Source organism: Streptomyces sp. RKAG290 (assembly GCF_023701695.1).
Taxonomy (GTDB): domain Bacteria; phylum Actinomycetota; class Actinomycetes; order Streptomycetales; family Streptomycetaceae; genus Streptomyces.
Window position 1 is genome coordinate 6,142,243 of record NZ_JAJOZC010000001.1, and the last position, 57,671, is coordinate 6,199,913.

General features: G+C 71.6%; 46 protein-coding genes, 1 tRNA gene and 5 pseudogenes (2 of these 52 only partly in view). 31 read left to right on the forward strand and 21 right to left on the reverse strand.

All coding sequences use genetic code 11. The features are described from left to right. A protein-coding gene (locus LNW71_RS27140; protein ID WP_250970608.1) for a hypothetical protein crosses the window boundary here: on the forward strand, positions 1–143 show its 3' portion. 22 nt of this gene lie to the left of the window's left edge; only the last 143 of its 165 coding nucleotides appear in the window; the start codon falls outside the window, past its left edge; its stop codon occupies positions 141–143. Between the two features lie 123 nt (positions 144–266). Here LNW71_RS27140 and LNW71_RS27145 read toward each other — a convergent pair. Next, positions 267–1,480, reverse strand: a pseudogene (locus LNW71_RS27145) (acyl-CoA dehydrogenase family protein). Positions 1,481–1,488: 8 nt separating this feature from the next. Then, positions 1,489–2,516: pseudogene (locus tag LNW71_RS27150) on the reverse strand (phosphotransferase family protein). Positions 2,517–2,670: 154 nt separating this feature from the next. Here LNW71_RS27150 and LNW71_RS27155 point away from each other — a divergent pair. The 3 genes from LNW71_RS27155 (at position 2,671) to LNW71_RS27165 (ending at position 5,144) form a co-directional block, all read left to right on the forward strand. Next, entirely contained in the window at positions 2,671–3,960 is a 1,290-nt protein-coding gene (locus LNW71_RS27155; protein ID WP_250970609.1) for a glucarate dehydratase family protein, read from the forward strand. 61 nt (positions 3,961–4,021) lie between these two features. After that, complete coding sequence (locus LNW71_RS27160; protein WP_308294523.1) at positions 4,022–4,171, forward strand: hypothetical protein; 150 nt, start codon at positions 4,022–4,024, stop codon at positions 4,169–4,171. Positions 4,172–4,208: 37 nt separating this feature from the next. Beyond that, positions 4,209–5,144: an NADP-dependent oxidoreductase gene (locus LNW71_RS27165; protein ID WP_250970610.1), complete on the forward strand. Its 936-nt coding sequence runs from the start codon at positions 4,209–4,211 to the stop codon at positions 5,142–5,144. Positions 5,145–5,221: 77 nt separating this feature from the next. On the opposite strand, the pseudogene LNW71_RS27170 reads toward LNW71_RS27165, so the two are convergent. The 4 genes and pseudogenes from LNW71_RS27170 to LNW71_RS27185 all read right to left on the reverse strand — a co-directional run bounded on the left by LNW71_RS27170 (position 5,222) and on the right by LNW71_RS27185 (position 7,440). After that, positions 5,222–5,532 (reverse strand): annotated as a pseudogene (locus LNW71_RS27170) (DUF202 domain-containing protein). Continuing rightward, positions 5,529–5,924 (reverse strand): DUF202 domain-containing protein, encoded by a 396-nt coding sequence (locus tag LNW71_RS27175; protein WP_250970611.1) that lies wholly within the window; start codon positions 5,922–5,924, stop codon positions 5,529–5,531. Before LNW71_RS27175 ends, LNW71_RS27170 begins: the two are co-directional and overlap by 4 nt. Positions 5,925–5,967: 43 nt before the next feature. Continuing rightward, positions 5,968–6,480, reverse strand: a complete 513-nt coding sequence (locus LNW71_RS27180) for an NUDIX domain-containing protein (RefSeq protein WP_250970612.1) — start codon at positions 6,478–6,480, stop codon at positions 5,968–5,970. A gap of 67 nt (positions 6,481–6,547) precedes the next feature. Further along, positions 6,548–7,440 (reverse strand): annotated as a pseudogene (locus tag LNW71_RS27185) (DMT family transporter). Positions 7,441–7,657: 217 nt separating this feature from the next. Here LNW71_RS27185 and LNW71_RS27190 point away from each other — a divergent pair. Then, positions 7,658–9,313, forward strand: coding sequence for an FAD-binding dehydrogenase (locus LNW71_RS27190; protein WP_250970613.1), 1,656 nt, complete (start codon positions 7,658–7,660; stop codon positions 9,311–9,313). 178 nt (positions 9,314–9,491) lie between these two features. Continuing rightward, positions 9,492–10,730, forward strand: coding sequence for an aromatic acid exporter family protein (locus LNW71_RS27195; RefSeq protein ID WP_250970614.1), 1,239 nt, complete (start codon positions 9,492–9,494; stop codon positions 10,728–10,730). A gap of 45 nt (positions 10,731–10,775) precedes the next feature. On the opposite strand, the gene LNW71_RS27200 is transcribed toward LNW71_RS27195, so the two are convergent. After that, positions 10,776–11,207, reverse strand: coding sequence for an ASCH domain-containing protein (locus tag LNW71_RS27200; RefSeq protein ID WP_250970615.1), 432 nt, complete (start codon positions 11,205–11,207; stop codon positions 10,776–10,778). A 192-nt stretch (positions 11,208–11,399) separates the two neighbouring features. On the opposite strand from LNW71_RS27200, the gene LNW71_RS27205 reads away from it, so the two are divergent. After that, positions 11,400–12,164, forward strand: coding sequence for a molybdopterin-dependent oxidoreductase (locus tag LNW71_RS27205; RefSeq protein WP_250970616.1), 765 nt, complete (start codon positions 11,400–11,402; stop codon positions 12,162–12,164). Beyond that, positions 12,148–12,795 (forward strand): cytochrome b/b6 domain-containing protein, encoded by a 648-nt coding sequence (locus LNW71_RS27210; protein WP_250970617.1) that lies wholly within the window; start codon positions 12,148–12,150, stop codon positions 12,793–12,795. The genes LNW71_RS27205 and LNW71_RS27210 overlap by 17 nt, the downstream gene beginning before the upstream one ends. Before the next feature lie 259 nt (positions 12,796–13,054). Here the strand turns inward: LNW71_RS27210 and LNW71_RS27215 are convergent, their stop codons facing one another. Together LNW71_RS27215 and LNW71_RS27220 are read right to left on the reverse strand one after the other, a co-directional pair. Next, positions 13,055–14,452: a gluconate:H+ symporter gene (locus LNW71_RS27215; RefSeq protein WP_250970618.1), complete on the reverse strand. Its 1,398-nt coding sequence runs from the start codon at positions 14,450–14,452 to the stop codon at positions 13,055–13,057. An 11-nt stretch (positions 14,453–14,463) separates the two neighbouring features. Then, positions 14,464–14,973: a gluconokinase gene (locus tag LNW71_RS27220; protein ID WP_250970619.1), complete on the reverse strand. Its 510-nt coding sequence runs from the start codon at positions 14,971–14,973 to the stop codon at positions 14,464–14,466. Between the two features lie 143 nt (positions 14,974–15,116). Between LNW71_RS27220 and LNW71_RS27225 the strand changes: the two genes are divergently transcribed. After that, entirely contained in the window at positions 15,117–15,818 is a 702-nt protein-coding gene (locus tag LNW71_RS27225) for a FadR/GntR family transcriptional regulator (protein WP_250970620.1), read from the forward strand. Positions 15,819–15,825: 7 nt separating this feature from the next. Here the strand turns inward: LNW71_RS27225 and LNW71_RS27230 are convergent, their stop codons facing one another. Next, complete coding sequence (locus LNW71_RS27230) at positions 15,826–16,554, reverse strand: TetR/AcrR family transcriptional regulator (RefSeq protein WP_250970621.1); 729 nt, start codon at positions 16,552–16,554, stop codon at positions 15,826–15,828. Positions 16,555–16,606: 52 nt separating this feature from the next. Here LNW71_RS27230 and LNW71_RS27235 point away from each other — a divergent pair, with 52 nt between their 5' ends. From LNW71_RS27235 to LNW71_RS27250, 4 genes are all read left to right on the forward strand, one after another. After that, positions 16,607–18,166 (forward strand): APC family permease, encoded by a 1,560-nt coding sequence (locus tag LNW71_RS27235; RefSeq protein ID WP_374119455.1) that lies wholly within the window; start codon positions 16,607–16,609, stop codon positions 18,164–18,166. A gap of 49 nt (positions 18,167–18,215) precedes the next feature. Beyond that, a complete protein-coding gene (locus tag LNW71_RS27240; RefSeq protein ID WP_250970623.1) occupies positions 18,216–19,853 on the forward strand; it encodes an amidohydrolase in 1,638 nt (545 codons plus the stop codon). A gap of 115 nt (positions 19,854–19,968) precedes the next feature. Beyond that, complete coding sequence (locus LNW71_RS27245; RefSeq protein ID WP_250970624.1) at positions 19,969–21,054, forward strand: S-(hydroxymethyl)mycothiol dehydrogenase; 1,086 nt, start codon at positions 19,969–19,971, stop codon at positions 21,052–21,054. Further along, positions 21,054–21,683: an MBL fold metallo-hydrolase gene (locus LNW71_RS27250; RefSeq protein ID WP_250970625.1), complete on the forward strand. Its 630-nt coding sequence runs from the start codon at positions 21,054–21,056 to the stop codon at positions 21,681–21,683. The genes LNW71_RS27245 and LNW71_RS27250 overlap by 1 nt, the downstream gene beginning before the upstream one ends. Before the next feature lie 84 nt (positions 21,684–21,767). Here the strand turns inward: LNW71_RS27250 and LNW71_RS27255 are convergent, their stop codons facing one another. After that, on the reverse strand, positions 21,768–22,703 hold the full coding sequence (locus LNW71_RS27255; RefSeq protein WP_250970626.1) for a pseudouridine synthase: 936 nt from the start codon (positions 22,701–22,703) through the stop codon (positions 21,768–21,770). A gap of 258 nt (positions 22,704–22,961) precedes the next feature. Between LNW71_RS27255 and LNW71_RS27260 the strand changes: the two genes are divergently transcribed. After that, entirely contained in the window at positions 22,962–24,026 is a 1,065-nt protein-coding gene (locus LNW71_RS27260; protein WP_250970627.1) for a rhamnogalacturonan acetylesterase, read from the forward strand. A gap of 88 nt (positions 24,027–24,114) precedes the next feature. On the opposite strand, the gene LNW71_RS27265 is transcribed toward LNW71_RS27260, so the two are convergent. Beyond that, positions 24,115–27,000, reverse strand: a complete 2,886-nt coding sequence (locus tag LNW71_RS27265; RefSeq protein WP_250970628.1) for a glycoside hydrolase family 2 TIM barrel-domain containing protein — start codon at positions 26,998–27,000, stop codon at positions 24,115–24,117. Between the two features lie 313 nt (positions 27,001–27,313). Between LNW71_RS27265 and LNW71_RS27270 the strand changes: the two genes are divergently transcribed. Continuing rightward, positions 27,314–28,879 carry an oleate hydratase gene (locus LNW71_RS27270; RefSeq protein ID WP_250970629.1) on the forward strand — a complete coding sequence of 522 codons (1,566 nt, stop codon included), beginning with the start codon at positions 27,314–27,316 and terminating at the stop codon, positions 28,877–28,879. Between the two features lie 113 nt (positions 28,880–28,992). Here the strand turns inward: LNW71_RS27270 and LNW71_RS27275 are convergent. Next, positions 28,993–29,077, reverse strand: a tRNA-Leu gene (locus tag LNW71_RS27275). Positions 29,078–29,260: 183 nt separating this feature from the next. On the opposite strand from LNW71_RS27275, the gene LNW71_RS27280 reads away from it, so the two are divergent. The 3 genes from LNW71_RS27280 (at position 29,261) to LNW71_RS27290 (ending at position 31,910) form a co-directional block, all read left to right on the forward strand. Beyond that, entirely contained in the window at positions 29,261–30,595 is a 1,335-nt protein-coding gene (locus LNW71_RS27280; protein WP_250970630.1) for a M20/M25/M40 family metallo-hydrolase, read from the forward strand. A gap of 161 nt (positions 30,596–30,756) precedes the next feature. After that, on the forward strand, positions 30,757–30,990 hold the full coding sequence (gene chpH, locus LNW71_RS27285; RefSeq protein ID WP_123528131.1) for a chaplin ChpH: 234 nt from the start codon (positions 30,757–30,759) through the stop codon (positions 30,988–30,990). Between the two features lie 137 nt (positions 30,991–31,127). Next, a complete protein-coding gene (locus LNW71_RS27290) occupies positions 31,128–31,910 on the forward strand; it encodes a chaplin (protein ID WP_250970631.1) in 783 nt (260 codons plus the stop codon). Positions 31,911–31,977: 67 nt separating this feature from the next. On the opposite strand, the gene LNW71_RS27295 is transcribed toward LNW71_RS27290, so the two are convergent. Beyond that, a complete protein-coding gene (locus LNW71_RS27295) occupies positions 31,978–32,166 on the reverse strand; it encodes a DUF5703 family protein (protein WP_250970632.1) in 189 nt (62 codons plus the stop codon). A gap of 47 nt (positions 32,167–32,213) precedes the next feature. On the opposite strand from LNW71_RS27295, the gene LNW71_RS27300 reads away from it, so the two are divergent. After that, entirely contained in the window at positions 32,214–32,873 is a 660-nt protein-coding gene (locus LNW71_RS27300) for a hypothetical protein (protein ID WP_250970633.1), read from the forward strand. A 65-nt stretch (positions 32,874–32,938) separates the two neighbouring features. Here LNW71_RS27300 and LNW71_RS27305 read toward each other — a convergent pair. Further along, positions 32,939–35,172 (reverse strand): annotated as a pseudogene (locus LNW71_RS27305) (helix-hairpin-helix domain-containing protein). Continuing rightward, positions 35,169–36,152: an aldo/keto reductase gene (locus LNW71_RS27310; RefSeq protein WP_250970634.1), complete on the reverse strand. Its 984-nt coding sequence runs from the start codon at positions 36,150–36,152 to the stop codon at positions 35,169–35,171. Before LNW71_RS27310 ends, LNW71_RS27305 begins: the two are co-directional and overlap by 4 nt. A gap of 140 nt (positions 36,153–36,292) precedes the next feature. Here LNW71_RS27310 and LNW71_RS27315 point away from each other — a divergent pair, with 140 nt between their 5' ends. Then, positions 36,293–37,342 carry an LLM class F420-dependent oxidoreductase gene (locus LNW71_RS27315; protein ID WP_250970635.1) on the forward strand — a complete coding sequence of 350 codons (1,050 nt, stop codon included), beginning with the start codon at positions 36,293–36,295 and terminating at the stop codon, positions 37,340–37,342. Between the two features lie 255 nt (positions 37,343–37,597). Next, complete coding sequence (locus LNW71_RS27320; protein WP_250970636.1) at positions 37,598–38,386, forward strand: ferritin-like domain-containing protein; 789 nt, start codon at positions 37,598–37,600, stop codon at positions 38,384–38,386. A gap of 27 nt (positions 38,387–38,413) precedes the next feature. Here the strand turns inward: LNW71_RS27320 and corA are convergent, their stop codons facing one another. Further along, positions 38,414–39,409, reverse strand: coding sequence for a magnesium/cobalt transporter CorA (corA, locus tag LNW71_RS27325; protein WP_250970637.1), 996 nt, complete (start codon positions 39,407–39,409; stop codon positions 38,414–38,416). A 59-nt stretch (positions 39,410–39,468) separates the two neighbouring features. On the opposite strand from corA, the gene LNW71_RS27330 reads away from it, so the two are divergent. The 5 genes from LNW71_RS27330 (at position 39,469) to LNW71_RS27350 (ending at position 46,265) form a co-directional block, all read left to right on the forward strand. After that, positions 39,469–40,191: a histidine phosphatase family protein gene (locus LNW71_RS27330; RefSeq protein ID WP_250970638.1), complete on the forward strand. Its 723-nt coding sequence runs from the start codon at positions 39,469–39,471 to the stop codon at positions 40,189–40,191. Positions 40,192–40,296: 105 nt separating this feature from the next. Next, positions 40,297–40,887 carry a DUF3090 domain-containing protein gene (locus tag LNW71_RS27335; RefSeq protein WP_250970639.1) on the forward strand — a complete coding sequence of 197 codons (591 nt, stop codon included), beginning with the start codon at positions 40,297–40,299 and terminating at the stop codon, positions 40,885–40,887. Beyond that, complete coding sequence (locus LNW71_RS27340; protein WP_250970640.1) at positions 40,851–41,690, forward strand: SCO1664 family protein; 840 nt, start codon at positions 40,851–40,853, stop codon at positions 41,688–41,690. Before LNW71_RS27335 ends, LNW71_RS27340 begins: the two co-directional genes overlap by 37 nt. Positions 41,691–41,878: 188 nt before the next feature. Then, positions 41,879–43,108, forward strand: a complete 1,230-nt coding sequence (gene mshC / locus LNW71_RS27345) for a cysteine--1-D-myo-inosityl 2-amino-2-deoxy-alpha-D-glucopyranoside ligase (RefSeq protein WP_250970641.1) — start codon at positions 41,879–41,881, stop codon at positions 43,106–43,108. A gap of 109 nt (positions 43,109–43,217) precedes the next feature. Then, positions 43,218–46,265: an NPCBM/NEW2 domain-containing protein gene (locus LNW71_RS27350; RefSeq protein ID WP_250970642.1), complete on the forward strand. Its 3,048-nt coding sequence runs from the start codon at positions 43,218–43,220 to the stop codon at positions 46,263–46,265. 71 nt (positions 46,266–46,336) lie between these two features. Here the strand turns inward: LNW71_RS27350 and LNW71_RS27355 are convergent, their stop codons facing one another. Then, positions 46,337–47,458 (reverse strand): PAC2 family protein, encoded by a 1,122-nt coding sequence (locus LNW71_RS27355; RefSeq protein ID WP_250970643.1) that lies wholly within the window; start codon positions 47,456–47,458, stop codon positions 46,337–46,339. A gap of 256 nt (positions 47,459–47,714) precedes the next feature. Between LNW71_RS27355 and LNW71_RS27360 the strand changes: the two genes are divergently transcribed. The 5 genes from LNW71_RS27360 to LNW71_RS27380 all read left to right on the forward strand — a co-directional run bounded on the left by LNW71_RS27360 (position 47,715) and on the right by LNW71_RS27380 (position 53,563). Beyond that, on the forward strand, positions 47,715–49,052 hold the full coding sequence (locus tag LNW71_RS27360; protein ID WP_250970644.1) for an enolase C-terminal domain-like protein: 1,338 nt from the start codon (positions 47,715–47,717) through the stop codon (positions 49,050–49,052). 22 nt (positions 49,053–49,074) lie between these two features. Continuing rightward, a complete protein-coding gene (locus LNW71_RS27365) occupies positions 49,075–49,827 on the forward strand; it encodes an SDR family oxidoreductase (protein ID WP_250970645.1) in 753 nt (250 codons plus the stop codon). 123 nt (positions 49,828–49,950) lie between these two features. Continuing rightward, the gene (locus LNW71_RS27370; RefSeq protein ID WP_250970646.1) at positions 49,951–50,991 is read left to right on the forward strand and encodes a sugar ABC transporter substrate-binding protein; all 1,041 of its coding nucleotides are present in this window, start codon (positions 49,951–49,953) and stop codon (positions 50,989–50,991) included. Positions 50,992–50,993: 2 nt separating this feature from the next. Next, positions 50,994–52,514, forward strand: coding sequence for a sugar ABC transporter ATP-binding protein (locus LNW71_RS27375; protein WP_250970647.1), 1,521 nt, complete (start codon positions 50,994–50,996; stop codon positions 52,512–52,514). Next, entirely contained in the window at positions 52,511–53,563 is a 1,053-nt protein-coding gene (locus LNW71_RS27380) for an ABC transporter permease (protein ID WP_250970648.1), read from the forward strand. The genes LNW71_RS27375 and LNW71_RS27380 overlap by 4 nt, the downstream gene beginning before the upstream one ends. Positions 53,564–53,664: 101 nt before the next feature. Here LNW71_RS27380 and LNW71_RS27385 read toward each other — a convergent pair whose 3' ends face one another. The 3 genes from LNW71_RS27385 to glpK all read right to left on the reverse strand — a co-directional run. Beyond that, complete coding sequence (locus LNW71_RS27385; protein ID WP_250970649.1) at positions 53,665–54,336, reverse strand: FadR/GntR family transcriptional regulator; 672 nt, start codon at positions 54,334–54,336, stop codon at positions 53,665–53,667. 207 nt (positions 54,337–54,543) lie between these two features. Further along, a complete protein-coding gene (locus LNW71_RS27390; protein WP_250970650.1) occupies positions 54,544–56,157 on the reverse strand; it encodes a glycerol-3-phosphate dehydrogenase/oxidase in 1,614 nt (537 codons plus the stop codon). 6 nt (positions 56,158–56,163) lie between these two features. Beyond that, positions 56,164–57,671 carry the 3' portion of a glycerol kinase GlpK gene (gene glpK / locus LNW71_RS27395; RefSeq protein WP_250970651.1) on the reverse strand. It continues 43 nt past the right edge of the window, so the window shows 1,508 of its 1,551 coding nt (coding positions 44–1,551); its start codon lies off the right edge, out of view — the gene reads right to left on this strand; the stop codon is at positions 56,164–56,166.

Sequence of the window (57,671 nt, forward strand, 5' to 3'; positions counted from 1 at the left end):
CCCGTGTCCCCGCCCTGTGGCCCGTGGCCTACGGCCCGCACCGGCCCCGGAGCCTCCGCCTCCTCGCGCGGTACCTGCTGCGGGCGAGGGCCTTCGTCCGTGAGCTGGCGCTCGCCGACCACGTGCCGTACGGCGGCTACTGACCACCTGGCGGGCCCGTCCGTCCCGGGAACGAGCCCGCCAGGGAGGCCCTGGGGTCTTTCGTCCGGGTCAGGCCGGATCAGGCACCGGGGCACGCGAGCCCGGCATGATCCAAACGAGAGGCCCTAGAGGTACTTCTTGATCTCGCGACGTGCCAGGGACCGCTGGTGCACCTCGTCGGGGCCGTCCGCCAGCCGCAGCGTCCGGGCCGCGGCCCACAGTTCGGCCAGCGGGAAGTCCTGGCTGACCCCGCCCGCCCCGTGCAGCTGTACGGCCTGGTCCAGGATGCCGACCACCGCGCGGGGGTGGCGATCTTGATGGACTGGATCTCGGTGTGCGCACCGCGGTTGCCCACCGTGTCCATCAGCCAGGCGGTCTTCAGGACCAGCAGCCGGAGCTGCTCCACCGTGACCCGGGCGTCCGCGATCCAGTTCTGCACCACGCCCTGCTGGGCGAGCGGCTTGCCGAAGGCGTTCCGGGCCACCGCCCGGCGGCACATCAGCTCGATGGCGCGCTCGGCCATGCCGATCAGCCGCATGCAGTGGTGGATGCGGCCCGGCCCCAGGCGCGCCTGCGCGATGGCGAAGCCGCCGCCCTCCTCGCCGACCAGGTTCGTCGCGGGCACCCGGACGTTGTCGAAGACGACCTCGGCGTGGCCGCCGTGGGAGTGGTCCTCGTAGCCGTACACCTGCATGGCGCGCTTCACCACGAGACCCGGGGTGTCGCGCGGCACGAGGATCTGCGACTGCTGGCGGCGGATGTCGTCGCCCTCGGGGTCCGTCTTGCCCATCACGATGAAGATCGCGCAGTCCGGGTTCATCGCCCCGGAGATGTACCACTTGCGGCCGTTGATGACGTAGTCATCGCCCTCGCGGGTGATCCGGGTCTCGATGTTGGTCGCGTCCGACGAGGCGACCTCCGGCTCCGTCATCGCGAACGCGGACCGGATCTCACCGGCGAGCAGCGGCTCCAGCCACTGCTTCTTCTGCTCGTCGGTGCCGAACTGTGCGAGCACCTCCATGTTCCCGGTGTCCGGAGCCGCGCAGTTCAGGGCCGTCGGAGCCAGGTGCGGGGAGCGGCCGAGGATCTCCGCCAGCGGGGCGTACTGGAGATTGGTCAGCCCGGCCCCGTACTCGGCGTCCGGCAGGAAGAGGTTCCACAACCCCTGCTTGCGGGCCTCGGCCTTCAGGTCCGCCACGATCTGCGGGGTGTCCCACGGCGACGCGAGGTGCTCGCGCTGCTCGTCCGCGGTCTGCTCGGCCGGGTAGACGTGCTCGTCCATGAAAGCGAGCAGCTTGGCGCGCAGCTCTTCGGTACGGGCGTCGAATGCGAAGTCCATGGGGTTGATCAGCCTTCCTGGAGGGTGTTGAGCCCGTGCTGGATGAAGACGGGGACGAGGTCGCCGATGCGGTCGAAGCCGCCGCCGACGGTCTGGCCCAGCGTGTACCGGTAGTGGATGCCCTCCAGGATCACGGCGAGCTTGAACCAGGCGAACGCCGTGTACCAGGAGATGGCGGAGGTGTCCCGGCCGGAGCGGGTGGCGTAGCGCTCGATCAGCTCGGCGGGGAGGGGTGGCCGGCCGCGCCGCTGGTGGTGGAGACCGGCGACTTGGGCAGACCCAGGTCCGAGCTGTACATCACCAGCAGGCCGAGGTCGGTCAGCGGGTCGCCCAGCGTCGACATCTCCCAGTCGAGTACGGCGTTGATCCGGTCGTCGGGGCCGATCAGGACGTTGTCCAGGCGGTAGTCGCCGTGCACGACCGTGGGGGCGGGGGAGACCGGAAGCGCGCGGCCGAGCGCCGCGTGCAGCTCGTCGATGCCCGGCAGTTCGCGGTTGCGGGATGCGTCCAGCTGCTTGCCCCAGCGGCGCAGCTGCCGGTCGAGGAAGCCCTCCGGGCGCCCGAAGTCGCCCAGCCCGACGGCCTCCGGATCCACGGCGTGCAGCTCGACGAGGGTGTCCACCAGGGCGAGTACGGCCTCGCGGGTGCGCTCGGCGCCGAGCGGGGCGAGCTGCTCGGCCGTGCGGAACGGGGTGCCCTCGACGTACTCCATGACGTAGAACGGCGAGCCGATGACCGAGTCGTCCTCGCAGAGCAGCAACGGCTCGGGGACGGGGACGGCCGTCGGGTGCAGCGCGCTGATCACCCGGTGCTCGCGCTTCATGTCGTGCGCGGTGGCCAGCACATGGCCCAGCGGCGGCCGGCGGACGACCCAGCGGCCCGTGCCGTCCGTGTCCGTGACGACGTAGGTCAGGTTCGAACGGCCGCCCTCGATGAGCCGGGCCTCGAGCGGTCCGTTCACCAGACCTGGCCGTTCGCGGTCGAGATGTGCGCGCAACCGGTCGAGGTCGAGACCTGGCGGATGGACTGGGCTCATCGTGCGCACCTCCGGGGTGAATGAACGGTCGGTGTTCATGATGCCGACCAGTCGGTATGTCGTCCAGTGAACTTCCGGAACCGGATGCGTGGAGTCCGGTCCGAATGGTGGCCGGATACTGGCGTTCAGTCGTATCTCTGAATACAGTTCACGTATGGATACAGCCTTGTTGGTCGACGAAGTCCGGCTCACCCCGATCCTCATTGCCGACCCGCCACTCCTCAACACCCAGGGCGTCCACCAGCCGTACACGCCGCGGCTCATCGTGGAGGTCGTCACCCGTGGCGGGGAGACGGGTGTCGGGGAGACCTACGGCGACGGCAAGTACCTCGAGCTGGCCGAGCCGCTCGCCGCCGCTCTGGTCGGACGCCCGGTCAGCGATCTGAACGGACTCTTCGCCCTCGCCGACGAGGTGTGCGGAGATTCACGCGCGGCCGACGCGCGGGTCGACGCCGGCGGGCTGCGTGGCGTCCAGACCGCGGACAAGCTGCGGCTCTCGGTGGTCTCCGGCTTCGAGGTGGCCTGCCTGGACGCGCTCGGCAAGTCCCTGGGCCTGCCCGTGCACGCGCTGCTCGGCGGCAAGGTCCGCGACACCGTCGAGTACAGCGCGTACCTCTTCTACCGCTGGGCCGAGCACCCGGAGGGCGGCGAGCGGGACGACTGGGGAGCGGCCGTCGACCCGGCCGGTGTCGTCGCCCAGGCGCGGCGCTTCGCCCGTGAGTACGGCTTCTCCGCCTTCAAGCTGAAGGGCGGGGTCTTCCCGCCCGACCAGGAGATAGCGGCGGTCCGCGCCCTGGCCGAGGCGTTCCCGGACCAGCCGCTGCGGCTCGACCCCAACGGCGCCTGGTCCGTCGAGACCTCGCTGTACGTCGCCGAGCAGCTGAAGGACGTACTCGAATACCTGGAGGACCCGGCGAGCGGCACGGAACTGATGGCCGCGGTCGCCGCGGGCACCGACGTCCCGCTCGCCACGAACATGTGCGTCACCACGCTCGCCGAGGTCCCTGAGGCCTTCGCCCGGGACGCCGTCCAGGTCATCCTCTCCGACCACCACTACTGGGGCGGACTGCACCGCACCCGCGAACTGGCGGGCATCTGCCGCACCTTCGGCGTCGGACTGTCCATGCACTCCAACACCCACCTCGGGATCAGCCTCGCCGCCATGACGCACGTCGCGGCCACCGTCCCCAACCTCGACTACGCCTGCGACAGCCACTACCCCTGGCAGACCGAGGACGTCATCACGGTCCGCCATGTGTTCGAGGACGGCCGGCTCACCGTCTCCGACGCCCCGGGCCTCGGTGTCGAACTCGACCGGGAACGCCTGGCCGTCCTGCACCGCCGCTGGCTCGAGGACGACGGCACGATGCGCGAGCGCGACGACGCCGCCGCGATGCGCAAGGCCGAGCCGGAGTGGCGCACGCCGTCGATCCCGCGCTGGTGAATCCGGCGCCGCGTGCGCGGGCCCGCGACGGCAGACGGCCGGGTGCACCGGCCTGCCCCTGGTGCGTGATCTGGGGTGCGTCCCCATGGTCGTCGGCGGGCTCGACCGGGCCGCGTACCTGGAGGCCACGACGGCCTTCCTGATCGGGCTCTGGCACTGCGGCCACGACCCGCGCACGCTGCTGCCGCCCTTCGAGGCCGCCACGGCATGAACTTGCGCCACTCCTGACCTGCCCCGATGGTCGAAGGATGAAGGCGATCAGCTACAGCAGGTACGGCGGGGCCGAGGTCATGGAGTACGGCGAGCGGCCCGATCCCAAGGTCGGCCCCGACACCGTCCTGGTGAAGGTGCGGGCCGCTGCGGTCAACCCGGTCGACTGGAAGGCCCGCGAGGGCCATCTCGATGCCGGGCTCGAAGCGGTCTTCCCGGTGATTCCGGGCTGGGACGTGTCCGGTGTCGTGGTGCAGCCGGGTGTCGCCGTCGACGAGTTCGCGGTCGGCGACGAGGTCATCGGCTACGTGCGGGAGGACTTCCTGTCCCGCGGCACGTTCGCCGAGTACGTCGCCGCCCCGGTGCGGACCCTCGCCCGCAAACCGCTGAGCCTGAGCTTCGAGGAGGCCGCGGGGCTGCCGCTGGCCGGGCTCACCGCGTACCAGGTGCTCCACCGGTCGCTGCGGATCGGCGAGGGCGACACCGTCCTCGTCCACGCCGCGGCGGGCGGCGTCGGCTCGATCGCCGTCCAGCTCGCCCGCCACGCCGGCTGCCGGGTCATCGGGACCGCGAGCGAGCACAACCACGAACACCTGCGGCAGCTCGGCGCGGAGCCGGTGGAGTACGGGGACGGGCTCGCCGACCGGCTGCGGGCCCTGGCCCCGGACGGGATCGACGCGGCCTTCGACACGGTGGGCGGCGAGGCCCTGCGGGTGTCCGCGGAGACCCTCGCGCCGGACGGACGGCTGGCCTCCATCGCGGACGGCGAGGTCTTCTCGTACGGCGGCAGGTACGCCTTCGTGCGGCCCGACGCCAAGGACCTGGCCCACCTGGCCGAACTGGCCGAGCAGGGCATCGTCTCCGTCCACGTCGACCGGGTCTTCCCGCTGGCGGAGGCCGCGGAGGCCTACCGGCTCAACGAGCAGGGGCGCACCCGCGGCAAGATCGTCGTCACGGTGGACTGGGAGGGCTGACGCGCCGGGTGCCGGGCCGCGGAGAAGGGCCGCAGCAGGGCGCCCGCAGCGGAGTGCCCGCAGAAGAAGGGCCGCCCTCAGAAGAGCATGGCCGCCGCGAACACGGCCAGGGCGACCGTGCACGCCGCGGCCGCCGCGGCCTCCCGGCCCCGAGCGTCCGCGGGCGGGCGGTGCCCATGCCCTGCACCCGCCGGTTCGCCACCCGCAGGAAACCCAGCCAGGCGAGCACGCTCAACGACAGGGCGACGACCCCTGTCGGGCCTGCCCCGCCGTGCAGCGCCTGCCTGCCCGCCAGCAGGGCCACCACCGTGCAGGAGAGCGTGGTGCGCCGCCAGGCCAGCCTGGTCCGCTCCGGCTGCAGGCCGGGGTCCCGCTCTTCGGCACTCACCGGCCCTCCCAGCCGAAGAGGACCACCACCACCATCGCCACGGCGACGACGGCGACCGCAAGACCCAGCAGCGTCGGGAACCGGGACACCGGCAGGTCCTCGCCCCGCCGCATGGCCCGCTCGCAGCGCACCCAGTGGTTGACCGCCCGCAGCGCGCACAGCACACCGGCCGCGAGCAGGGCCAGCGCGAGCCCGGCCCGCACCCCCCAGGCGAGCTCCGGCAGGAACTGGTCGACCGCGAAACCGCCGCCGATCAGCGCGAGAGCCGTCCGGATCCAGGCCAGGAAGGTCCGCTCGTTGGCGAGCGAGAAGCGGTAGTCGGGTGTGTCGCCCTCTTCGCGGATCCGCTGCGGCGCGAACCACAGCCGCAGGCTCTGTACGAATTCGTTCACGTTCGGACCTTATCTGCCGCTCCGGAGCGCCCCGCGGGCCGGTTCAGGACGCTTCCCGGAACGCCCGGAGCCGGTGGTGGCCCTCCAGCCCGTCGGGCACCCACGGCCAGTCGCCGAGCCGCTCGGCAAGCTCCGCGTCGTCGAGGAAGGTGTGCCAGGCGACCTCCTCCACCTGCGGTCGCACCGGCAGCTCGCACCGTACCTGGTAGACGTAGGACCACCAGCTGTGCCCGTCGCTGTCGTAGAGGAACTTGAAGAGGGGCTCGGGCCGGGGGAGCCCGGACACCCCCAGCTCCTCCTCCGCCTCCCGCAGCGCCGCCTCGTCGTACGTCTCGCCGGCGCCGACGACCCCGCCGACGAACATGTCGTAGTGCGACGGGAAGACCAGCTTGGTGGCGGTCCTGCGGTGCACGAAGATCCGGCCCTCGGCGTCCCGGGCCTCGATGAAGACGCAGCGGTGGCGCAGGCCGCGCGCGGTGGCCTCGCCGCGCGTGGCCTGCCCGACGACCTCGTCGTTCTCGTCGACGATGTCCAGGATCTCGTCAGAAGGTGTCATGCACCTCATCCAACAGCAGAGCGCGGGCAGTGATCACTGCCCGCCGGACCGGGTGTGGCCGGATGGCTCAGTTCGGCTGGAGGCTCTGCGTACGGCGTCCGCCGACCGGCCCCTCCGGCATCGCCGGATGCAGCCCCAGCAGCACGATCCCGACCACGATCGCCGCGAGCCCGGCCGCCTGCCACGCCAGGGCGCCCGTGTCGGTCCGCACCTGGTCGCCGAGGAACCCGATCCCGCAGGCGATCCCGGCCAGCGGCTGGGCCGCGGTCAGGGCCGGCAGCGACATCCGCAGCGGGCCCGTCTCGAAGGCGCTCTGCACCAGGATCAGCCCCGTCACCCCCAGCACCAGCACCGCGTACGGCTGCCAGCTCGTCACCAGCCCGGCCCAGCCCCTTCCGAGAGCCGCTCACCGGTGACCCGGGTGAGGGCGTCCTGGAGGCCGTACAGCAGCCCGGCCGCCACCGCGAGCAGCGCCGGGGCCGCCGCCGACCGGGAGCGGGCGGCGAACATGGTGAGCGCCAGGGCCAGGCCCGCCACCACGCCGATCACCAGCCAGTGCCGCAGCGGGCTCGACACCGCCTCGCCGCCCTTGGGCTCGCCCGCCAGCAGGAACGCCGCGACGCCGCCCGCCAGCAGCCAGAGCCCGGCCCAGCCCTGCCGGCCCAGCCGCTGGCCGGTGCGGTGACGGGACAGCGCCATCGCGAAGAGGAGATTGGTCGCGAGGAGCGGCTCGACGACGGAGACCTCGCCCTTGCCCAGGGCCAGCGCCCCCAGCACCATGCCGCAGACCATCAGCCCGATGCCGGCCAGCCAGCTCGGCACCCGCATCAGATCCAGCAGCAGCCGGGGCGACAGATAGTCGCTCCTCGGGGCGTGGCTGGCCGCGGCCTGCTGCAGCACGAAGCCGAACCCCAGACAGCAGGCGGCGCTCACGGCGAGTACGAGAACCAGCACCGACACGCTTCTCTACCCCAAGTCAGGCCGGAAGAGGGTGATTTGTTTCGACGATAGCGCGTGGGCGCCGCGGGTGCGGCCGGAGCGCCGCCGACCGGGCGGTTGACGCCGGGGCAGCCGGTGCCGAAGATCTGACGCACCAGTAACTTCGCGAGCAACCTCACGGGTGAGGTGCGGTCCTTCCGCCGACCGTGGCCGGTTCGCCCCGACAAGGATGGAACCCATGGCGTACGACGCTGATGTGATCGTGATCGGGGCAGGACTCGCCGGGCTGGTCGCCACCGCCGAGCTCGTCGACGCGGGCCGCTCGGTGATCCTGCTCGACCAGGAACCCGAACAGTCGCTCGGCGGCCAGGCGCACTGGTCCTTCGGCGGTCTCTTCCTGGTCGACTCGCCCGAACAGCGCCGGATGCGGATCAAGGACAACCACGACCTCGCCCTCCAGGACTGGCTCGGAACAGCGGGCTTCGACCGCAAGGAGGACCACTGGCCACGGCAGTGGGCCGAGGCGTACGTCGACTTCGCCGCCGGCGAGAAGCGCTCCTGGCTGCACGCGCAGGGCATGCGGTTCTTCCCCGTCGTCGGCTGGGCCGAGCGCGGCGGGTACGACGCGAACGGCCACGGCAACTCCGTGCCCCGCTTCCACATCACCTGGGGCACCGGCCCCGGCGTCGTCGCCCCCTTCGAGCGCCGGGTGCGCGCGGGCGTCGCCAAGGGGCTCGTCAGCTTCCGCTTCCGGCACCGGGTCACCGGTCTCGGCCGCACCGGGGGCACGCTCGACACGGTGAGCGGCGAGATCCTGGAGCCGAGCGGCGCGGCACGCGGGACCGCGAGCAGCCGGGAGACCGCAGGCAGCTTCGAGCTCAGGGCCCAGGCGGTGATCGTCACCTCCGGCGGTATCGGCGGCAACCACGACCTCGTGCGCAAGCAGTGGCCGGAGCGGCTCGGCACCCCGCCCGCCAAGATGCTGTCCGGTGTCCCCGCCCACGTGGACGGGCTGATGCTCGGCATCACCGAGGACGCGGGCGCCCACCACATCAACCGCGACCGGATGTGGCACTACACCGAGGGCATCGAGAACTGGAACCCGATCTGGGCCAAGCACGGCATACGCATCCTGCCCGGCCCGTCCTCGCTCTGGCTGGACGCCCGCGGCAAGCGGCTGCCCGTCCCGCTCTTCCCGGGCTTCGACACGCTCGGCACCCTCGAACACATCATGCGGACCGGCCACGACTACACCTGGTTCGTGCTGGACCAGAAGATCATCGGCAAGGAGTTCGCGCTCTCCGGCTCCGAGCAGAACCCCGACCTGACCGGTAAGTCCGTGCGCGGTGTGTTCGGCCGGGCGCGGGCGGACGTGCCGGCTCCGGTGAAGGCGTTCATGGACAACGGGGCGGACTTCGTCGTCGAGAACGACCTGAGCGCCCTGGTCCGCGGAATGAACGCGGTGACCGGCGACTCGCTCATCGACGAGGACGAACTGCGCCGCGAGATCACCGCCCGCGACCGGGAGGTGGCCAACCCCTTCACCAAGGACCTCCAGATCACGGCGATCCGGGGCGCCCGTGCCTACCTCGGCGACAAGCTGATCCGTACGGCCGCGCCGCACCGCATCCTGGACCCGAAGGCCGGGCCGCTGATCGCCGTGCGGCTGAACATCCTGACCCGTAAGTCGCTCGGCGGCCTGGAGACGGACCTGTCCTCCCGGGTGCTCACCGCCGACGGCTCCCCGCTGGCCGGGGTGTACGCGGCAGGCGAGGCGGCGGGGTTCGGCGGCGGCGGCGTGCACGGCTACCGCTCGCTGGAGGGCACCTTCCTCGGCGGCTGCATCTTCTCCGGGCGGGCCGCCGGCCGGGCCGCGGCCGAGGCGGTCGGGTGAGGCCCGTTCCGCAGGCGGCCGGCCGGGACGTGCTCAGGTAACGGCAGGCCCTGAGCACGTCCCGGCCGGCCTGCCGGGCCCCCCGGCCCGTCGGCGTGGCGGGGCATCCGCGCGTCCGTCCGGTGGGGTTCGGCGCGCGGAACCGTGCCGAGGCGCCGGATGCGGGCATGGGAAGGAGATGCCAGGAGTAGCCGAGCCCGTGATCAACCTCGTCCGGCGCACCACCGAATCCGTCCGGGTCCAGACCCTGCGTTCCACGGGCGCCGCGGTGATCGCCTATGTCGTGGCGACCTCCACACTGTCCCAGCCCGCACCACTGACCGCTCCGCTCACCGCGCTTCTCGTCGTCCAGGTCACGCTGTACGCCACCCTCACCACGGGGATCCGGCGAGTGAACGCCGTGGTCGTCGGGGTGCTCATCGCGAGCGGGTTCAGTTCCCTGGTCGGGCTGTCGTGGTGGAGCCTCGGGCTGACGATCTTCACCTCGCTGATCATCGGCCGGCTGGTCCGGGTCAACGAGTTCGTCCCGGAGGTGGCGATCAGCGCCATGCTGGTGCTCGGCGTCGCCCAGGTCGCCGACACCGCGTGGGAGCGCGTGTTCGAAACGCTGATCGGCGCGGGTGTGGGGCTCCTGTTCAACCTGCTGTTCGCCCCGCCCGTGTGGGTGGAGACCGCGGGGGCGTCGATCGACGGACTGGCCCGTGAGATGGGGCAGATGTTCCGCGACCTGGGCGGCGACCTGGGCGGCCGGGTCACCGTGGAGCAGGCGGCCGAGCGGCTGCACCGGGCCCGCCGCATCGACCACGACATCGTGGCCGTGGACGCCTCGCTGCGACAGGCCGAGGAGAGCATCAGGCTCAACCCGCGGGTCCGGCAGGGGCTGCTCTACCGCGTCGTGCTGCGCACCGGTCTGGACACCCTGGAGATCTGCGCCGTGGTGCTGAGGGTGTTGGCCAGGACGCTGACCGACCTGGCGAAGGACCGGGTCGACGAACCCCTCTTCCCCGCAGAGGTGGCCGCCGGGCTCACGGAGCTCTTCGGGCAGATGGCGGAGGCCGTCGAGAGCTTCTCGACGCTGATCACCACCCCGGTCGCCGCCGGCGCGGAGGATGCCGAGTCGAGGCTGGCCGATGCCCTGACGGTCAGCCGCACGACCCGCGACCGGGTGGCGGACATGCTGCTGGCGGCGGTCCAGCAGCATCCCAGGAAGTGGCAGCTGCACGGAGCCCTGCTCGCCGAGGTCGACCGCATTCTCGACGAGCTCGACATCGAGAAGCGCACCGAGCGCCTCGGCAAGGAGCTCGACCGGCACTCGGGGGAACTGCACGCGCGCCATCCCCGCCTGCTCGCTCTCAGACGCCGGCTGGACCTCACGAAGGGCGTGAACCGGGCCAAGGCCGAGACGGGCGGGAGGTGAGGCGGGAGGCGGGCACCCCCCTCGCCCCGTCCGCTCCCTGTCCGGTCAGGCGGGATCGAGCAGCTCGACGACCCGGAACCGTTCGGCGACGACCAGCGTGTCGTCGTCGACCGTGAACTCCGGGTCGCCGAGCGCCTCCCGCATCTCGTCGCTGTGCCAGAAACGCTCGTGACCCGCCCGCCACTGCGCGACCGAGGTGTCGCCCTCGCCCTCGTCGAGCACATGCGGGAGATCGACGTCCCCGAGCCGCAGAATCCGTACCTCCGTCACCTCCAGCACCGCGATCTCCCGGCCGTCGGAGTCGATCAGGGCGGAGCGCTCACCCACCGGGGGCGGCTCCTCCTTCTCCGCCTCGTACTCCACGAGCAGTCCGGTCGTGGACACCTTGCGCCCGTCGAGCACCGCGGCGACCAGCTGATCGCGCAGGGGTCCCGGGAAGACGAGAAGGAAGGGCTTGAGCGCTTCACGGTTCGGCATGGCGCAAGTCTGGCATGTGCCGGCCGGCCACGGCCGGGAGCGGGCGGACCGCCCGGTCCGGGCAACCGGACGTGGTGGCAGGGCTTTTGGCGGCGCCGGGACGGTCGCGGCGGCGCGGCCGAATCTGACCGATCGGTGACGGACCGCCGTCGCCCCTGGCGTCCGGCGGCCCGGAGTGCTCGAATCGGAGGTGTGAACAGTCCATCTCCCGACTCAGGCCCGGACAGGGCAGGGCCAGGACCCGACCCGGACGCCACGGGCACGCCCGTCGGCCGCCGCCTGGTCCTGACGATGCTCGGCCTGGGCGCCGCCGGGCTCGTCGCCGCCCCCGTTCTGCAGCGGACCCTGGAATCGGGCCTGGGCGCGATCGCCGACAAGGACCCCACCGGGCTGACCGGGCTGCTGCCCAACGGCGGCGGTTTCCGGTACTACTCCGTGGCCTCGTCCGTACCGACGAAGAGCGCGGCCGACTACCGGCTGACCGTCGACGGGCTGGTCGACCGCCCGGCCACGTACACCCTGGACGCCCTGAAGGCGCTGCCGCAGACCCGGATGGTCCGTGACGTGCAGTGCGTGACGGGGTGGCGGGTGCCCGAGACCCCGTTCGAGGGCGTACGGCTCTCGGCGCTGCTGGACGCGGCGGGTGTCCGGCCGGGGGCGAAGGCGATCCGCTTCACCTGCTTCGACGGCACCTACAGCGAGAGCCTGACCCTCGCCCAGGCCCGCCGCGCCGACGTGCTGGTCGCCCTGCGCATGCAGGACCGGCCGGTGTCCCACTCCCACGGCGGCCCGGTCCGGCTCTATGTGGCCCCGATGTACTTCTACAAGTCGGCGAAATGGCTCTCCGGGATCACCGTCACGGACTCCGTACGCCCCGGTTACTGGGAAGAGCTCGGATATGACGTCGACGCCTGGGTCGGCCGGTCCAACGGCCGTGACGATGCCCCCACGACCTGAGGCGCCGGGCCGGGTGCACCGGTTCGGCCGGGCGGTGCGGTGGGTGCACCGCAGCACGGCGGCGCTGATGCTGCTCTGTGTGGCGACGGCCGCCTGCCTGTACGTGCCGCAGCTCGCCGAGCTCGTGGGCCGCCGTCACCTCGTGGTCACCGTGCACGAATGGTCCGGGCTGCTGATCCCCGTGCCCCTGCTGGCAGGTCTGTGCGGGCGGGCCGTGCGCGCCGATGTGTCCCGGCTGAACCGCTTCGGGCCGCACGACCGGACGTGGCTGCGGGCGGTGCGCCGCCGGGACCACCGGCCCGCTTCCCGGCCGGCCGGGAAGTTCAACGCGGGTCAGAAGCTGTACGCGGCGTGGATCGCGGGCGCGGTGCTGGTGATGGCCGGCACCGGGCTGCTGATGTGGTTCACCGGGCTGGCCCCGCTGATGTGGCGGACCGGCGCGACGTTCGTCCACGACTGGCTGGCACTGGCGATCGGCATCGTGCTGGGCGGCCACATCGCGATGGCGTACGCCGACCCGGAGGCACGCCGTGGCATGCGCACCGGATCGGTCGAGCGCCGGTGGGCCCGCCGCGAGCACCCGCTGTGGCGGATTCCCGAGGACCCGGCCGAACTGCCGGAGGACCGGTGAGGACGGCAGTCCGCCGACCGGCCCGAGGGCCTGCGGTCCGGATCGCGCCGGGCCTGCGGGACACGGTCCCCGAGCCGGCCTGATCCAAACGAAAGACCTAGGGCCTCTCGTTTGGATCATGCCGGGCTCGCGTGCCCCGGCACCGCACCTCGCGGCGTTGTCGTCGGTCGCCGACGCTCCGCGTCAGCTCCCTCCTCCGCCTTGCGAGGCACAGCACCGGACCCCGCTCCCTTATCCGGCCTGATCCGAACGAAAGACCCTAGAGGACCAGCGACAGCAGCAGGATGAAGATCAGCGAGACCACGGAGATGATGGTCTCCATCACCGACCAGGTCTTCACCGTCTGGCCGACGTCCATCCCGAAGTACTCCTTCACCAGCCAGAACCCCGCGTCGTTGACATGGCTGAAGAAGAGCGAGCCCGCGCCGACGGCGAGGACCAGCAGTGCGACGTGCGAGGTCGACATGTCGGCCGCCAGCGGGGCGACCAGACCGGCCGCCGAGATGGTGGCCACGGTCGCCGAGCCGGTCGCGAGCCGGATCGCCACGGCGATCAGCCAGCCGAGCAGCAGGGCGGGAATCGACCAGCTCTCGGAGAGGTCCAGGATCATCTGGCCCACACCGGCATCGATGAGGGTCTGCTTGAAGCCGCCGCCCGCGCCCACGATCAGCAGCACACCCGCGATCGGGACAAGGGACTTCTCCACGGTGGTGGACAGCCGGCCCTTGGTGAACCCGGCCGCCCGGCCCAGCGTGAACATGGCGACGACGACGGCGGTGAGCAGCGCGATCAGGGGGGAGCCGATCACATCGGTGACCTGCTGGACGCCCTGCTCGGGGTCGTCCACCACGATCTCCACGAGCGCCTTGACCAGCATCAGGACGACTGGCAGCAGGATCGTCGCCAGGGTGGCGCCGAAGCTCGGCCGACGGTCCAGGTCCTCGGCGGGGCGCTGCGGGACCATGTTCTCCGGCGCCTTGATGTCCACCCAGCGGGCGGCGAAGCGGGAGAAGACCGGTCCGGCGAGGATCACCGTCGGGATGGCGACCACGACGCCGAGGGCCAGCGTGACACCCAGGTTGGCGTCGAGGGCGTCGATCGCCACGAGCGGGCCGGGGTGCGGGGGGATGAGCCCGTGCATCACGGAGAGGCCGGCCAGCGCCGGAATGCCGATCCGCATCAGGGAGTAGTTGCCGCGCTTGGCGACCAGCAGCACCACCGGGATCATCAGCACGATCCCGACCTCGAAGAACAGCGGCAGGCCGATGATCGAGGCGATCAGGACCATCGCCCACGGCATGGCCCGGCGGCTCGCCTTGGCGAGGATGGTGTCGACGATCTGGTCCGCGCCGCCGGAGTCGGCGAGCAGCTTGCCCAGGATCGCGCCGAGTGCGATGAGGACACCCACACCCGCGACTGTCGAGCCGAGGCCCGCGGTGAAGCTCGCTATCGTCTTGGCCGGCGCGGCGCCGGCGAACGAACCGAGCGCCAGCGAGCCGATGGTGAGCGCAAGGAACGCGTGCATCTTGAACTTGGTGATGAGCAGAACGATGACGGCGATGCCCGCCAGAACTGCGATGCCCAACTGAGCGTTGCCGGCCGAAGTGATGGGTTCGACGGCGTCCGCTGCCAGCATCTCGACGCTGAGACCGGTCACGGTGATGATCCTTAGTCGTCGAGCCGGCGCAGCGCGGCGACGGCTCGCTCGGTGATTTCTTCGGGGCTGCCCGACACGTCCACGGCGACGCCGGCCTCGTCGGCCTCCAGCGGCTGCAGGGTGGCGAACTGCGAGTCGAGGAGTGCGGTCGGCATGAAGTGGCCCTTGCGGTCCGCCATCCGCTCCTCGATCAGGGACCGGTCGCCGGTCAGGTGGAGGAACACGGCTCCGGGGGCCTCGCTGCGCAGCCGGTCGCGGTAGGCCCGCTTCAGCGCCGAGCTGCTGACCACGCCGCCGAGCCCTGCCCGGCCGTGCGCCCACTGCCCGATCGCGTCCAGCCAGGGCCACCGGTCGGCGTCCTCCAGCGGGGTTCCGGCCGACATCTTGGCGATGTTCGCCGGGGGATGGAAATCGTCGCCCTCGGCGTACGGGACGCCCAGTGCGGCGGCGAGCAGGGGACCGATCGTGGTCTTGCCGGTCCCTGCGACGCCCATCACCACGACGACGTGGGGGGTGCTCATGAGAGGTGCCTCGCTGTCTCTTCGATGTCTTCCTCGACATCGGTCCGTCGCGCTACTGAAACCTATACGTACGACTTATTCAAGATGCTGTGACATAAACGTCGTACTTTATGGTCCCGGGAGGGCCCCCGTAGTCTTGGGCCATGACCACACCTGCCCAGGGGCTGCATACGCATGTGCTGGACACCCTGGGCCTGGAGATCGCCGCGGGTGAGCATCCGCCCGGTCAGGTGCTGCGCACCGACGAGCTGGCCCAGCGCTTCGAGGTCTCGCGCACGGTCGTCCGGGAAGTGATCCGGGTGCTGGAGTCCATGCACCTGGTCGAGTCCCGGCGCCGGGTCGGCGTCACCGTACGGCCGACCGAGGCCTGGAACGTCTACGACCCCCAGGTCATCCGCTGGCGGCTGGCCGGCGCCGACCGCCCGCGCCAGCTGCGCTCACTGACCGTCCTGCGGTCGGCGATCGAGCCCGTCGCCGCCTCGCTCGCCGCCCGCCACGCCACCCCGGCCCAGTGCGCCGAGCTCACCGAACGGGCCCTCGGCATGGTCGCCACCTCGCGCGGCCAGCAGCTGGAGGGCTATCTGGAACACGACATCGCGTTCCACCGGATCGTCCTCAACGCCTCCGGCAACGAGATGTTCGCGCGGCTCGGCGACGTGGTCGCCGAGGTCCTGGCGGGGCGCACGCACCACCAGGTGATGTTCGAGGACCCCGACCCGGCGGCCGTCACCCTCCATGTCCGGCTCGCCGAAGCGGTGCGCGAGGGCGACGCGGCGGCGGCGGAGCGGCTGACCAAGGAGATCGCGGTGGGCGCCCTGCATGAACTCGACGTGCTCGCCCCCTGAACCTCCGTCACGCGCCCGGCTGGGTCTCCCGCACGTGCTGCAGCCGCGCGGCGGCCGCGGCGAGCACCATCTCCAGCGCCGCCGGATAGCCGCTGCGGCCCATCTCCGCGACCAGCAGTGACGCGGTCGCCGCGATGTGCGGGTGGGTCGCCGCCGGCTGCCGGGCGTAGACCTCCGGCCAGGCCTGGACCTCCTGCGCCCTGGCCTGCTCCGAGAGCACCAGCGTCGACGCGTCCAGCGCCGCGAACGACAGCGTCTGGTCGACGAAGACGTGGTAGATCCGTACCGCCTCGCCGTCCGGGAAGCCCGCGCTCCGCAACACCCCGAGGATCGCCTCCACCGACCGCACCTCGTGCGTCCGGCCGGTCACCCGGGAGCACGTCAGCATCGCCGCCTGCGGATGGGCCAGGTAGTCCGCGTGCATCCGCAGCCCCAGTGCCCGCAGGTCCGCCCGCCAGTCGCCGGTCGGCCGCCAGGTGCGCAGGGTCCGGCCGATCAGCTCGTCGGCCACCGCGAGCAGCAGCTCGTCCGTGTCCCGGAAGTACCGGTAGAGGGCGCTCGGGTCGCACCCCAGCGCCGCGCCCAGCCGGCGCACGGTGAGCGCCGCCGCCCCGTGCTCGCCGATCAGCCGCAGCGCCGTCTCCACGATCAGTTGCTCCGACAGCACCGTGCCCTGCTTGGTGGGACGCCTGCGGCGCCGCGCACCCTCCGCCACGACCCGCTCGCTCGCCTTCATGCGGGGCACCTTATGACAACAGCGTTGACCTGAGGAACCCCCGCAGAGTTCGATGTGCCGCCATCGGGGCCGAAAAGCGCCCCTCGGCGAAGGAGCGACCGTGACGTCCCCTCGTACTCCCCGCAGCGACGAACCACCCGCGCCCGCCGCCCTGCGCAAGAGCCTCGGTCTGGTCGACGGATTCGTCATCGCGGCCTCGTCGACCGCGGCCACCACCAGCATCGGCATCGGGCTCGGTGTCACCGCGGGCGCCGTCGGACTGCATCTGCCGATCATCATGCTGCTCGCCTTCCTGCCGATCCTGGGCATCGCGAGCGCGTACTCCCGGCTCAACCGGGTCGAGCCGAACATGGGCAGCGGCTACGTCTGGGTCGGCCGCTCCCTCAGCCCCTGGCTCGGCTTCCTCGTCGGCTGGATCGGCATCGTCTCCACGATCGTCTTCCTCGCCTACACCACCACCGTCACCGGCTCCGCCCTGCTCCAGCTCGCGGGCGAGGGCGGACTGCACGACGTGGCCGGGCTCCACCTCGACCCGGACTCCACCGCCCAGTCGACCGCGCTCGGCATCGTCGTCCTGGTCGCCGTCACCTTCACCGCGATCACCGGCATCCGCTCGGCCGCCAACCTCCAGAAGTACCTCCTGGTGTTCGAGTACGTCGTCCTGCTCGGCTTCTGCGGATACGGACTGTTCGCCGGCCCGCACCCGTTCAGCCTCGACTGGATCAACCCGTTCACCATCCCCTCCGGGCAACAGCTGGCCCAGGGGCTGCTGCTCTCCGTCTTCTGCTTCTGGGGCTTCGAGTCCTCCTTCAGCGTCACCGAGGAGATCCGCGACCCGCAGGACGCCTCCCGGGCCGGAACCATCACGCTCTTCACCATGCTGGGCCTGTTCCTGCTCGGCTCCTTCGCCTTCCAGCGCGTCCTGTCGCTCGACGAGCTGACCGGTCACGGCGCCCAGGGGCTCACCTACTTCGGTGACCGGCTGGCCGGCCAGCCGCTTGCCGCGCTGCCGTTGATCGCCCTCACCTTCTCCGCGGTCGCCTCGCTGCAGTCCGGGGTGATACCGACGGTGCGCGGCATGTTCGCGATGGGCCGCGACCGGACGCTCGGACCGCTCTGGACCAGGATCAGCCCCAGGTACGGGACGCCCGCAGCCGGAACCGTCGTGGTGGGCTGCGTCGCCGCCGCCATCGCGGTGCTCTCGCTGGTCATCCCGCGGGTCGGTGACCTGATCCTGGCGTCCGTGAACGCCATCGGGGTGGTCGTCGCGATCTACTACGCCCTCACCGCGCTGGCCGCGGCGGCGCGCTTCCGCGGCGCCCTGCGGGAGAGCTGGTCACTGGCCCTGCGGGCGGTACTGCTCCCCGTGGCCAGCGCCGCCGTGCTGCTCGGCCTCGGCGGCTACCTCTGCTGGACGTTCTACACCTCGGCCGACCACTTCGAAATCAGCCCGGACAACGGGTGGTTCATGCTCTTCTGCCCGGCCGTCATGCTGCTCAGCGGTGTCGGCGCGGCCGCCTGGGCCAAGTGGGCAAGGAAATCCCCCTACTTCGTCACCGGCCGGTCCGTACCGCCGGACCCGCTCGCGGAACCCGCCCCCGGCCCGGCCTGACCCACCCCGCACACAGACCGCCCCCACCACCCGACCGAACGGAACCACCATGCCCCGCACCCCCGCCGACCTCGTGTTCACCGGCGGCCCCGTCCACACGACGGACGCCGCCCGCACCCGCGCCACCACCGTCGCCGTCACCGCCGACCGGATCACCGCGGTCGGCCACGACGAGGTACGCGCACTCATCGGCCCACGCACCGAGGTGGTGGACCTCGCCGGCCGCCTGCTGCTCCCCGGCTTCCAGGACGCCCACATCCATCCGGTCACCGCCGGCCTCGAACTCGCGCAGTGCAACCTCACGGAGGCCGGGGACGCCACCGAGACCGTCGCCGCGGTACGGGCCTACGCCGACGCGCACCCGGCAGCTGACTGGATCACCGGCGGCGGCTGGTCGATGGACGCGTTCGACGGCGGCGCCCCCACCAGGGAGCAGCTCGACACCGCCGTGCCTGACCGCCCCGCCTACCTGGTCAACCGCGACCATCACGGCGCCTGGGTCAACAGCAGGGCCCTCGCCCTCGCCGGGATCGACCGGCACACCCCCGACCCGGCCGACGGCCGCATCGAACGCGACGCGAGCGGCGAACCCACCGGCCTCCTCCAGGAGGGCGCCATGGACCTGGTCGCCCGCCACACCCCCCGCTCCACCGCCGCCGACCGGCTCGCCGCCCTGCTGCGTGCCCAGCGACTGCTCCACGCGTACGGAATCACCGCCTGGCAGGACGCCATCATCGGCGGCTACGGCTCGATGGACGACGCGTCCGACGCCTATCTGACGGCGGACCGCGACGGCTCGCTCACCGCGCGCGTCAACGGCGCCCTGTGGTGGGACCGCGAGCGCGGCACCGAGCAGATACCCGGACTCGTCGCCCGGCGCGAGGAACTGAGCGGCCGGAACTTCCGCGCCGGATCCGTGAAGATCATGCAGGACGGCGTCGCCGAGACCGGCACCGCCGCCCTGCTCGCCCCCTACCTCGACGCCTGCGGCTGCGCCACCGCCAACAGCGGCACCAGCTTCGTGGACCCCGTCGAACTGCGCCGCTACGTCACCGAGCTGGACGCCCTCGGCTTCCAGACCCACTTCCACGCGCTGGGCGACCGCGCGGTGCGCGAGGCGCTGGACGCCGTCGAGGCCGCCCGTGCCGCCAACGGGCGCACCGACACCCGCCCTCACCTCGCCCACCTCCAGATCGTCCACCCCGACGACATCCCCCGCTTCCGCGCACTCGGTGCCACGGCGAACATCCAGCCGCTCTGGGCCGCCCACGAACCCCAGATGGACGAGCTGACGATCCCCTTCCTCGGCGACGAACGCGCCGCGCTCCAGTACCCGTTCGGCGCGCTGCTGCGCTCCGGGGCCACCGTGGCCGCCGGTTCCGACTGGCCGGTCAGCAGCGCCGACCCGCTGCACGGCATCCACACCGCGGTCAACCGCGTCGCGCCCCGGGCGGACGGACCCGCCTTCCTCCCCGGGCAGCGCCTCTCACTGACCGACGCCCTCGCCGCGTACACGGCGGGCTCGGCGTACGTGAACCACCTGGACGACACCGGCAGCATCCGCGCCGGCGCGCTGGCCGACCTGGTGGTCCTGGACCGCGACCCGTACGCCGCACCCGTCGAGGAGATCGCCGAGACCCGGGTCCTTCGGACGTACGTGGGCGGCCGGCGGGTGTACGGGGACTGACGGGAGCGGCGTGCCGGTTCGCTCCGACGCGGCGCGGCCGCCGTGACACCCTCGTACCGCGTACGGTTGTTCGCGATCGATCCGAAGGCAAAGTCGGGCAAGGGAGACCACGGGAATGGCGCAGCAGGTACAAGGGGTCATCGCACCGGGAAAGAACGAGCCGGTACGGGTCGAGACGATCGTGATTCCGGACCCCGGCCCCGGTGAGGCCGTGGTGAAGATCCAGGCGTGCGGGGTGTGCCACACGGATCTGCACTACAAGCAGGGCGGCATCAACGACGAGTTCCCCTTCCTCCTCGGCCACGAGGCCGCGGGCGTGGTGGAGTCCGTCGGCGAGGGCGTCACGGACGTCGAACCGGGCGACTTCGTCGTCCTCAACTGGCGCGCGGTGTGCGGACAGTGCCGCGCCTGTCTGCGCGGCCGGCCCTGGTACTGCTTCGACACCCACAACGCCCGGCGGAAGATGACCCTGCTGGACGGCACGGAGCTGTCGGCCGCCCTCGGCATCGGGGCCTTCGCGGAGAAGACCCTGGTCGCCTCCGGCCAGTGCACCAAGGTCGACCCGGAGGTCGCCCCGGCCGTCGCCGGCCTCCTCGGCTGCGGCGTGATGGCGGGCATCGGCGCCGCCATCAACACCGGCCAGGTCGGCCGCGGCGACTCGGTCGCGGTCATCGGCTGCGGCGGGGTGGGCGACGCCGCGATCGCGGGTGCCCGGCTGGCCGGAGCGGCGAAGATCATCGCTGTGGACATCGACGACCGCAAGCTGGAGACGGCGAAGAAGATGGGTGCCACGCACACCGTCAACTCCCGCAGCAGCGACCCGGTCGAGGCCATCCGCGCACTCACCGGCGGCAACGGCGCCGACGTCGTCATCGAGGCCGTCGGCCACCCGGAGACGTACAAGCAGGCGTTCTACGCCCGGGACCTGGCCGGCACCGTCGTCCTGGTCGGCGTCCCCACCCCGGAGATGAAGCTCGAACTCCCCCTCCTGGACGTCTTCGGCCGCGGCGGCTCGCTCAAGTCCTCCTGGTACGGCGACTGCCTGCCCTCCCGCGACTTCCCGATGCTCATCGACCTGCACCAGCAGGGCCGGATCGATCTCGGCGCGTTCGTCACCGAGACCATCGGACTCGGGGACGTCGAGCAGGCCTTCGCCCGGATGCACGACGGCGACGTGCTGCGCTCGGTGGTGGTCTTCTGATGGCCGTCCGCATCGATCACCTCGTCACCTCCGGCACCTTCGCCCTCGACGGCGGCGAATGGGACGTCGACAACAACGTCTGGATCGTCGGCGACGACACGGAGGCGGTCGTCATCGACGCCGCCCACGACGCCGCCGCCATCGAGGCCGCGCTGAACGGCCGTACGCTGCGCGCCATCATCTGCACGCACGCGCACAACGACCACATCGACGCGGCGCCCGCGCTCGCCGACGCCACCGGCGCGCCGGTCCTGCTCCACGCCGACGACCTGCCGCTGTGGAAGCAGACCCACCCGGACCGGTCCCCGGACGGCGAACTGACCGACGGCCAGGAGCTGCGGATCGCCGGCACGACGCTCAAGGTCCTGCACACCCCCGGTCATGCCCCGGGCGCCGTCTGCCTGTACGCCCCCGAGCTGTCCACCGTCTTCACCGGTGACACGCTCTTCCAGGGCGGCCCCGGAGCCACCGGGCGGTCGTTCTCGCACTTCCCGACGATCGTCGCTTCGATCAGGGACCGGCTGCTCGCCCTGGCCCCGGAGACCGCCGTCCGCACCGGGCACGGCGACTCCACGACCATCGGTGCCGAGGCCCCGCACCTGGACGAGTGGATCGCCCGCGGTCACTGAGGCGCCGAGGGCCTCGTTTGGATCATGCCGGGCTCGCGTGCCCCGGCGCCGCATCCTGATCCGGCCTGATCCGAACGAGAGGCTCTAGTCAGGCGGCCACGCGGAGAGCCGCAGCCCGCTCTCGAAGCGGCGCGGCTCTCCCGTGACCGGATCGGTGAACTCAAGCACCCGTGCCAGCAGTTGGAGCGGGCGCGACCAGTCGTCCGGTGCGCCGTCCGCCTCGACCACGGGGTAGACCGGATCATGGACGAGCGGCAGTCCCAGGCTGTTCATGTGGACCCGCAGCTGGTGCGTGCGCCCGGTGGCGGGCAGCAGCCGGTAGCGGCCCAGTCCCTCCCGCCGCTCCACCAGCTCGATCCGGCTCTCGCTGTTCGGCTCGCCCGGCTCCTCACGGGCGGCGATCACCCCGCGCTCCTTCACGATGCGGCTGCGCACGGTCACCGGGAGGACCAGCCGGGGGTCGTACGGCGCCACCGCCTCGTACTCCTTGCTGACGAGGCGGTCCCGGAACAGCGTCTGGTACGCGCCCCGTTCCCCGGGCCGGACGACGAACAGGACGAGTCCCGCGGTCAGCCGGTCGAGCCGGTGCGCGGGCTGCAGCAGGGGGAGCCCCAGCTCTCGGCGGAGCCGGGCCACGGCCGTCTCGGTGATGTGCCGGCCGCGCGGCGTCGTCGCCAGGAAGTGCGGCTTGTCCGCGATGACCAGGTGCTCGTCGCGGTGGACGACACCGACCGGGAAGGGCACCGGCTCCTCCGGCGCGAAGTCCCGGTGGAACCAGAGGTACTGCCCCGCCTCGTAGGGCTCGTGACCCGTCACCGCTGACCGCGCCGAAACGAACCGGCCCCCGGCGAGCATGGCGTCGACCCGCTCCGCGCCGATCGCGCCGGCGAACCGCGTCAGCAGGTGGTCGCGGACCGTCGGCCACCGCCCGTCCGGATCCTCCGGCAGCCGCAACCGGACCGGATCGACTCCGTCGCGCTGCGGCAGCGGCGACGGCGGAGGCTTCGCGCGGCCCCTCACCGGGGCCCGCCGTCCGGTCCGGCCGGCCCCGGGATGCTGGTTCTCATGGTGCCGGGAATCCTTCCACAGGAACGGAGCCCCACGGGCCGCTCACGCCGCACCCCGGAGGGGGCTCGCGGCAGGTGGGGCCTGAAAGGATTCAACACCGGGGATCCGGGGGTAGAAAGCGCTTGCGGTACGAGCGTCGCGCGGCTCGCCGGCCGCACGACGCCCCCACACCGCAGTGCGCCGCACCCGCATCCACCAAGGAGTCCAGCAATGCCTGCTGTACGCAGAACCGGCCCCGCCCTGCTGGCCGCACTGGCGGCCGTAACCGCCCTTGCCGCGCCCGCCGTCGCGGCCCCGCAGCCCTCCCCGGTGGCACATGACGAGGCTGCCGCCGCCTGTACGGGCACCGCACCCGTAGTCTGCCACTTCGACGTGGCTCCGGGCACCTACCGGGTCACCGCCCTCATCGGCGGGGCCACACAGGGCCGCACGACGGTCACCGCCGAGACCCGGCGCACCGTGCTCGGCGAGACACCGACCGCCGCCCGCCGCCCGGTGGTCCGCACCTTCACGGTCAACGTGCGCGAGCCCGAGGGTGAGCCCACCGGGGCGACGGGTTCGTCCGGTCTCGACCTCACCTTCGGCGGCCCGGCGCCCCTTCTCGCGGGCCTCCAACTCGCCCCGGCCGCCCGCACCCCGCAGCTGTTCCTGATCGGTGACTCCACCGTCTGCGATCAGCTCGGGGCCCCTTACACGGGCTGGGGCCAGGAGCTCCCGCAGTATCTCCGGGCCGGCGTATCGGTCGCCAACTACGCAGACTCGGGCGAGAGTTCACAGACCTACCTCGACCAGCCCCAGCTGTTCCCAACGGTCCGCCCGCTGATCCGCCGGGGCGACACCGTGCTCATCCAGCTGGCCCACAACGACAAGGAGACGACCGAGGCCGCCTACCGCGCCAACCTCACCACCATGATCGAAGCGATCCGCGCCGAGGGCGGCCGGCCCGTCCTGGTCACTCCGGTCGTCCGCCGCTGGTTCAACGCCGACGGCACACTGGACAACGGCACCGCCCTGCTGGTCAACGGACTCGGAGTCGACCTGCCTGCGCAGATCCGCTCACTGGCCACGGAGCACGACGTCCCGCTCATCGACCTCACGGCGCTCACCCGCCGGCGGGTCGAGGAACTCGGCCCCGACGGCTCCAAGGCGCTCTACCTCACCGACGAGAAGCGCGACAACACGCACACCTCCGAGCGGGGAGCCACGGAGTACGCGGCCATGGTGCGCGACGCCTTGCGCGGCGGGCACCTGCTGCCGGGGCGCCTGTTCCGTTGATCCCCGCGCCCTGGTCCCTGACCGCTACCGCTGACCGCTACCGCTGACCGCGCCCCCGCCCCGGCACCACCGGGGCGGGGGCGGGGCGTCAGCCCACCGCTGAGAAGACGAACGAGAACTCCGCCGGGGCCGCGTCGAGCCGGTGTTCCGGCAGTACGCCCGGCCCGCACGACTGCGATCCGATGCCCTGCACCGCATGGTCCAGGTTGACCCAGACGCGCTCCCCGGCCGCCAGGTCCGGCAGGTGCTCCGCCGCGTCCAGTTGCTCGCTCGTCCAGCGCCGCGCGGTGAACCAGAACGGCGTGCCGCCCTCGGCCCGCAGCCCCGCACCGCTGCCGTCCGTCAGTTCGGCCCACCGGACGTCGGCCCGCGCGCCGTTCTCCTGCGGCCTGACGTACGGGGTCTGCAGCGCGTCCACGTCCAGCTGCCAGAGCCCGAGCATCGCGGCGGCCCTGGTGTCCGGGTACGCCTCACCGGGGCCGCCGCCGAACCACCTCGCCCCGCCGTACGCGGCGGGCAGCCCGAGCCGGATGCCGAGCCGGGGCAGCGGCACCTGCCAGTCGCCCTCCGGCACCACGGACACCGTGAGCCCGAGCCGGTCCCCGGCCGCGGTCCACCGGTATGTGGTCCGAAGCCCCAGATCCCACCCGGCCGGCGCCACCCAGGTCCGTACGGTCAGGGCGTCATGCCCGGCCTCGACCGCGTCGACGCGGTGCTGCATCCGGTGCAGCCCCAGTTCCCGCCACCGCAGCCCGTACCGCTCGTCCGGCTGCCACGGCGCACCGTTGTCGTTGTCGGTGGGTGCCCGCCACACATCCAGCCGCAGCGCCTCCACCGCGACGTCCCCCACGCGCACCGGCGCCCCGGTCGCGGCATCGAAGACGCCGGGCCCGAGTGTGATCACGCCCTCGCTCCGCACCGGACTCGCGCCGGACGCCGCAGTGGGCGCGGCCGGTGCGCCGGTCTCCACCTGGCCCCAGGCCACCACGTGGCCGCGGTCGGCCCAGGCGGTGTCCTCGGTGAGCACCGCCCGCACGGTCCAGAGGCCGTCCCCGGGCGCGTGCGCCACCACCTCGGCCGACGCGCCGGGCGCCAGGTCCGGCACCGCGAGGGTGCCCGAGGCGACGGTTGCGCCCGCGACCTCGTGCGACCACACGAAGTCCAGGTGCGCCAGTCCCGCGAAGTCGTACCCGTTGGTGACCGTGAAGGCGCCCGCCGAGGAACCCGGAGCGATCCGCACCGGCTCGATGACCTTCTTGTACTCGACGAGTCCGGGGGAGGGGGTGCGGTCCGGGAAGAGCAGGCCGTCACAGACGAAGTTGCCGTCGTGCAGCTCCTCGCCGAAGTCCCCGCCGTAGGCGAAGCCATGCTCGGGATGGGCCAGACCGTGGTCGATCCACTCCCAGACGAAGCCGCCCTGGCAGCGTTCGTACCGCTCGAAGAGCCGCTGGTACTCGCTGAGTCCGCCCGGCCCGTTCCCCATGGCGTGCCCGTACTCGCACATGAGGAACGGCATGGCGCGCCGCCCGGCGTCGAGCTCCGCATCGGCCCACGGCTCCTCGGCCCGCTTGCCGATGAGCTCGACCTCGGCGTGCGTGGGATACATCCGTGAGTACAGGTCGACGTCCTTGCAGGACAGATCGCCCTCGTAGTGCAGCAGCCGCTCCGGGTCCCGCCCCCGGATCCACTCGGCCATCGCGGTCAGGCCGCGGCCCGAACCGCACTCGTTGCCCAGCGACCAGATGATCACCGAGGCGTGGTTCTTGTCCCGCTCGACCATCCGGGCCGCCCGGTCGAGCAGCGCGGGGGTCCACCGCTCGTCGTCGACCGGGTTGTTGCGCCACTCCAGGTCGACAAAGCCATGTGTCTCCAGATCGCATTCGTCGATCACCCAGAGCCCGAGCTCGTCGCACAGGTCCAGGAAGGCGGGGTGCGGCGGATAGTGGCTGGTCCGAACGGCGTTGATGTTGTGCTGCTTCATCAGCACCAGGTCGCGCCGCATGGTCGGCGCGTCGACGGTGCGGCCGGTCTCCGGGTGGAACTCGTGCCGGTTCACCCCGCGGAAGAGCAGCCGCCGCCCGTTGACCTTGATGACGCCGTCCTCGACCGCGACGGTACGGAAGCCGATCCGCAGCGCGATGCGTTCGCCGGGTGTCACCAGTTCGGCGTCGTACAGCCGGGGGCTCTCGGCGCTCCAGGGCTCGACAGGCAGGGTCACCGGCTCGCCCGCCGGGGCGTCGACGCCCAGTTCGGGCACGAGGATCCGCCCCGGCGCGCCGTCGCACTCCACGCGCAGCGTCCCGGAGCCGTCCCGGTGGTCGTATCCGGCGTGCACGAAGAAGTCGCGTGGCGAGCCCTGCGGCCGGTGCAGCAGCGTCACCTCGCGGAAGATTCCCGGCAGCCACCACTGGTCCTGGTCCTCGAGGTAGCTCCCCGACGACCACGCGTGCACCCGCACGGCCAGCACGTTCTCGCCGGCGCGCAGCAACTGGCCCACGGCGAACTCGTGCGGCAGGCGCGATCCCTTGAAGTCACCCAGTTCCTGGCCGTTGAGCCAGACCCGCGCGCACGACTCCACCCCGTCGAACCGGAGCACCGTCCCGCCGTCCTCCGGCCAGCCCGCGGGCAGCGTGAACGTCCGCAGATGGTCGCCGGTCGGATTCGCGCTCGGCACCCGCGGCGGATCGACGGGGAAGGGATAGACGACATTCGTGTACGCGGGGGCGCCACCGGCTCCCTGGAGCACCCAGTGGCCCGGTACCGCGACCGTTCCCCATGCCGAGGCGTCGAAGCCGGCGCGCGCGAAGGACTCGTCCTCACTGCCGGCGCCGGGCGACAGCCGGAAGGCCCACTCGCCGTCCAGGGACGCGCGCCTCGCGTCGGACGCGGCGTACCAGGACCGCGGCGCGAGCCCGCCCGATCCCGGACTCCTGTCCTCGTACCAGGGCAGCGGGTCTGTGTCGGTGCGGCTCATGGGTCTCCTCGGTCGGTGGCGCCCGTCTCACGAGTGGACGTTAGTCAGGGCTGAACCGTTTCAACAAGGGGTGGTGGCGGCACGGACGGTGACGAGGTGCGCCCGGGGCCGGCGATCCGGTCCATGGGTGCCGAGCCGGCCCGCCTCAGCCGCCTCGCCCTCGCCGGGCCCTCGGTCCCGCAGGCGGATTGCACCCGCTGTACCTAATGTCGGATCCGGCGGCGACCGATGGCCGCGACGACCCGACGGACAGCGACAGCCGCAGGTCCCGGGCGGTGGACAGCAGGAAACCCGTTCGAAAGGAAGGCCTCTCGTGGCGAAGGCGTACTTGGTGGGCAGTGGGATCGCGTCCCTGGCGGCGGCGGCATTCCTCATCCGTGAAGGCGGGTTCGAGGGCCAGGACATCGTGATCCTGGAGGAGCAGGACCGGGAGGGCGGCAGCCTGGACGCGGCCGGCACACCCGGGACCGGCTACACGATGCGCGGCGGCCGCATGTTCGAGATCCACTTCGACTGCACCTACGACCTGCTCTCCTCGGTCCCGTCGCTGGACGACCCGTCGAAGTCGGTGACCGAGGACACCTTCGCCTTCCACGAGGACTTCGCCTGGGACGACCATGCCCGGCTGGTCGACGCCGAGGGCCGGATCATCGACGCGCACGCCATGACGTTCTCGGAGCGGGACCGCCTCGAACTGATCAGATGCGTGGCCACGCCGGAGAGCCACCTCGACGGCAAGCGCATCGCCGATCTCTTCCACCCGGAGTTCTTCGCCACCAACTTCTGGGCGATGTGGTGCACCACCTTCGCGTTCGAGCCCTGGCACAGTGCCATCGAGTTCCGCCGCTACCTCAACCGGTTCGTGCACCTGTTCAAGACCTTCGACAGCATGTCGGGGATCTACCGCACCCGGTTCAACCAGTTCGACTCGATCGTCCGGCCGCTGCTGAAGTGGCTGACCGGCCGCGGCGTGCACATCCAGCTCGGGACCCGGGTGAGCGACCTGCGGCTGGCCGCGGGCGAGGCCCTCACCGTCGAGGCGATCACCTGCGAGCGCGGCGGGCGGTCCGAGGAGACCGCTCTCGAAGCCGGTGACCTCGTCATGGTGACGAACGGATCGATGACGGCCGACTCCACCCTGGGGTCCACCACCGCCGCCCCCGTCCTGGACACCACCTCGGCCACCGGCGCGTGGCAGCTGTGGGAGACCCTCGCCGCCAGGCGGCCCGGCCTGGGCAACCCCGCCGCCTTCCACTCCACCCCCGGTGACTCCACCTGGGAGTCGTTCACCGTCACCACCCGCAACCCCCGCTTCTTCGAGCAGATGGAGAAGTTCAGCGGCAGCGAGGCGGGCAAGGGCGGGCTGATCACCTTCAAGGACTCGAACTGGCTGCTGACCATCGTCCTCAACCACCAGCCGCACTTCCGCGACCAGCCCGAGGACACGTTCGTGTGGTGGGGCTACGCCCTGTTCCCCGACAAGGACGGCGACTTCGTCAAGAAGCCGATGTCGCGGTGCACCGGCCGCGAGATCCTGGACGAGGTGCTCCAGCACCTGCGGCTGGAGGAGCGTGCGGAGCTGCTGGACGACGCGCTCGTGATCCCCGCGCTCATGCCCTACATCACCAGCCAGTTCCTGGTCCGCAAGGCCGGGGACCGCCCGCAGGTCGTCCCCGCGGGATCCACCAACCTCGCCTTCATCGGCCAGTACGCCGAGGTGCCCGACGACGTCGTCTTCACCGTCGAGTACTCCGTCCGCACCGCCTGGACCGCGGTGGCCCGGCTCCTGGGGCTCGACAGGCAGCCGCCGCCGGTCTTCAAGGGCGGACACGACCCCAAGATCCTCATCGAGGCCCTTGAGACCCTCCACCGGCAGTAACGCCTCCCGCCCGGCGGCTGATGACCTACGGGGAGCTCGGGGAGCTCGGGGAGCTCGGGGGCCGCGCAACGCGAAGTGCCGACCAGGATCTCTCCTGATCGGCACTTTCTCTGTGTCCGAGGGGGGACTTGAACCCCCACGCCCGATAAAGGGCACTAGCACCTCAAGCTAGCGCGTCTGCCATTCCGCCACCCGGACAAGGTGTCTGTCTCGCGGGCCCGGCCCGTTCCGACGTGGAAAACCATAGCAAACATTGGGAGGTGCTCGATCACGCCCCGGTCTGTGTGAAGGCCGCATGACGACAGGTGGGTGGCCTTGGGTGTGCGGGCCCGGCGCGGGAGGATGAGGGGGAGCACCACAGCGACAGTGGAAGGAACCAGCGTGAGCGAGACCAGAGCGGCCCGGACCGGCTCGGGCGAGAGTGCCGAGAACGAGGTCGTGGACCTCTGTCGTGATCTCATCCGGATCGACACCAGCAACTACGGGGACCACTCGGGGCCGGGTGAGCGGCTGGCAGCCGAGTACGTGGCGGAGAAGCTCTCGGAGGTCGGGCTCGAGCCGCAGATCTTCGAGTCCCACAAGGGCCGCGCCTCCACGGTGGCGCGGATCGAGGGTGAGGACTCCTCCAAGCCGGCCCTGCTGATCCACGGCCACACCGATGTCGTCCCGGCGAACGCCCACGACTGGACGCATCACCCCTTCTCGGGAGAGATCGCGGACGGCTGTGTGTGGGGCCGGGGCGCGGTCGACATGAAGGACATGGACGCGATGACCCTCGCGGTCGTGCGCGAGCGGATGCGCAGCGGCCGCAAGCCCCCGCGGGACATCGTGCTCGCCTTCCTCGCGGACGAGGAGGCGGGCGGTACGTACGGGGCGCGGTACCTCGTCGACAAGCACCCCGGCCTCTTCGAGGGCGTCACCGAGGCGATCGGCGAGGTCGGCGGCTTCTCCTTCACGGTCAACGAGAACCTGCGGCTCTATCTCGTCGAGACCGCCCAGAAGGGCATGCACTGGATGCGGCTGACCGTGGACGGCACGGCCGGGCACGGCTCCATGACCAACGACGACAACGCGATCACCGAGCTGTGCGAGGCGGTCGGCCGGCTCGGTCGGCACACCTGGCCGGTGCGGGTCACCAAGACCGTGCGGTCCTTCCTGGACGAGCTGTCCGACGCGCTCGGCACCCCGCTGGACCCGGAGGACATGGACGCGACGCTGGCCAAGCTGGGCGGCATCGCCAAGATGGTCGGCGCCACCCTGCGCAACTCCGCGGCCCCCACCATGCTGGGCGCCGGATACAAGGTGAACGTGATCCCGGGCCAGGCCACCGCCCATGTCGACGGCCGGTTCCTGCCGGGGTACGAGCAGGAGTTCCTGACCGACCTCGACCGGATCCTCGGCCCGCGCGTCAAGCGCGAGGACGTGCACGGCGACAAGGCGCTGGAGACCGATTTCGACGGCTCCCTCGTCGACGCGATGCAGATCGCGCTCAAGGCGGAGGACCCGATCGCCCGCGCGGTGCCGTACATGCTCTCCGGTGGCACGGACGCCAAGTCCTTCGACGACCTGGGTATCCGCTGCTTCGGATTCGCCCCGCTGAAGCTCCCGCCGGAGCTCGACTTCGCGGGCATGTTCCACGGCGTGGACGAGCGGGTGCCGGTCGACGGCCTGAAATTCGGCGTCCGGGTACTCGACCGCTTCATCGACCACAGCTGACACCGCCGATACCGCCGACACACCGCCGAGATATTCGACTGTGTGTACGTACATGACCGGAACGAGTGAAAGGGGTGTCCTGCTCGTAGCCCGGTTACTTCTTCCTCGTTACAGGTGATGCGGTCCGCGGCTGGGACCGCATTTGCCAACTAGGAGGAATAATGATCAAGAAGATCGTCGCCGCTGCGGCTGTCACCGGTGGTCTGGTGCTCGCGGGTGCCGGCATGGCCGTCGCCGACTCGGGCGCCCAGGGTGCCGCCATCGGCAGCCCCGGCGTGCTCTCGGGCAACGTCGTTCAGGTTCCCGTCCACGTTCCCGTGAACGTGTGCGGCAACACGATCTCCGTGATCGGGCTGCTGAACCCCGCCTTCGGCAACACCTGCGTCAACGCCTGACGTATGCGTCAACCCGCAAGGGTTTGAGCCCGGTCGGCCCCGGAGCACCTGCCATGTGCTCTGGGGCCGTCGGGTCCTTTGCCTCCGTACGGTCAAGTCCGGAGGTATTCCGGAAGGTAGAAGGCAGGAAACAACCTATGCGACAGGTCACGCGTAAAGGCCTGATCACCATGGCGGCAGCGGGCGGCGTGCTCGCGCTCAGTGGCGGTTACGCGCACGCCGACGCGGGAGCGTCCGGCGGCGCATCGAATTCCCCGGGGGTGCTTTCTGGGAATTCGGTACAGATTCCGGTCGAGGTACCGGTCAACGTATGCGGCAACTCCGTGAGCGTCGTCGGACTGCTCAACCCGACCGCGGGAAATGCCTGCGGAAACGGTTCGGAAGGTGCCGTGGCCGGCCGTTCCGGATCGACTGCCGGCAAGTCCGGCAGCCACGCCGCGCCCGGCCGGACCTCCGGCAGCCGCGCCACGCACGACCGCGGCCAGGGGGCGCAGGCAGGCACCGGGAAGCACCGGGCAGTCGGCAGCGACAACGGCGGCGGGGCAACGGCGCAGGGGTACGCGCAGGGCTCGCCCGGTCTGCTCTCGGGCAACCAGCTCCAGGTGCCCATCGACATCCCCGTGAATGCCTGCGGGAACAGCGTCACCATCGGTGGCCTGCTGAACCCCAGCCTCGGCAACTCGTGCGAGAACGACAGCACGCCGCCGGTGGACGTTCCGGTCACCCCGGTCCACGAGGCACCCCCGGCACCCGGGCCGCGCCACATCCCGAACGCGCCGGAGCCGCAGAGCGTGCCGGAGACCACTCCGCAGCTCGCACACACCGGCTCGGGCGGGCTCGACCTGCTGATCCCGGCGAGCGCGGGCCTGCTGCTGGCAGGCGCGGGCACGGTTCTCTACCGCCGCGGCAGGGCCGCCTAGGGACGACGGCACCGGAAGGCAGCACGGCGAAGGGAGGGGGCCCCGCGACAGCGGGGCCTTCTCCGTCTCACCAGGTGGCCCGCAACTGGCGGATGATCCGCCTGCGCAACCGCACCCGCCGACTGCCGTCGCGGCGCAGCGACAGCCGGTCCAACTCCCAGTGCCCGTACTCGGCATGGTCGGTCAGCAGGCGGGTCGTCTCCTTCCGGGACACCCCGCGCGGCACGTACACGTCGACAAATTCGTATTCCGGCATCGCATCTATTGTGCGGGCAGAGCCCGTGTACGGATAGCGTCTGCCCTATGTCTGATGCTGCGCAGCCATCCGCTGCCGAGGTACGCGCCGCCGCCGATGCGGTCAAGGTCGCGCTCGACCGCCACCTCGAGGCGGTCGAACGCCGGTCGGGGGACGACGACCCCGCTGTTTACGACGCGTTCAACGCACTGGCCGCTGCGGCCGAGGTCTATGACGAACTGCTCTACGACCGCCATGACGAGGTCACCCCGTTCGAGATCCCGGGGGCGGCGGACGCGCTGCCGCCCTACAGCGGTCCCGAGGAGCCGAACGCGCTCAGTGTGCTGATCCGCCGCGACTACGCGGTGGTGGAGCCGCAGCGGCTGCTCGCACAGGCCCAGCGCCTTGCCGACCTGGACCCCGACGACCGCGGCGGCGAGGGCACGGCGGTGGTCGGCACCAGCGTCCATGCGGCCCTCGGCGTGCTCTTCGGGGAGTACGAGGCGGACGAGATCGCCTCGCGGCACACGGAGTTCGGTCTTGAGGAGGGCGACTCCACGCTCTGGGTCGCGGCGGCGGAGGAGCTGCCGGAGCCCGGGGAGTGGCTGGGCGCGCCGTTCGACGACGCGGACCCGCAACTGGTGGTCTGCCGGTTCGATGTCAGTGCGGTTTTCGACGAGGACGATCTGGACGAGGAACTGGACGGCCTGGCCCGGGACAGCTCCTGACCTGTCCCCGGTGACACGGCCTGGGGCCGGGCGGATGCACGACGCATCCGCCCGGCCCTTCGGCATCACCCCTCGGACGCCTCCAGCAACGTGCGCAGCCGGGTGGTGCGGTCCTGCGAGGGGGACTGGGCGACTGCGCGCGGCAGTGCCTGATCGACCCCGTGCACCACCGACAGGTGGCGCTCACCGCGGCCGAAGGCGGTGTAGACCCAGGGACGGCTGAGCCCCTGAGCCGCGTCACCGGGCAGTACGACCACCACCGCGGGCCACCGCATGCCGGCCGCCTGATGGGCGCTGAGCGCCCAGGCGTGGCGCACGGACGACTCCACCCGCTCCTGCGGCACGACGACCGGGGTACCCGCACAGTCCAGGTGCAGGCCCTCCGCGTCGGCCGAGACGACCACACCGGGCACGGTCCTGCCGGGCGCGGGGACATGCGCGATCCGGTCGCCCGGGTCGAAGCCGCCGAAGCGGCCGGGGCCGGGGTTCAGCCGCTGCTTGAGCGCTTCGTTCAGCGCCCGGGTGCCTGCCGAGCCGCCGTGGCCGACCGTGATGACCTGGGTGTCGGACGACGGCACACCGATGGCGCGCGGCACCGAGTCGGCGACCAGCTGCACCGTGCGGTGCACCGCCTCGCCCGCGTCACGCACGGGGACGATCACGACCTCCTTGCCCGGGGCCGCCACCTGGTTCAGCTCCCCGATGCCGATGCCGGAGACCAGCTCGCCGATCGGGCCCGGATCCGGCGTACGGGAGACGATCTGCGGGCACGCACGGGCGGCCAGCACATCGCCGAACACCCGCCCCGCACCGGCCGAACCCAGCACCCCCGGATCGCCGCTGAGCACCAGGCGGGTCCCGTCGGCGAGGGACTCCACGAGCATGGCGCCGGCCTCCACGTCGAGCTGCGGGGCGTCCAGCACCACCAGCAGGTCGACGGCGACGGCCCCCTCCTCGTCCCGTCCGGGGCCCTCCGCGCCGGAGAGCAGTCCGGCGAGCGTGACGGCCGCCGACGGGTCGCCGACCGCCTCGGCCAGCCGCTGCCTGCCGTCCACGCTGTGGGTGGCGCCCAGCGCCCGCAGACCGAGTCCGCTCGCCGCGGCGATCAGGGCGGCGGGCTCGGCCCTGGCCGCCTCGCCGCCGGTGTGCACGACCAGGCCGTGGGCGGCGGCCGTACGGATCAGCTCGGCGGCCGAGGGGGAGGGCGCGGAGGAGGCGGCGTCCGACCAGTCGGCGTCCTTCTCGCAGGCGTTGACCAGCCGGGCCAGTCCGTCGGCGAGGCTCTCCTCCGCCAGCGCGTACCGGTCCAGGCCGAGGAAGACCTGCACCGGCTCGCGGTCGGCACCGGGCTGCGCGTCCTCGTCGGCGGCGCCGCCTTCGGCGCCCTCCGCCGGCTCTTCGCCCTCCTCGTCCTCGGGGCCGTCCTGGAAGACCAGGGCCACGCCCTCGGCGACGGCGTGCTGCACGGCCGCGTCCGGGTCGGTCACCGCGCGTCCGGCGAGCGCCGTCCGCACGTCCGCCGCGTCCAGTGCGGTGTGGCCCTGCAGCGCGGCGCGCTCCAGCAGCCAGCCGACCAGGGCCGCGGTACGCCGCTCGTCGTCGGGCCCGCAGTCGGCCCCCAGCAGTGCCCGGGCGAAGCCGTCGGCCTGCTCCGGCCCGACGCCGGGAAGGGCGAGCAGCTGCCAGGGGTCCGCACGCAGGACGTCGGCGGCCTGTGCGCCGAGTGTCCCGGCGGCCGGACCGGCCAGGGTCTCGGGAGCCCCGCCCTGGGTGAGAACGGCAGCCACGGCGGCGACCGCCTCGGGCGGCGCGCCCTCGGGTGCGCGGGCCGCCTCCGGGGCGCGCACCGGCGCCGCCGCGGGGGCGGTCCGGCGGGGGCGGCGGGAGCGGGGGAGTCGAAGAACGCGGCGCCCGGCTTCTCGCCGCTCTCCACGGCGCGCACGGCCGCCAGCAGATCGGCGGCCGGCCCGCTCAGTTTCGTACCGGCCGGGATCGGGCCCTCCTTCTCGGCCTTGCGCTTCTCGATCCGCTCCCGCAGCTCGCGCTGGGCGGCCAGCTCGGCCTCGGCCTCGGAGGGCTGCGCGGCAGCGGCGGCGTCGCCTTCCTTCGCCGCGTCCGCGTCCGCGCCCGCCACGGCTTCGTCCGTCCCGGCGGCCGGTTCCTCCTCCGCACTCCCGTCGTCGGCCGTGGCGGTGGTCTCCTCGGCAGGAGCGGGCGCGGTGGCGGGGGCGTCCGCGGCCACGCTGTCGTCGTCGGTGGCCGAGGGGCCGGGGGATTCCCCCCGGGGAAGCGCAGTCACAGCGTGCTCCAGTCCTGGTCCGGATAGCGGTGCACGGGCGCCGACACATCGTCGAGCGCCTGGCAGATCTCGTCAGGAAGACTAAGCGCCTCCACTGACAAAGCCTCCGCGAGCTGGTTCGCGTTGCGCGCGCCGACGATCGGGGCCACCACTCCCGGCCGGTCCCGCACCCAGGCCAGGGCCACCTGCAGCGCCGTCGTGGCCAGCCCGTCGGCCGCGGTCGCCACGGCGTCCACGATGCGGCTCGCCGGGTCGTCGAGATACGGCTCGACGAAGGGGGCCAGCAGTTCGGAGGCGCCGCGCGAGTCCGCCGGGGTGCCGGTGCGGTACTTGGCGGTCAGCACCCCCCGGCCCAGCGGCGAGGACGGCAGCAGCCCCACACCGAGGTCGAGGGCGGCCGGCAGCACCTCGCGCTCCACCCCCCGCTGCAGCAGCGAGTACTCCATCTGCGTACTGGCGAGCCGGGTCCGCACACCGGGCGAGGCGAGCTGCCAGGTCGCGGCCTTGGCCAGCTGCCAGCCGCAGAAGTTCGACACGCCCGCGTAGCGGGCCCGGCCGCTGGACACGGCCAGGTCCAGTGCCTGGAGCGTCTCGTCGAGGGGGGTCGCCGGGTCGAAGGCGTGCACCTGCCACAGGTCGACGTAGTCCGTGCCGAGCCGGGCGAGCGAGGCGTCGAGGGCGGCCAGCAGGTGTCCGCGTGAACCGTTGAACCTGCGGTACGGGTCCGGCACGCTGCCGGCCTTGGTCGCGATGACCAGATCGCGCCGCGGCACCAGGCCCTCCACGAGCCGCCCGAGCAGGTACTCGGCCTCGCCGCCGCCGTACACGTCCGCGGTGTCGACCAGGGTGCCGCCCACCTCCCAGAACGCCTTCAGCTGCTCGGCAGCGTCGTGCTCGTCGGTGTCCCGGCCCCAGGTGAGGGTGCCGAGCCCGATCCGGGACACTCGTAGGCCGGTGCGGCCGAGATGCCTCTGCTCCATGGGCGCTGAGATTACTGGCCGCGACCCCGGTCGGCGCAGGCCTGTGGACAACCGGGGCGCGGGTGGCCCCTGCCGCATCCCGTTGCCGCGCGCTAGAGTCCGGGGCACAGGGACGTTACTGATCAGTAAGGGGAGCGGCTATGCGGCTCGGCATCAATCTCGGTTACTGGGGCGCGGGAATGGACGGGGACAACCTCGCCGTCGCGCAGGAGGCCGACCGGCTCGGCTACGACGTCTGCTGGGCGGCCGAGGCGTACGGCTCCGACGCGCCGACCGTGCTGACCTGGGTCGCGGCCCAGACCGAGTCCATCGACGTCGGCTCCGCGATCATGCAGATCCCGGCCCGTCAGCCGGCCATGACGGCGATGACGGCGGCCACTCTCGACTCGCTGTCCGGCGGCCGGTTCCGGCTCGGCCTCGGCGTCTCGGGACCGCAGGTCTCCGAGGGCTGGTACGGCGTCAAGTTCGACAAGCCGCTGGCCCGCACCCGGGAGTACGTCGAGATCGTCCGCAGGGCGATGACCCGCGAGCGGCTGTCCTACGAGGGGCAGCACTGGACGCTCCCGCTGCCGGACGGGCCGGGCAAGCCGATCAAGCTGACCATCCACCCGCAGCGCGAGCACATCCCGCTGTACATCGCCGCGATCGGTCCGAAGAACCTGGAGCAGACCGGCGAGATCGCCGACGGCGCCCTGCTGATCTTCCCGTCCGCCGACCACCTGGAGGACACCGCGGTGAGGCACCTGCGGGCGGGCCGGGAGAAGGCAGGCAAGACCATGGAGGGCTTCGACGTCTGTCCGACCCTGCCGCTGGCCGTCGGCGACGACGTCAAGGGCCTCGCCGACATGTTCCGCCCGTACACCGCCCTGTACGTCGGCGGCATGGGCAGCCCCAAGCAGAACTTCTACAACCAGCTCGCCCAGCGCATGGGTTACGAGAAGGAAGCCGCCGAGATCCAGGAGAAGTACCTGTCCGGCGACAAGAGCGGTGCGGCCGCCGCCGTGCCGCACCAGCTGATCGACCAGACCACGCTCCTGGGGTCGGTGGAGCGGATCGCCGACCGGATGCAGGCGTACGCGGCCGCGGGCGTCACCACCCTGACCCTGGCCCCGGCCGGCTTCACGCTCGACGAGCGGATCGCCGCGCTGCGGGCCGGCACGGACGCGCTGGAGCGGGCCGGGCTCGCCTGAGGGCCGTCCTGGGCCGCTCGCGGCAGCACTACGGCCGTGGTGGGGGCTCGGGGGCCTCCCCGCCACGGCCGTCACGCGGAACAACGCGGTCGGGGGCCGTTGAGTTACGGGGCATGTGCGGAAACGGTTCGCCAGTGCGGGGCCCCGGTCCGGGCGGAGTCCTCGTTCGGCCCAGTCGCGGGGCCCTCCTGTTGCCCGCCGGAGCCGGGCGCATTTGACTGTCGCTCGGCGGAAGCCGGTACGGAGGTGGCAGTGATGCTCTCGGCCAAGAGTCTGTTCCAGGAGATCCTCGACGACGACGAGTCGTTCCGGCTGTTCTGTTCCATCGCCGCGGGCGGCGAGTCCCAGGGAGGCTGGGAGAACGGCCGCATCGCGGCCCTCGTGCCCGCCGGCCAGCGCGCGCTGGCCCCGAAGATCGCCCGGCACGGCGCCGACGAGGACAAGCACGGACGGATCTTCGACGCCCTGCTGAGGAAGCGCGGCCTGGCGCCCGTCGAGGTCCCGCACGAGACCGACTACACGATGCTGCTGGAGAAGTACGGCATCGGCCTCGCCCACGAGCAGCTGGAGCGCGAGGAACCGCTCACCGAGCGCGACATCATCACCTACCTCGCCCACAGCCGGGTGACCGAGCAGCGCGCCTCCGAGCAGATGCGGCTGCTGCGGAAGTACTTCGCCGACCACCCCGACCTGGGCCGCGCGGTGAAGATGATCTCGAACGACGAGGACAACCACCTGGCCTACTGCCACGAGGAGCTGCTGCGCTTCGCCCGGGCGGGACACGGCCGCACGATCCAGCACATCCTGCGCGAGTGCGCGCTCGGCGAGATCCGGGTGTACCGCGACGTCAGCCTCGCGGTGATGGACCACATGGGCCGCATCCTGAGCTGGCCGCGCTCCAGGGCCGCGGCGCTGGCCGCGGGCATCCACGCCGTCTACGCGTACGAGCGCCTCGTGGGCTGGCGGCGCATGGTGAGCCTGGCGCTGCCCGAGCGGCGCGACGCGCTCGGCGGGCCGCCCGTGCCGGCGCCCGAGTACGCCTGAGCCCGCCCTGGCCGGCTCACCGTCCGGTCAGAGCCAGCCGCGGCGCTTGAACTGGCGGTGCAGGCCGAAGACCGCCCCGGCCATCAGCACGATCACCACCGGGTAGGACCACGTCCAGGTCAGCTCCGGCATGTGGTCGAAGTTCATCCCGTAGATCCCCGCGACCATGGTCGGCACCGCGGCCATGGCCGCCCACGCCGAGATCTTGCGCATGTCGTCGTTCTGCCGCACGCCCATCTGGGCGAGGTGCGCGGACAGGATGTCGGAGAGCAGCCTGTCCAGCCCCTCCACCTGCTCGTTGGCGCGCGTCAGGTGGTCCTGGACGTCCCGGAAGAACGGCTGCGAGTGCTCGTGGACGAACGGCACCCCCGCGCTCGCCAGCCGGGCCATCGGCGCGCCCAGCGGCACGGTCGCCCGGCGGAACTCCAGGACCTGGCGCTTGAAGGTGTAGATGCGGGCCGCGGTGTTCTTGGAGTCGCCGTTGGCGTTCGGGGCGAAGACCTGCGTCTCCAGCTCCTCCAGGTCGACCTGGAGCTCGCCCGCGACATCGATGTAGTGGTCCACGACCGCGTCGCTGACCGCGTACAGCACCGCGGTGGGCCCGTGCTTGAGCACATCGGCCTCGGCCTCCAGCCGACGGCGTACGGCGGCCAGCGGCGCAGCCTCGCCGTGCCGGACCGTCACGACGAACGAGTCGCCGATGAACACCATGAGCTCGTCCGCGCTGACGGTGTCGCTGTCGTGGTCGTAGACGACCGGTTTGATCACCGCGAACAGCGAGTCGTCGTACACCTCCAGCTTCGGCCGCTGGTGCGCGGCCAGCGCGTCCTCCACCGCCAGCGGGTGCAGCCCGAACTCGCTGCTGACCAGCTCGAACTCCTTCTCCGTGGGCTCGTGCAACCCGATCCACAGGAACGCGTCACCTGTGGCCCGCGCCTCGTCGAGGGCATCGGAGAAGTCGGCGGGGCCGTCGGTGCGGCGCCCGTCCCGGTAGATGGCGCAGTCCACAATCACGGCGCGCATTCTGCCCTGCCCCGGTCCCCGGCGCATCTTTGCGCGGGCGTCCGCCTACGCTGGCCGGTATGCCCACCCTGATCCTCGTACGCCATGGACGCTCCACCGCCAACACGGCCGGGGTGCTCGCGGGCCGGACCCCCGGCGTCGCGCTCGACGAACGCGGCACCGAGCAGGCCGCGGCGCTGCCCGGACGGCTGGCCGCGCTGCCCCTCGCCGCAGCCGTCAGCAGCCCCCTGCAGCGCTGTCGGGAGACCCTGCAGCCGCTGCTCGACGCCCGGCCGGACCTGCCGCTGCACACCGAGGAGCGGATCAGCGAGTGCGACTACGGCGACTGGTCGGGCCGCAAGCTCGCCGAACTCGTCGACGAGCCGCTGATGACGGTCGTGCAGCAGCACCCCTCGGCGGCGGCGTTCCCCGGCGGCGAGTCCATGAGGGCGATGCAGGCACGCGCCGTCGACGCGGTGCGGCACTGGAACGCGACGGTCGAGGCCGAGCACGGCGAGAACGCCGTCTACGTGATGTGCTCGCACGGCGACATCATCAAGTCCCTTGTCGCCGACGCGCTCGGCATGCATCTTGACCTCTTCCAGCGGATCCACGCCGACCCGTGTTCGGTCACCGCGATCCGCTACACCAGGCTCCGGCCGTTCCTGCTGCGGCTGGGTGACACGGGCGACCTCGCCCCCCTGGCGCCGCGCGAAACGGGCCCGGACACGGACGCCGGGGCGGATGCGGCAGCCGGCGGGGAAGGGGACGCGGCGGTCGGGGGCGGCGCTGGGGCACCGTGATCGCTCGGCGCAGTAGGGTGGACGCTCCGTAGGCGCCTTTCCGGGAGGACTCTCCCGGGCCACGGCCCACCCTCACCCGCCGTCAATTTTCAAGGGAGACAGGACGTGTCCCGTCAGGTGTTCCTCTACGACCCCCCGGACCGTTTCGTGGCCGGTACGGTCGGGCTGCCTGGACGTCGTACGTTCTTCCTGCAGGCATCCTCAGGCGGACGTGTCACCAGCGTTGCCCTGGAGAAGACCCAAGTCGCCGCGCTCGCCGAGCGGGTCGACGAACTGCTCGACGAAGTCGTCCGGCGTACCGGCGGCAATTCCCCGGTGCCCGCCGTGGCCCCGATGGACGTCACCGACTCCGCTCCGCTCGACGTCCCCGTCGAGGAGGAGTTCCGGGTCGGCACGATGGCGCTCGCCTGGGACGGCGAGGAACAGCGCATGATCGTCGAGGCGCAGGCCCTGGTCGAGCTGGACGCGGACTCCGTCGAGGATCTCGCGGAGGCCGAGGAGCGGCTGCTGCAGGACGAGGAGAACGGCCCGCCGATGCTCCGGGTCCGGCTCAGCGGAGCGCAGGCCCGGGCCTTCGCCAAACGCGCCCTGGACGTCGTGAACGCCGGCCGCCCGCCGTGCCCGCTGTGCAGCCTCCCGCTCGATCCGGAAGGACACGTATGCCCCCGGCAGAACGGATACCGCCGCGGGGCGTGACCGACGCCGAGCAGATCACGTTGCTCGGCGAGGGGCAGCTCACCGTCCTCGGCCAGGTCCGCGGCGCGTCCAACGCGGTGCTGTACTGCTCGGTCGCGCACGAAGGCCGCGAGGCGCACTGCGTCTACAAGCCGGTGGCCGGCGAACAGCCCTTGTGGGACTTCCCCGACGGCACGCTCGCCCAGCGCGAGGTGGCCGCGTACGAGGTCTCCGAGGCGACGGGATGGGGCCTGGTGCCGCCGACCGTGCTGCGTGACGGTCCGTACGGCCAGGGCATGTGCCAGCTGTGGATCGAGGCGGCGCCGCAGGAGGAGGACGGCTCCGGCCTGCTCGCGCTCGTCGAGGACGAGGAGCCGGGCGAGGGCTGGAAGGCCGTGGCCCTCGCCGAGGTGGGCGAGGGGAAGACCGCCCTGCTGGTCCACGCGGACGACCCCCGGCTGCGGCGGCTCGCGGTGCTCGACGCGGTGATCAACAACGGCGACCGCAAGGGCGGACACCTGCTGCCCGCCCCGGACGGCCGGCTGTACGGCATCGATCACGGTGTCACCTTCAACGCCGACGACAAGCTGCGGACCCTGCTCTGGGGCTGGGCGGGCGAGCCGTTGCCGGCGGAGTCCGTCGAGGTGCTGGACCGCCTGGCCGGGGAGCTGGAGCCGGGTGCCACGCTGGTCACCCGGCTGGGGGAACTGATCACCGCGGCCGAGATCGAGGCGCTGCGGGCCCGGGTGGCGGGGCTCCGGTCCACAGGGCTGCACCGCGAGCCGGGCGAGGGGTGGCCGGCCATTCCGTGGCCGCCGGTGTAGGCGGGCCACCTCCGGCCAGGACTCCGGCGTTACTCCCGGACAGGACCCGGGGGGCGCCGGGCGGGGGACCGGGCAGCAGCCGGTGAGGAGGCGCAGACACCTTTCGCCGCCACGCGCAAGGGTGCCTCTTCGGACAGGATCCCCCCTCCGGTTCGTATCCGGAAGCCGCGTCCGGTTACGCTCATTGCATGCATGCCTGGCCCGCTTCTGAGGTCCCCGCCCTTCCTGGCAAGGGCCGCGACCTTCGGATCCACGACACCGCGACCGGCGGACGGATCACCCTTGACCCCGGTCCCGTCGCCCGCATCTATGTCTGCGGCATCACGCCGTACGACGCGACCCATATGGGTCATGCGGCGACTTACAACGCGTTCGACCTCGTTCAGCGCGTGTGGCTCGACACCAAGCGGCAGGTTCACTATGTCCAGAACGTGACCGACGTGGACGACCCGCTGCTGGAGCGGGCCGTGCGCGACGGCAAGGACTGGACCGAGCTCGCCGAGAGCGAGACGGCCCTGTTCCGCGAGGACATGACTGCCCTGCGCATGCTCCCGCCGCAGCACTACATCGGAGCCGTCGAGGCGATACCCGGCATCGTGCCGCTCGTCGAACGGCTCCGGGACGCGGGCGCCGCCTACGACCTCGACGGCGATGTGTACTTCTCCGTCGACACCGACCCGCACTTCGGCCAGGTGTCCAACCTCGACGCCGAGGCGATGCGGCTGCTCTCCGCCGAACGCGGCGGCGACCCGGAGCGCCCCGGCAAGAAGAACCCGCTCGACCCGATGCTCTGGATGGCAGCCCGCGAGGGCGAGCCGAGCTGGGACGGTGCCTCGCTCGGCGCCGGCCGGCCCGGCTGGCACATCGAGTGCGTCGCCATCGCCCTGGACCACCTCGGCATGGGCTTCGACGTCCAGGGCGGCGGCTCCGACCTCGCCTTCCCGCACCACGAGATGGGCGCCTCGCACGCCCAGGTGCTGACCGGTGAGCACCCGTTCGCCCAGGCGTACGTGCACGCCGGCATGGTCGCCCTCGACGGCGAGAAGATGTCCAAGTCGAAGGGCAACCTGGTCTTCGTCTCGGCGCTCCGCCGCGACGGCGTGGACCCGGCCGCGATCCGTCTCGCGCTGCTCTCGCACCACTACCGGTCCGACTGGGAGTGGACCGACCAGGTGCTGGCCGACGCGGTGGACCGTCTCGCGCGCTGGCGCGCCGCCGTCTCCCGGCCCGACGGGCTGTCCGCCGACGCCCTGGTCGAGGAGGTCCGCGAGGCCCTTGCCGACGACCTGGACACCCCGGCCGCCCTGGCCGCGGTGGACCGCTGGGCCGAGCGGCAGACCGCCGGAGGCGGCACGGACGAGGGGGCGCCGGGACTCGTCTCGCGTACCGTCGACGCGCTGCTCGGGGTCGCGCTCTAACTCCCCGCACGATTCCGCCCGTTCACCGGCCCCGAACTTCTTGATGAAGTTCGGGGCCGGTTCCGTTTTGTCCATGGTCAAATGCTCGATGCTGCGCTAAAAGCGCTCTATGCAATCATCAACGCGCATCAGAACGGCAGTAGTTGCAGCGCTGCTGGGACTGTTCGCCGCCCTCTCGGGACCGGGCAGCGCCCAGGCCGATCCCGCCGCCCCCGCCGGGTCGACGGTCGGTGACCTCACCGGCTTCTCGGCCGACGGCTCCGTCTACCACCTGCGGGCGGGGACCGCCGAGGCCCGCGTCAGTTTCGTGTCGGCCGAGACCTTCCGTATCGAACTCGCCCCGGACGGGAAGTTCTCCGACCCGGCAGGCGACAACATCGTGCTGCCCCAGGGAGCACCGCCCCGCACCCGGTGGAAGGAGCGGAGCGACCGCTACGACCTCTCCTCCGGCGACGTCACCCTGCGCGCCTACAAGTCACCGCTGCGGTTCGCCCTCTACCGGGCCGACGGGACCCAGGTGTGGTCCGAGGCCAAGGGGATCAGCTGGGACGGCGAGAAGACCACCCAGACCCTCGCCCGCGGCGCCGACGAGCAGTTCTACGGTGCCGGGATGCAGAACGGCCGCGGCAACACCTCGCACCGGGACAAGACCGTCGAGGTCGGCGTCGACTACGACTGGGACGACGGCGGCCACCCCAACTCGGTGCCGTTCTACCTCTCGTCGGCCGGGTACGGCGTGTTCCGCAACACCTTCGCGCCGGGCACCTACGCCTTCACCGACCCGGTGACCACCACCGCCCAGGAACAGCGCTTCGACGCCTACTACTTCGCCGGTGACAGCGCCAAGGACGTCATAGGCCAGTACACGAAGCTGACCGGCAAGCCGTTCCTGCCGCCGGTGTACGGCTTGGAGATGGGGGACTCCGACTGCTACCTCCACAACGCCAACCGCGGTGAGCGCCGCACCCTGGACTCGCTGAAGGTGGCCGACGGCTACGTCGAGAACGACATGCCGAACGGCTGGATGCTCGTCAACGACGGCTACGGCTGCGGCTACGAGGACCTCGCGGAGACCGCGAAGGGCCTGAAGGACCGCGACATGGAGCTCGGCCTGTGGACCGAGGACGGCATCGACAAGATCGCCGACCAGGTCAAGGCCGGCCAGCGCGTCGCCAAGCTGGACGTGGCCTGGGTCGGCGACGGCTACAAGTTCGCCCTGGACGGCTGCAAGGACGCGTACAAGGGCATCGAGGACAACAGCGACGCCCGTGGCTTCACCTACGCCCCGGAGAGCTGGTCGGGCGCGCAGCGCTGCGGCGTCCAGTGGTCCGGCGACCAGTACGGCACCTGGGACTACATCCGCTGGCAGATCCCGACCTACGCGGGCGCCACGATGTCCGGCCTGGCCTACACCACCGGCGACGTCGACGGCATCTTCGGCGGCAGCGCCAAGACGTACACCCGTGACCTCCAGTGGAAGATGTTCCTGGGGACCACGATGAGCATGGACGGCTGGGCGGCCAGCGACAAGCAGCCCTTCCGCTACGGGGAGCCGTACACCACCGTCAACCGCGACTACCTCAAGCTGAAGGAGTCGCTGCTGCCCTACCAGTACTCCTACGCCCACGAGGCGACGAAGACCGGGGTCGGCATGGTCCGCCCGCTGGTCCTGGAGTACCCGGACGACCCGAAGGCGGCGACGGACGCGGCGAAGTACGAGTTCATGTCGGGCGAGGACTTCCTCGTCGCCCCGGTCTACCAGGACAGCACCGAGCGCGACGGCATCTACCTGCCGAAGGGCACCTGGACCGACTACTGGAGCGGACGGACCTACCAGGGTCCGGTCACCGTCGACGACTACAGCGCCCCGCTCGACACTCTGCCGCTGTTCGTCAAGGGCGGCGCCGCGGTGCCGATGTGGCCGGGCATCCGCTCGTACAAGGACCGCACCGCCACCTCGCCGCTCGCCTGGGACATCTACCCGCAGGGCAACTCGTCCTTCACGATGTACGAGGACGACGGCGTGACCCGGCAGCACCGCGACGGTGCCTACGCCACCCAGACGGCCGACGTCCGGGCGCCTGCCAGGGGCGCGGGCGACGTCACCGTGAACATCGGTGAGAGCAAGGGGAAGTTCACCGGGAAGCAGAGCAGCCGCCCGTACGAGTTCAGTGTGCACACCGGCTCGGCGCCGGGCGCGGTGAAGCTCGCCGGGAAGCTGCCTCGGCTGGCGTCCGCCGCCGCGTACGCCTCGGCGAAGCAGGGCTGGTGGTACGACCGTGACGACCGCGGCGGCGTGGTGAAGATCAAGACCGCTCCGCTGTCCACCGGCAGGAAGTTCTCGGTGAAGCTGGAGGGCACCAGCGCGGTCGGCGGCCGCCACGCCGCGGCGACGGCCGCGCTCTCGGCGCCGCAGGGCCAGGAGATCGGGGCCGGCGCCCCGGGCACCGTCGCCGTCGACGTCACCGCGGGCAAGGCGGACGTGACGGACGCCGTGCTCTCGCTCGACGTGCCCGACGGCTGGCAGGTCACTCCCGCCGCGGCCGTGCAGCGGATCCCGGCGGGCACCACCCGGCGGGTCGAGGTGAAGGTCACCCCGGCGAAGGACGCCGAAGTGGGGGAGGCCCGGCTCACCGCGCTCGCCCGCTACCGGTCGGCGGGCGAGTCCCGCACGGCCGTCCAGCGGATCGCGGCCGCGGTGATGCCGCCGCCCCCCAGCGGTGAGACGTGGGCGAGCGACCTGGAGTGGCTGAGTTCGGCCAACGGCTACGGCCCGGCCGAGCGTGACCTCAGCAACGGCGAATCGGGCGCCGCCGACGGACACCCGCTCACGCTGGCCGGGAAGGTGTACGAGAAGGGGATCGGCACGCACGCCGACTCCGACATCGAGGTCTATCTCGGCGGCCACTGCTCGAAGTTCACCGCCGACGCCGGGATCGACGACGAGATCGCCGGCTACGGCGAAGTGGCGTTCTCCGTCGAGGCGGACGGCAAGGTGCTCTGGACCTCGGCGAAGGTGACGGGGGCGTCGGCGGCCGTACCGGTCGACGTGCCGCTCGACGGCGCCCGCCATGTGCGTCTGAAGGTCACGGACACCAATGCGTCCAAGACCGGCGACCACGGCGACTGGGGCGCGGCGCGCTTCACCTGCTCCTGATGTCCTGAATGCGGGAGGAGAAGCAGGGGAGCCGGGCGGGTGTCCACCCGCCCGGCTCCCGGCTGTCCGGATCAGTCCTCCGACGAATTCTCCGGCGGGTCCTCCGGGGGATCCTGCGAAGCCGAAGCGTCCCCCGGCGGTCCGGCCGGCGGATCCTGCGGGCCGGACTCACCTCGGCCCGCGTCGCCGTCGGCGGGCGCGGGACCACCGGTCGCCGGCCCGCTCACCGGCCCGGGGCCGCCGGTCTCCGGCCTGGCCGGTTTGGGCGGCCTGGTCCGGCCGCTGGACGTGTCCCGCAGATACGATCCGTCGCCGCTCTCCGTGGCATGCCCGCCGGGCGCCCCGCCCGGACCCGGGTCGCGTCGGCGCAGATAGCGCTCGAACTCCCGGGCAATGGCCTCGCCGCTCGCCTCAGGAAGCTCCGCGGTGTCCCGGGCCTCCTCCAGCGTCTGCACGTACTCCGCCACCTCGCTGTCCTCGGCGGCCAGTTGGTCGACCCCGAGCTGCCAGGCCCGCGCGTCCTCGGCCAGTTCGCCCAGCGGGATGCGCAGCCCGATGAGATCCTCCAGCCGGTTCAGCAGTGCCAGGGTGGCCTTCGGGTTGGGCGGCTGCGACACGTAGTGCGGCACCGCCGCCCACAGGCTCACGGCGGGCACGCCGGCGTGGGTGCACGCCTCCTGGAGGATGCCGACGATGCCCGTCGGTCCCTCGTACCTGGATTCCTCCAGGTCCAGGGTCCGCGCCAGGTCCGGATCGGACGTGACGCCGCTGACCGGTACCGGACGCGTGTGCGGGGTGTCGCCCAGCAGCGCGCCGAGCACCACCACCATCTCGACTCCCAGTTCATGGGCGAAGCCCAGGATCTCGTTGCAGAACGAGCGCCAGCGCATCGAAGGTTCGATGCCCCGGACCAGGACGAGGTCGCGGGGCTTGTCCCCGCCGATGCGGACCACGGAGAGCCGGGTGGTCGGCCAGGTGATCTTGCGTGTCCCGCCTTCCAGCCAGACCGTCGGGCGGTTGACCTGGAAGTCGTAGTAGTCCTCGGCGTCCAGCGCCGCGAACACCTCGCCCTTCCACTCCCGGTCCAGGTGCGCGACCGCTGTCGAAGCGGCGTCACCTGCGTCGTTCCACCCCTCGAACGCGGCCACCATGACCGGGTCGATCAGCTCGGGAACCCCCTCGAGCTCGATCACCCAGGCCTCCTTCCGAAGTTCCCTTGCGTACGGAACAACCTTACGGCTTCCGGCCTCTCTCGCCGCAGCCCCTGCGCACGGGCGGGTGAACCTGGACCACGAAGGTGCATCACCGGCCGAATCAGGGCATCAGGCACGCCATACATCCGAGCTGTGCGGGGTCAATTTCGCCTCAACCCTGGACGTTGGGCCTTCGGGGCGCTATACATCGGATGACCAGAGCAGAGGTCCGATGTTATTTCCCCTGGGGGCGCACATGAGTCAGACCGTCACGGATTTCGAGGTGCACGACATCCGTTTTCCGACCTCGGAACAACTGGACGGCTCGGACGCCATGAACCCCGATCCCGACTACTCGGCTGCCTATGTCGTCCTGCGTACCGACGCCGCGGACGGTGACGGCGGCGGCATCGAGGGCCACGGCTTCTGCTTCACCATCGGACGCGGCAACGAGGTGATGGCCGCCGCCATCCAGGCGCTGCGGTCCTTCGTGGTCGGGCGCCCCGTTCCCCGCACGGCGGCCGACCTCGGCGCCCTGTACCGGGACCTCACCCACGATTCGCAACTGCGCTGGCTGGGACCCGAGAAGGGCGTGATGCACATGGCGGCCGGCGCGGTCGTCAATGCCGCCTGGGACCTGGCGGCGAAGCGGGCGGGCAGACCCGTCTGGCAGTTCCTGGCCGAGATGTCGCCCGAGGAACTCGTCTCCCTCGTCGACTTCCGCTACCTCACCGACGCCCTCACCCCCCAGGAGGCGCTCGCGATCCTGCGTGCCGCCGAGCCGGGCCGGGCCGGGCGCGCCGAGCGGCTGCGTGCCGAGGGATACCCCGCCTACACCACCTCGCCCGGCTGGCTCGGCTACTCCGACGACAAGCTGGTCAGGCTGGCGAAGGAGGCCGTCGCCGACGGCTTCACCCAGATCAAGCTGAAGGTCGGCGGCGACATCGGCGACGACGTCCGCAGGCTCGGGCTGGCCCGCCAGGCGGTCGGCGCCGACGTACGGATCGCGGTCGACGCCAACCAGCGCTGGGACGTCGCCGACGCGGTGGAGTGGATGACCGCGCTCGCGCCGTACGACCCGCACTGGATCGAGGAGCCCACCAGTCCCGACGACGTCCTCGGCCACGCCGCGGTGCGCGCCGGACAGCCGGTCAAGGTCGCCACCGGTGAACACGTCGCCAACCGGGTCGTGTTCAAGCAGCTGCTGCAGGCCGGAGCCGTCGACTTCGTCCAGATCGACGCCGCACGGGTCGCGGGCGTCAACGAGAACCTGGCCGTCCTGCTGCTCGCCGCGAAGTACGGCGTCCCGGTCTGCCCGCACGCGGGCGGGGTCGGCCTGTGCGAGCTGGTGCAGCACCTCTCGATGTTCGACTACGTGGCGGTCTCCGGCACCTGGGAGGACCGGGTGATCGAGTACGTCGACCATCTCCACGAGCACTTCGTCGACCCCACGGTGATCGAGTCGGGCCGCTACACCGCCCCGGCGTCCCCGGGTTTCTCCGCCCGGATGTTCCCCGAGTCGATCGCCGCTCACCGCTACCCGGAGGGCCCCGTATGGCAGGCCCGCCGCACCACTGAGGAGGACAGCCGATGACCGGCACACGCGACTTCGAGGGATGAACGCTCTGGTGACGGGCGGCGCCTCCGGTATCGGGGCCGCCGTCGCGACCATGCTCCTGGAGCGCGGGGCCCGCGTCGCGGTCCTGGACCGGGAGACCGCGGGCGCCCCCGAGGGCACCCTCGCCCTGAAGGCGGACGTCACGGACGACGCCGCGGTGCACGAGGCCGTGGACCGGGCAGCCGCCGAACTGGGCTCCCTGCACACGCTCGTGTCGAACGCGGGCATCGGCTCCGTCGGCTCCGTGGAGGACAACGACGACGACGAGTGGACCCGGGTCCTGGACATCAACGTCCTCGGCATGGTCCGCACCGCCCGCCACGCGCTGCCGCACCTGCGGCGCGCCGCGGCCGAGCGCCCCGGCGCGGTCTCGATCACCCAGACCTGTTCGATCGCCGCGACCGCCGGGCTGCCGCAGCGCGCCCTGTACAGCGCGAGCAAGGGCGCGGTCCTCTCGCTGACCCTCGCCATGGCCGCCGACCACGTCCGCGAGGGCATCCGGGTCAACTGCGTCAACCCGGGCACCGCGGACACCCCGTGGGTCGGCCGGCTGCTCGGGCAGGCGGCCGACCCGGCCGCCGAACGTGCGGCCCTGAGCGCCCGTCAGCCGCTGGGCCGGCTGGTCACCGCCGACGAGGTGGCCGCCGCGATCGTCTACCTCGCCGGCCCCGCCGCGGCCTCCGTGACGGGCACGGCACTGGCCGTCGACGGCGGCATGCAGGGCCTGCGCCTGCGCCCCGCCGGCAGCTGACCGCAGGGTGTGCGGCCCGAGCCGGAACATCCACGGCCGCGCACCTCGTACCACCTGCGGCACACACCCCCAGCAACGCCATCGAAACGCCGAGCCGGTACTCCACAAAGGAACGGGACACCAATGAGAGTACGTACGACGAGTGCGGCGGCCTGCGCCGTACTGCTGGCCGTCACCGCCCTCGCGGGCTGCAACCGCGAGTCCTCGGACGACGGCGCGGGCGGCGGCAAGGTCGGTATCGACCTCCCGCGCAGCGACAGCGACTTCTGGAACTCGTACCAGAACTACATCGAGAAGGGGGTCAAGGGCGGTGAGGTCAAGGCGCTGCCGCTGACCAACTCGCAGAACGACATCGGCAAGCTCGTCGCCAACGTCCAGACCTTCACCGACCAGGGCGCCAAGGCCGTGGTGATGGCCCCGCAGGACACCGGCGCGATAGCCGAGTCGCTCAGCACCCTGAACGACAAGAAGATCCCGGTCGTCAGCGTCGACACCCGCCCGGACAAGGGCGACATCTACATGGTGGTGCGGGCCGACAACAAGGCGTACGGGACGAACGCCTGCAAGTACCTCGGTGAGCAGCTGAAGGGCAAGGGCAAGGTCGTCGAGTTCCAGGGCGACCTGTCCTCGATCAACGGCCGCGACCGGTCCGAGGCCTTCAAGGCCTGCATGGACAAGGACTTCCCGGACATCAAGGTGTTCGAGCTCGCCACCGACTGGAAGGGCGACGTGGCCTCCGCGAAGCTCCAGTCGACGCTCGCCGCCCACCCGGACATCAACGGCATCTACATGCAGGCCGGCGGTGTCTTCCTGCAGCCGACGCTCGCGCTCCTGGAGCAGAAGAAGCTGCTGAAGCCGGCCGGTTCGCCGGGCCACATCACCATCATCTCCAACGACGGCATCCCGGAGGAGTTCGACGCCATCAAGGCCGGGAAGATCGACGCGACGATCTCCCAGCCGGCCGACCTGTACGCGAAGTACGCGCTGTACTACGCCAAGGCGGCGCTGGACGGGAAGACCTTCAAGGCGGGTCCGACCGACCACGACTCCACCATCATCAAGATCCCGAACGGCTTCGAGGACCAGCTGCCCGCGCCGCTGGTGACCAAGGAGAACGTCGACGACCCGAAGCTGTGGGCCAACCAGCTGGAGAAGAAGAGCTAGCCATGGACCACGCAGCACCACCCGCCGTACAGGCGGAAGGCGTCGTCAAACGCTTCGGGCCGACCGTCGCGCTCGACGGGGTGAAGCTCACCGTGCGGCCGGGTGAGTCGCACGCCCTCGTCGGCCGCAACGGGGCGGGCAAGTCGACGCTGGTCAGCGTCCTGACGGGACTCCACAGGGCCGACGCGGGCACGGTCACGTTCGGCGGGGACCCCGCGCCCGCCTTCGGGGACACCACGGCCTGGCAGTCGAAGGTCGCCTGCGTCTACCAGAAGTCCATGGTCGTCCCCGACCTGACCGTCGCCGAGAACCTCTTCCTCAACCGGTTCGACGACAACGCCCGCTGGATCAGCTGGGGGCGGCTGCGCAAGCGCGCGGAGCGGCTCCTCGCCGACTACGGCGTCCAGGTCGACCCGAACACCCGGGCCCGCGACCTCGCCGTCGAGCAGCGGCAGTTCGTCGAGATCGCCCGCGCGCTGTCCTTCGGCGCGCGGCTGATCATCCTCGACGAGCCGACCGCCCAGCTCGACGCCCGGGGCATCGGGCGGCTCTTCGACAAGCTCCGGGAACTGCAGAGCCAGGGAGTGGCGTTCCTCTTCATCTCCCACCACCTGCAGGAGGTGTACGAACTGTGCACGGCGGTCACCGTCTACCGCGACGCCCGCCACGTCCTGACCGCGCCGGTCGCCGACGTCGCCAAGGACGATCTGGTGTCGGCGATGACGGGGGAGAAGTCCGGCGGCGCCGTCGCCTGGCACGCCTCCGGCACCGCCCTGCCGCCCGACCCGTCGGCCCAGCCCGTCCTCACGGCCCGAGGGCTCACCCTGGAGGGCTGGTTCGAACCGGTGGACCTCCAGGTGCGCCCCGGCGAGGTGCTCGGCCTGGCCGGCTCTGCGGCCAGCGGCAACACCGCCCTGGGCGAGGTACTGGCGGGCATGCGCAAGGCGGACGGCGGCACGGTCCGGGTGCACGGTGAGGCCGTGCGCTCGGGGAGCGTGCCGCACGCGCTGGCCGCCGGGATCGGCTACATCCCCGAGGACCGGCACGACCAGGGACTCGTCCTCGGGCGCAGTGTCGCCGAGAACGCCACCCTCACGGTCACCGGCCAGCTGGGCCCGTGGGGGACCGTACTGCCCTCCCGTACCAGGGAGTTCGCCCGGACGATGATCAGCTCGCTGGACATCAAGACCCAGGGGCCCGAGCAGCCCGTCTCCGGGCTCTCCGGCGGCAACCAGCAGAAGGTGGTGGTCGCCCGCGCACTGGCCCGCAAGCCCCGCGTGCTGGTGGCGGTGCGGCCCACCGCAGGCGTGGACATCAAGTCCAAGGACTCGCTCCTCGGGGTCGTACGGCAGGTCGCCGACGAGGGGAACGCCGCAGTGATCATCTCCGACGAGCTGGACGACCTACGGGTCTGTGACCGCGTACTCGCCCTGTTCCACGGACGGGTGGTCGAGACATTCGCAAGCGGGTGGGCCGACGGAGAACTCGTCGCCGCCATGGAAGGTGTGGGGGAAAGGGAATGACCGGCACGGTAAGGCCCCCGGCGGCCGAAGACATCGAGAGCGCGCTGAAGGGCCCGCTCACGGGCGACAGACCGCTGAACCGGCTGAAGCTGATCCGGTGGAGCGACTTCTCGCTGGTGCCGGTGATCCTGGTGGTGATGCTGGTCGGGTTCATCGTCTCGCCGGTGTTCCTCACCTCCCAGAACCTGATCAACGTCGTCCAGCAGTCCTCCGAGCTCAGCCTGCTGGTGCTCGCCCAGGCCTTCATCCTGATCTGCGGGCGGATGGACCTGTCGCTGGAGTCGACGATCGGTATCGCGCCGGTCATCGCGCTGTGGCTGGTGCTGCCCGGCGGGGGCGACCGATTCGCCGGTCTGGGGGTGATGCCGGGCTGGACGGCGGTCCCGCTCTGCCTGCTGGCGGGAGTGGTGATCGGCGCATTCAACGGCTTCCTGATGCTGAAACTGCGCGTCAACGGCTTCATCGCGACGCTCGGCATGCTGATGATGCTGCGGGGTCTCCACAACGGCATCACCGAGGGCAAGTCGATCATCGACGTCCCGGCCTCCTTCAGCTACCTGGGCAAGGCCTCCTGGCTCGGTGCACCGGCGGCCGTCTGGATCAGCCTGGCGCTGTTCGCCGTCGGCGGAGCGGTGCTGGCCTGGACACGGCACGGGCGTTCGCTCTACGCGATCGGCGGCAACCCGGAGGCCGCGCGGGCCGCCGGTATCCGCGTCGACCGCGTCACCTGGATCGTCCTGGCGATCGGCGGGCTGCTCGCGGCGTTCGCCGGCATTCTCTACACCGGCCACTACGGATCGGTCGGGGCCACGCAGGGCAAGGACATGATCTTCGACGTCATGGCGGCCGCCGTGATCGGCGGAATCGGTCTGAAGGGAGGCCGCGGCACCATATTCGGCGCGCTCACCGGCGTACTCACCCTTCGGCTGGTCGTCAACGTCATGACCCTGGCCGGTGTTCCGGGCCAGTGGGAGAAGTTCCTCAACGGCGCCATCATCATCATCGCCCTGGTCGCCTCGCGCTATGCCAGCCGCGAGGAACAGGACTGAGGACCGGTTCACACACGAACGCCGGACGGGCACATCCAGCCCGTCCGGCGTGTGAGGTGCGGGGTCCGGCGTGTGAGCACCGGGTCGGGCCGCGGCCGTCGCTAGAGCGTCGACCGCAGCCACTGCTCCACGCTCGCCACATGCACCGTCGCCCAGGCCCGTGCAGCCTCCGCGTCGCGGTCCCGCAGTGCCGACACGATCGCCCGGTGCTCATGGAGCGTGCGGCTCACCGCGTCCTCCTGGGTCAGACCGCGCCAGACCCGCGCCCGCGTCGTCGGCCCCGACAGTCCGTCGAGCAGCGAGCAGAGCACCGAATTGCCGGACGACTGCACGATGCCGCGGTGGAACTCGAGGTCGCAGGCCACCAGTTCCTCGACCGAGGGGTGGTCCCCCAGGGCGTCCAGCTGGGCGCTCAGCAGGTCGAGCTGCTCCTCGGTGATCCGGCTCGCGGCCATCGCGGTCGCGGCCGGTTCCAGGATCCGCCGGACCGCCAGGAACTCCAGCACCGTGTCGTCGCGGTGGAAGTCCACCACGAAGCTCAGCGCCTCCAGCAGCAGCTGCGGATCGAGACTGGTGACGTAGGTGCCGTCGCCCTGGCGCACGTCGAGAATGCGGATCAGCGACAGGGCGCGCACCGCCTCCCGCAGCGAGTTGCGGGACAGGCCGAGCTCCGCGGCGAGTTCGCTCTCCTTGGGGAGGCGATCGCCGGGCCGTAGCGCACCCGAGACGATCATTCCCTTGATCTTCTCGATGGCCTCGTCAGTGACAGCCATGGGCGACCTCCAGACATCCGATGTATCGCCCCCATTATGCGTCTCCGGAAGCGGCCGGTGCGCCCTTCGGGGCAACCCGCGCCACGCCCGTTCCGCGCGGCAGGGCGTTTCGACCCGTTCCGTAGGGCAGAGTCCGAAACCGCCCGTGGTGAATCAGGACACGCGGAAGGGGGCGGCGTCCCCCGGACACCGCCCCCTTCCCGTGCGTCAGACCCTGCGGTCGCCGAGCACCGACTCGACGCGGGCCCGGATCTCGTCCGTGGCCAGACCCCGGATCGTCAGCGTCGTCCGCCGGCGCAGCACGTCGTCCGCCGTCTCGGCCCACTCGTGGTCACGCGCGTAGGCGACCTGTGCCCAGATCTCGGGAGCGTCCGGGTGGATGCGCTCGGCGAGTGCCGGGTTCTCGTTGGCCAGCCGGGCGATGTCGAAGGACAGCGAACCGTAGTGCGTGGCCAGGTGCCGTGCCGTGTCGGCGGACATCCGCGGCCCGGGCGTCCCGCCGTCGACCATCAGCCGGTGCGCGACCGCGTTCGGGTTGGCGATGCCGGGCAGCGGGAGCTTCCTCGGCAGCCGGGCCATCGGCTCCATGTCCTCGGCCAGCGGGTGCCCGGGGAGCGCGGCCAGCTTGTTCATCACGGTGCGCCCGATGTGACGGAACGTCGTCCACTTGCCGCCCGCCACCGACAGCATCCCGCCGCGGCCCTCCGTCACGACCGTCTCGCGCTTGGCCTTGGACGTGCTGCCCGGACCACCCGGCAGCACCCGCAGCCCGGCGAAGGAGTAGGTGATCAGGTCGCGCGACAACTGCTGGTCCCGGACCGAGAACGCCGCCTCGTCCAGGATCTGCGCGGTGTCCTTCTCGGTGACCGCGACATCCGCCGGATCGCCCTCGTACTCCTCGTCCGTCGTGCCGAGCAGCAGCATGTCCTCCCAGGGCAGGGCGAACGTGATGCGGTACTTGTCGATCGGGGTGGCGAGCGCGGCCTTCCAGGGGCGGGTGCGCTTCAGGACGAGGTGCGCGCCCTTGGACAGACGTATCGAGGGCGCCGCGTTCGGGTCCTCCATCTTCCGCAGGTGGTCGACCCACGGACCGGTGGCGTTCAGCACCAGCCGGGCGTCGATGCCGAACTCCGTGCCGTCCACCGAGTCCCGCAGCTCCGCACCGGTCACCCGGCCCCGGGTGAACCGCAGCCCGGTGACCGCCGCGTGGTTGAGAACGGCGGCCCCCGCCTCGACGGCCGCGCGGACCGTCATCAGGGCCATCCGCGCGTCGTTCATCTGGTCGTCGCCGTAGACCGCGACGGCCTTCAGATTGTCGGTGCGCAGCTCGGGCACATCGCGCTGCGCCTTCGCCGGGCTGATCACGTGGCCGACGCCGTCACCGAACGCGGAGAGCGCCGAGTACGCGAACACGCCCGCGCCCAGCTTGGCGGCGCCGTGCGGCCCGCCCTTGTAGACCGGCAGGTAGAAGGTGAGCGGGTTGGCGAGGTGCGGTGCGACCTGACGGGACACCGCACGCCGCTCGAAGTGGTTCTCCGCGACCAGCTTCACCGCGCCGGTCTGCAGGTAGCGCAGACCGCCGTGGAGGAGCTTGGAGGAGGCGGAGGAGGTGGCGCCGGCGAAGTCGCCGGCGTCCACCAGGGCCACCCGCAGCCCGGACTGCGCGGCGTGCCAGGCGGTGGAGATGCCCAGGATGCCGCCGCCGATCACCAGGAGGTCGTACGTCGCCTTGGAAAGCTGCTCCCGGGTTTCGGCGCGGCTCGGAAGGGAGCCGGAGGCCGGATGCGTCCCGAGGGCGGGGACGCTCTGCAGGGTGGTCATGTCTGTCTACTCCTCGGCAGTGCTGTCATCGAGCCAGCCCATGGAGCGTTCCACTGCCTTGAGCCAGCTCTTGTACTCGCGGTCGCGGGTGGCCGCGTCCATGCGGGGGGTCCACTCGGCGGCCCGGCGCCAGTTGGCGCGCAGGGCGTCGGTGTCCGGCCAGAAGCCGACGGCCAGGCCGGCGGCGTAGGCGGCGCCGAGGCAGGTGGTCTCGGCGACCATGGGCCGCACCACGGGTGCGTCCAGGAAGTCGGCGAGCGTCTGCATCAGCAGGTTGTTGGAGGTCATGCCGCCGTCGACCTTGAGCGCGGTCAGCTCGACGCCGGAGTCCTTGGTCATGGCGTCGCTGATCTCACGCGTCTGCCAGGCGGTGGCCTCCAGCACGGCACGGGCGATGTGCGCCTTGGTGACGTAGCGGGTGAGACCGGCGATGACGCCGCGGGCGTCGGGGCGCCAGTACGGGGCGAAAAGACCGGAGAAGGCGGGCACGAAGTAGGCGCCGCCGTTGTCCTCGACCGACGAGGCGAGGGTCTCGATCTCGGCCGCGGACTGGATCAGCCCCATCTGGTCGCGCATCCACTGCACCAGCGAACCGGTGACGGCGATGGAGCCCTCCAGGGCGTACACCGGCTTCTGGTCACCGATCTGGTAACCGACCGTGGTCAGCAGCCCGTTGTAGGAGTTGACGGGCGTCTCGCCGGTGTTCAGCAGCATGAAGGTGCCGGTGCCGTACGTGGACTTGGCCTCGCCCTCGGCGAAGCACGTCTGGCCGAACAGCGCGGCCTGCTGGTCACCGAGCGCGGAGGCGACCGGCACCCCGTCGAGCACGCCGCCCTTGGCGTGGCCGTACACCTCGGCCGAGGACCGGATCTCGGGCAGCACCGCGGGCGGGATGCCGATGGAGGAGACGATCTTGTCGTCCCACGACATGGTCTGCAGGTTCATCAGGAGCGTGCGCGAGGCGTTGGTGACGTCGGTGACGTGGACGCCGCCGTCGGTGCCGCCGGTCAGGTTCCAGATGACCCAGGAGTCCATGGTGCCGAAGAGGATGTCGCCCCGCTCGGCGCGCTCACGCAGCCCCTCGACGTTGTCGAGCAGCCAGCGGACCTTCGGCCCGGCGAAGTACGAGGCGAGCGGCAGCCCGGTCTCGCGGCGGAAGCGGTCCTGGCCCACATTGCGGCCGAGCTCCTTGCAGAGCGCGTCGGTGCGGGTGTCCTGCCAGACGAGGGCGTTGTGGACGGGCTCACCGGTGTTCTTGTCCCAGAGCAGCGTGGTCTCGCGCTGGTTGGTGATGCCGATCGCCTTCACGTCGGCGGCGGTGATGCCGGCCTTGACGATGGCGCCGGCCACGACCTCCTGGACGTTCTCCCAGATCTCGGTCGCGTTGTGCTCGACCCAGCCCGGCTTCGGGAAGATCTGCTCGTGCTCCTTCTGGTCGACGGAGACGATCCGGCCGTCCTTGTCGAAGACGATGCAGCGGCTGGAGGTGGTGCCCTGGTCGATGGCCGCGATGA

Bases quoted from the DNA above. Each gene is read 5' to 3' on its own strand.
- LNW71_RS27245 (WP_250970624.1), top strand. From the start codon at position 19,969: ATGGCGCAGCAGGTACAAGGGGTCATCGCACCGGGAAAGAACGAGCCG.
- LNW71_RS27360 (WP_250970644.1), top strand. From the start codon at position 47,715: ATGAGTCAGACCGTCACGGATTTCGAGGTGCACGACATCCGTTTTCCG.
- LNW71_RS27220 (WP_250970619.1), bottom strand. From the start codon at position 14,973: ATGAGCACCCCCCACGTCGTCGTGGTGATGGGCGTCGCAGGGACCGGC.
- LNW71_RS27155 (WP_250970609.1), top strand. From the start codon at position 2,671: ATGGATACAGCCTTGTTGGTCGACGAAGTCCGGCTCACCCCGATCCTC.
- LNW71_RS27390 (WP_250970650.1), bottom strand. From the start codon at position 56,157: ATGACCACCCTGCAGAGCGTCCCCGCCCTCGGGACGCATCCGGCCTCC.
- LNW71_RS27320 (WP_250970636.1), top strand. From the start codon at position 37,598: ATGCTCTCGGCCAAGAGTCTGTTCCAGGAGATCCTCGACGACGACGAG.
- LNW71_RS27250 (WP_250970625.1), top strand. From the start codon at position 21,054: ATGGCCGTCCGCATCGATCACCTCGTCACCTCCGGCACCTTCGCCCTC.
- LNW71_RS27240 (WP_250970623.1), top strand. From the start codon at position 18,216: ATGCCCCGCACCCCCGCCGACCTCGTGTTCACCGGCGGCCCCGTCCAC.
- LNW71_RS27385 (WP_250970649.1), bottom strand. From the start codon at position 54,336: ATGGCTGTCACTGACGAGGCCATCGAGAAGATCAAGGGAATGATCGTC.
- LNW71_RS27340 (WP_250970640.1), top strand. From the start codon at position 40,851: ATGCCCCCGGCAGAACGGATACCGCCGCGGGGCGTGACCGACGCCGAG.
- LNW71_RS27310 (WP_250970634.1), bottom strand. From the start codon at position 36,152: ATGGAGCAGAGGCATCTCGGCCGCACCGGCCTACGAGTGTCCCGGATC.
- LNW71_RS27165 (WP_250970610.1), top strand. From the start codon at position 4,209: ATGAAGGCGATCAGCTACAGCAGGTACGGCGGGGCCGAGGTCATGGAG.
- LNW71_RS27230 (WP_250970621.1), bottom strand. From the start codon at position 16,554: ATGAAGGCGAGCGAGCGGGTCGTGGCGGAGGGTGCGCGGCGCCGCAGG.
- LNW71_RS27225 (WP_250970620.1), top strand. From the start codon at position 15,117: ATGACCACACCTGCCCAGGGGCTGCATACGCATGTGCTGGACACCCTG.
- LNW71_RS27180 (WP_250970612.1), bottom strand. From the start codon at position 6,480: ATGACACCTTCTGACGAGATCCTGGACATCGTCGACGAGAACGACGAG.
- LNW71_RS27290 (WP_250970631.1), top strand. From the start codon at position 31,128: ATGCGACAGGTCACGCGTAAAGGCCTGATCACCATGGCGGCAGCGGGC.
- LNW71_RS27260 (WP_250970627.1), top strand. From the start codon at position 22,962: ATGCCTGCTGTACGCAGAACCGGCCCCGCCCTGCTGGCCGCACTGGCG.
- LNW71_RS27200 (WP_250970615.1), bottom strand. From the start codon at position 11,207: ATGCCGAACCGTGAAGCGCTCAAGCCCTTCCTTCTCGTCTTCCCGGGA.
- chpH (WP_123528131.1), top strand. From the start codon at position 30,757: ATGATCAAGAAGATCGTCGCCGCTGCGGCTGTCACCGGTGGTCTGGTG.
- LNW71_RS27300 (WP_250970633.1), top strand. From the start codon at position 32,214: ATGTCTGATGCTGCGCAGCCATCCGCTGCCGAGGTACGCGCCGCCGCC.
- LNW71_RS27380 (WP_250970648.1), top strand. From the start codon at position 52,511: ATGACCGGCACGGTAAGGCCCCCGGCGGCCGAAGACATCGAGAGCGCG.
- LNW71_RS27190 (WP_250970613.1), top strand. From the start codon at position 7,658: ATGGCGTACGACGCTGATGTGATCGTGATCGGGGCAGGACTCGCCGGG.
- LNW71_RS27365 (WP_250970645.1), top strand. From the start codon at position 49,075: ATGAACGCTCTGGTGACGGGCGGCGCCTCCGGTATCGGGGCCGCCGTC.
- LNW71_RS27265 (WP_250970628.1), bottom strand. From the start codon at position 27,000: ATGAGCCGCACCGACACAGACCCGCTGCCCTGGTACGAGGACAGGAGT.
- LNW71_RS27210 (WP_250970617.1), top strand. From the start codon at position 12,148: ATGCCCCCACGACCTGAGGCGCCGGGCCGGGTGCACCGGTTCGGCCGG.
- LNW71_RS27295 (WP_250970632.1), bottom strand. From the start codon at position 32,166: ATGCCGGAATACGAATTTGTCGACGTGTACGTGCCGCGCGGGGTGTCC.
- LNW71_RS27370 (WP_250970646.1), top strand. From the start codon at position 49,951: ATGAGAGTACGTACGACGAGTGCGGCGGCCTGCGCCGTACTGCTGGCC.
- LNW71_RS27375 (WP_250970647.1), top strand. From the start codon at position 50,994: ATGGACCACGCAGCACCACCCGCCGTACAGGCGGAAGGCGTCGTCAAA.
- mshC (WP_250970641.1), top strand. From the start codon at position 41,879: ATGCATGCCTGGCCCGCTTCTGAGGTCCCCGCCCTTCCTGGCAAGGGC.
- LNW71_RS27350 (WP_250970642.1), top strand. From the start codon at position 43,218: ATGCAATCATCAACGCGCATCAGAACGGCAGTAGTTGCAGCGCTGCTG.
- LNW71_RS27315 (WP_250970635.1), top strand. From the start codon at position 36,293: ATGCGGCTCGGCATCAATCTCGGTTACTGGGGCGCGGGAATGGACGGG.
- LNW71_RS27330 (WP_250970638.1), top strand. From the start codon at position 39,469: ATGCCCACCCTGATCCTCGTACGCCATGGACGCTCCACCGCCAACACG.
- LNW71_RS27235 (WP_374119455.1), top strand. From the start codon at position 16,607: ATGTGCCGCCATCGGGGCCGAAAAGCGCCCCTCGGCGAAGGAGCGACC.
- corA (WP_250970637.1), bottom strand. From the start codon at position 39,409: ATGCGCGCCGTGATTGTGGACTGCGCCATCTACCGGGACGGGCGCCGC.
- LNW71_RS27195 (WP_250970614.1), top strand. From the start codon at position 9,492: ATGCCAGGAGTAGCCGAGCCCGTGATCAACCTCGTCCGGCGCACCACC.